We start from the raw sequence: 57671 nt of genomic DNA, 5'->3' as shown, positions 1-57671 counted from the left end.
AGCCTTCGATCAACATGTAAGCGAGTACATCCAAGCGCAGAGAGGTGATCTATGGACGGCTGTTGCGAAAGTATTCGCCTTCATGGGAAGTGGGGAGACGGAATTTATTCTCTTTTTTCTGATTGGAGCAGTTCTCATCTTTAAATTCAAGCATAAGTGGGAAACACTTGTTTTTTTCATCGGTGTGCTTGGCGCTTGGCTTTTGAACACAGTACTTAAAAAGCTTATAGAGCGCGACCGTCCATCCGCAGATACATGGTTAGTCGAGGTCGATGGATTTAGCTTCCCGAGCGGACATGCCATGGTTTCCATTCTTTTCTATGGGCTGCTTGCTTATTTGTTATGGGTGAATGTGCGTCAAACGTGGCGAGCAGCGTGGTGGATACCAACGTTAGCTGCTTTCGTTATTATCTGTATTGGACTTAGTCGTATTTACCTCGGAGTTCATTACCCAAGTGACGTGCTGGCGGGCTACTCGGTCGGAGCTATTGTGCTTATCGGTTGTGTGCATGCGGTTCGGACGATTAGACAGCGCAAAGATAGCCGAAATACGGTTAACCATTTGAATCGTAATAGCCATCGAATTTCCCAGTAAATATACATCCTTGGTGTGTACATAGGAGATGTCTTTTTAAGAAGGAAAGTAGACATTTATGGAGAATACACATCTGAGTTGGAATGAATTCCCAATGTTTTCGATGACAATAGGAATGGGGAAAAGATATGGATGCCTACACATCACGCTTTTTTACTTATGAGGATACGAAGAATCAAGACATCTTTTATCGTTTGCCTGATCACTGGTGGAGCAGACATTATGAATACATTTGGGCTTCCCAATTTGTTGGAAAAGATGACATTGTGCTCGATGCCGCATGTGGCTTAGGTCATCCATTTAAATACTACCTCACAGATAAGTGTAAAGCAGTGTACGCTTGCGACATGGATGAACGTATTTTAGACCACAACGAAATTATGAAAGAGCTGGAATATTATATTGGGAAAGAGCATATAGATCAAATTAACCATTCTGCTCTAAGTATGCCTACTTTCTCGATTGCTGACATTTCCAAATTGCCATATGAAGACGGTATGTTCGATGTGGCATTCTGTATTTCCGTTATGGAGCATGTCGATACAGAGGTGCAGTTTCGTGCCCTTAAAGAATTTAAGCGAGTTCTCAAAGATCAGGGGAAAATGATTATTACCGTTGATTATCCAGACGTTCATATTGAGCAATTTTTAAGTTTGATTGATGATGCGGGGCTGCAATTAGTCGGAGATCGTAATTTTACCTTGCCAGAGAATGCCATTACTTCTGACTATTATGGCAGCGACTTATGGTGCATTCGATTTGTATTGGAAAAAAATAAGCGCATAACATGACTACCACGATAACAACTCGCCACCCGTATGAAACTCAGGACAACGCCACTTTGGTTTGTCCTTTTTTCTTTTGCGGGCTGGGCGTTGTATAATTATCATCAGTATCATCTGCAGACACCATAGAAAGAAGGGATGATTATGCTGAAGCTAAGTATTCTTGATCAGTCACCGGTATCATCCGGATTTACCCATAGTGAGGCATTACAACAAACGATTGCGCTCGCGCAGCTCGCTGACCGTCTCGGCTACACCCGATTCTGGGTGTCGGAGCATCATAACTCAGCAGGGCTTGCCGGTTCCTCGCCAGAGGTATTATTATCCACGCTGGCTGCTCGCACAAGCCGTATTCGGCTTGGCTCCGGCGGCGTGCTGCTGCCCCATTACAGCTCCTACAAGGTCGCTGAAAATTTCCGCATGCTCGAGGCGCTGTATCCCGGGCGCATCGATCTAGGCATCGGGCGTGCGCCCGGCGGCACGCCGCATACGGCCAAGGCGCTGCGTGGCGTCAGCGCCGATCTGTTCGAGGGACTGGAGCGGTTCCCGGCGCAAGTCACGGATCTGCTGCGGTTCCTCACCGACTCGGTGGAACCAGGGCACGTGTTCGAGGGCATCCGCGCCACCCCATTGGTGGCCTCGATGCCCCAGGTGTGGCTGCTCGGCTCCACCGGGCAGAGCGGGGTGTATGCGTCGCAGGCAGGCGCAGCCTTCTGCTTCGCGCACTTCATCAACGGCGCGGGAGGCCAGCATGCGGTGCGCAGCTACCGCAGCTCGTTCCAGCCGTCGGCGCTCAATGTCGTGCCGCAGGCGACGGTCTGTATTTATGTGCTGTGCGCCGAAACGTCAGCGGAGGCGGAGGAGCTTGCGGCCTCGATCGATTTGCGTATTCTGCAAATGGAAAAAGGCGAGTTCACCGGAGTGAAATCGCCGAAGGAAGCAGCGGAATACGTGTATTCCGATTGGGATCAGACGCGCGTGCGGGATAACCGCTCTCGGATGATCGTGGGAAATCCCGGCGAAGTCAGAGATCAGCTGCGTCGACTTGCCGAAAGCTATGGGGTTGACGAAGTCATGATCGTCGCCGGCGGCCACCAAGTCGAAACGAGACTGCGGACGGTGGAGTTGTTGGCGGAAGCTTTTGAACTCAGCCATCAGCACAGTTACGTGATATAGGTAAGGGGAGCGCTGCTTGGAAGGATATTCGATCGCTTAGCGATGGCGCTTCGGTCGTTTATCGATTTCCTGCGTTACAATGAACGCAAGCTCTTCATTGCCAAAGAGCGAAAGCACGCCAAGCAACGTGTCATCCGGCACCTCGCCGGCTTCCTCTTTAGGTACCGTTAATTCTAGCGCTTTCTGTAAGGCCTCGTTATTCGGTTGGTCTGGATAGGCACTATGATATAGTGCTGCGGGGTCTAGATCATGGTTAATACACCATTGAGCAAACACCAAAATCATCATATGCTCTTCACGCTTGTAATTTTCGATCATTTGTTCTTCTAATTGTTTATTATTCATCGGGTAACAGACATCTCCTTATACAACCTCTATACAGCACACGGAAAAATACAACCAACCTCAATCGACTTACCGGTGGATGGGTTCATTATAGCGAAAGATTAGGTGTATTCACAATGATAATTAAGAATGAGAAAATAAAAGCGTCCGAAGTTCATCTCACAGGACTGCAGGGTGAGGACCTCGGTGTGATGTCGACGAAAGAAGCGCTGGCGCTAGCTAAAAAGCTAAAAGTCGACCTCGTCTGCACCTCGCTCATGAGCAGTCCGCCGCCTTGCAAGCTGATCGGAGCGGGCGCAGCCAAGCAGGAGGCCTTGCAGGAAAAGCAGCAGGCACGGAAGCAAGAGCAAGGCCCGAAAGTCAAAGAGCTTCGCTTGACGGCGAACATCGAAGATCACGATCTCGAGACGAAGCGCCAGCAGGCGGAGCGCATTCTGAAGGGCGGGGACGCTGTCCTGCTAGTCGTGAAGATCTCTGGCAAGGAAGGCGCGAAAGCGAAGGAACTGCTTGAAACGCTAGTGAAGGAGCTGGGCTCCCACGGCAAAAAGCACACAGGCATCCAACTAAGCGGCAAGCAAGCTGCGGTTCAGTTGGATCCTTTGTAAGCGAAACATGGACAACCTATAGGTTGTTCATGTTTTTTTGGTACAGCTACTTCATACTTCACATACTCTCTCTCTTCCGCTTTTCTCAAAAATGCAAAAATACAACCTTTTCTACTAATTTAGCGTCGAAATTGGAAAATGCGTGCAAATAGGCAACTTTTTTAACGAATTTCAAAAGAATTTCCTCAAATCGCTCTAAATTGATGCCTATTTGCATCAATGTTCAATTACGGAAGGGAAACCTGATCGAAAAGTGCTCTTTTGCATTTTTGAAATTCCACAAGCTCATTAGCCACTATCCGATAATCGTGATAGCCTGAGACCCCATGAGCTCCCAAGCCTCTTTAAAAGCATCCAATGGGTAAGACTCTTGCTTACCTGTCATGGGGTCGTTCATATAGGCGTAATCGTCGTCCCACCCGATGAGCAAAAGGGCATGCTCAGGCTGATACCACGGAACCAGCTCCCCGGTCTCGTCCTCCCATTCCAAATCTAGATAAGGGGTATCCATATGCTCCGTTGCTCAAATCATGGCAGGGCTGCCTTCTGCGATGACGCCAAGCAAATCGTCAAAGGACGTTCCTGTCAGATCGCGGATGTGACCTGGCAACCACTGATTCAACAGCTTCGCGATGGGGGTATGATAAATCCCGTAGCCGACATCAAACGGATCGCCAACGAACACATCTTTGGGATTCGCGCCAACGAAGGCTCCGTATTCATTCTCGTAGGGCATGTCCCCGGTTGGCAGGGCGTGAGCTACTTCTTCTTTGCTTATCGGCAGTCCAGCCCAATTCAGCAGCATCGTCGCTGCGACAGCCTCACATCCATTTGGCAGCTCAGGCAGCTGGGAGAGGGCGGGAACTGTATGGATTTTAAAATGATGCTCGGTTGGCGTAGTGGCTGCAGTTTCAGATGACGTTGTACTAGATATGGATAGCGTTTCCACTATTGCTGCTTCAAAAGAAGCATTGTTTGCCGTGGGAGTAACCGAAATAGCAGGTGGGGCAGTAGAAGTAGATACGGGACTAGTTAAAAGGAAAGAAGGCGTCGGCGAAGCGACAGGTCTATTCGTGGAGTTAGTTTCTAGGTTCCCTTGAAAGAGTAGAATCATCGTAAAGCTGACTACTGTCAGCGTAAGAAGTGTGAGCCATTTTTTCATATCGCACGTCCGTTCCTGTCGATGTTTTTATTACATCATGGCTTGCCAGAGAAAGCAATACATCGCATCCGAAATATGCCCATAGACACATACCACGCTCCTCTGCTCGCATAGACTAGGTAAACAAGCATGTCTAAGAACTTAATCGGTGAAAATATGAGGACCTAACGTGGAGGCATGAAATGAGACGTTTTTATATGTGGTGTGCAGCTGTTTTTGTTTGTTACACAGCGGTTGTGTTGGCCTATTTTTTAAAAGGCGATATATTTCAAATTCCTGCGACGCTAGTGGGAACCGCAGCTGATCCGAATATGTTTATGACCCATGCAGAGATTGCCAAAGCGGAGACACTTTCTCGGATTCATTCTTTAACCTTCTTCTTAAGCGCTCCCTTGCAAATGGGGGTGACAGTAGCCTTATTCGGCATCGCCGTGAGCTTCCGTCAACTCGCGGAGAAAGTATTCCGAGCTTCTTTCCTGCAAATGCTTCTTTTTGTGGTTCTATTTATGCTCGTTATGGACGTGCTATTTCTTCCGATTGATGTCTTTTTGTTTAAAATCGATCAAGCCTACGGCATCTCAAATGAGACGCCTATCGTTTTTCTTAAAGATTTTGCAAAAACGTTCCTCATTGATATCGTGGGTACGGTCTTAATGGTAGGGATTTTTAGATGGATCAGTAAGTGGAGCCCTAAGCGGTGGTGGGTATGGCTATGGTCAATTTCGATCCCCTTGATCTTATTTGTAACCTTTATTCAGCCTGTCGTGTTAGACCCGTTGTACAATGATTTTCAGCCACTTCAAAATCAGGAGCTGAAAGCGCAAATTCTTGAACTTGCGGCCAAATCACACATTCCGACGGATCAAGTTTACGAAGTCAACATGTCAGAGAGGACGAATGCGATTAACGCCTATGTGAATGGCATTGGTGGGAATGCGCGCATTGTGCTGTGGGATACGATATTGAACAAACTGCAGCCGGACGAGATCTTGACTGTGATGGCACATGAGATGGGGCATTACGTTGAACGCCATATCTATTGGGGAATCGCCTATGGTGTAGCCATTAGTTTCGTCGGCTTTTGGCTGGCCTTTCATGCGTACCGTTTGATTTTGCAGCGTTGGGGGTCACTGTGGGGAATGCGCGGGGAGCGGGATTTAGCCGCATTACCGATTCTGTTGCTGCTCGTTTCGCTCATGAGCTTCGTCTCGGCACCAGCGCAAAACGCTTTCTCCAGGGTGATCGAGCACCGAGCAGATGTCTATGCGATGCAAATGACGGGAGATGGGCAGGCGGCGATTCGCGCTTTTCAGCAAATCGCGCTGGAAAATCTCAGCCCCGTTACCCAGCCTAAGCTGGTGCAATGGTTCCGCGGCTCTCATCCAACGATCGTGGAGAGAATCGTGTATCTCGAGCAGTTTACGAAGTAACGCTAGTCTAAAAAGAAAGCACGAATGCGCACCTACACTTGTAGGAGGCATTCGTGCTTTTTGCCATAGGATCAGTCGTTTCTGCGCGTCATCTGCTGCCAAACAGAGCCCTCAGCGGCGTGGCCGCCTTCGATCCGTTCAAGAGCAATCTTGACCTGCATCCGCACCTCGAATTCGGGGTCGTCTGCCGCTTGCTTCAAATCATTGAGCACGGTGTGGTCACCGACTTCGTAGAGGAACCGCGCCGCTCGCCAGCGGACGAGCTTGTTGCGGTCCTTGAGCGCCTTGGCCATGGCCGGCATGGCGGCAGGATCCCCGAGGTCGGACAGCGTATCGCCAGCCGTCCGACGCACAGATGGTGTATCGTCCTCAAGGGCACGATACAGATAGGGCAGTACCTCGGGTTCCTTGATGTCCCCGAGGTACACTGTAGCCAGTCGCCGAAGCGACGTGTTCTCGTCCTGCAGCGCATGGACGAGAAGGGGCAGCGTTTCCAGCGACGGCTGGATCTTCTGAAGCGCGGCGTATCGCAGCTTCCAGTCGCTTTGTCGCAGCTGCTCCGCGGCTGCGGCAAGGTCCCCTGTGGCGGTGGCCTCCTCCACAGGGGCATCTGTCGTCTCCTGCATCGCGCTGGAGACCAGCTCTTCGATGCGGGCATCGTCGTAAGAAGCGTCCAGTTCCTGGACGACTTCGCCCGCGATGTCCCCCAGCTCGCCGTAGCGGACGCCGAGCTCCTCGAGCTTCCGCTCTTTGATCAGGTTCGGCGAAGCCGTACCTGCACGCACCGCGGCCTGTGTGAAGCGCTCCGGCATGGCGACGCGCGCTTCTTCAGCGCCTGCGCGCACCCTCACCTGGAGCGGAATGCCGCGAAACATCTGCACGAGCACCTGCGCTTCGCCAAACGCGGCTTCTGCCGCGGGTTGCTCGGTTGGCAATCCAGCGCTAGCCGCGCCCGGGGCTTCGCCGTAAATCTCGCGCGCCTGCGCGAGAATGAACTGCCAGTCACCTTTTGAGCTGCGGTCTACCGCGATGAAGTCGGCTGCGTGAAACACGCTGATAACGCCGGACACAGCGAGTAATTTTTGTACTTCTAGAGGCGCGTCGCCAAGATTTTTTTTCGTATACGTTTCTCGCACACTGGCCGGTAAGGACTCATCCATGTTAAGCTTCATCGAATTCGGGCTAGGTGTAGGCTCGATGGAAATGATTTTCATAACGTTCAACTCCTTAGTAGGAACGGACGAAGTACGACTTCGCCGTTCATTGAGAAAAAGGCCCGGACGGGAAGCGTCCAGGCCTTTTATCGGCAGCTAGTGCCCTAGTTTTTCATTTAAGTCTAAGTGGATCATACCCTTCGATCTCTAGTCTAGGTCAACTAGGTTCCGATTTAAATAGTGATCCAATGTTTTGGTAAGATCAAATACCGTATGAGCCAAGTCCACATTTTCAAAAACATGATCACATTGGTCACGGTAGGCTAATTCATTTTCGTAATCAGACAAGTATTTGGACGCGATTTCTTCCGAATCGCCGCTTTCCTTCATCCGTTCTTCAAGTGTGTCCCTCTGGGCATAAATGAAGATCTGGACAACGTGGTCGCCATACAGCTTTTTGAGCGTCTCGGCGCCGAAGCGATTTAAGATCAAGTAGATGCTGCCGCTTTGCTGGAACATGAGCTCAATATCTGCGCTCTTGATTCCATATAGATGGTCATTAACGGTGCTAACCTCAATAAATTCGCCGCCAGCTTGTGCTTGAACAAATTGAGCGGGAGAGATGAAATGATAATCTTGACCATCTTCCTCTGTCGGTTTCGGAGGTCGTGTGGTGTACGAAATCACTTGTTTCATCCCGAGCGTAGAGCCGGACATTTCCGCAACGGTTTTACGACCAGCCCCGTGTGGGCCAGTGAATACAAAAATCATTTCCTTATCCTTTAATGCGTACATGGAACATACCTCCTTTGATTGGATGGGGGGTAAATCCTACGTGCGAGCACGGGTTGAAACGATTTTTGGATCTGTGGAAAATTAATTAACCATACCTATAGTTTACAACGTTAGGCTTCATCGGTAAAGACTTGCATGAAATCGCTTCATTTCTTTTAACGTTTTCCGCCGCCGCCGCGAGTGCCTCTAGGTGCAGCTCCACGACCGCCGCCTTGCCCGCCGCGCGGGCTACTTGGTCTGTCGCCGCGAGGCGCGCCGCCGCGTGCTCCGAAGCTGTCGCCACGAGGTGCTGCGCCACGCGCACCACGCTCATCACTCCGCCCGCGAGGTGCTGCGCCAGTGCGAGCGCTGAAGCCCTCCCCGCGAGGCGCACCGCCAGTGCGAGCGCCGAAGCCCTCACCGCGAGGTGCTGCGCCAGTGCGAGCGCCGAAGCCTTCGCCGCGAGGCGCTGCGCCACCGCGAGCTGCGTCGCCACGGCCCTTGCCGCCGCGAAGTGTGCGAGATGCGCTAGCCGCGTCCTCACGACCTGCGCCAGCGTACTTGTTGTATGGCGAGTAAGACTTATCGCCATGTGGAGCAGAACGTTTGCGTTCTGCTCCTTCTCCGCCGCCGCTGTACGAACCAGTTACGCGTGCTTTCGCAGCGTTCATGTTCGCACCGCGTGCTGGAGCTGAATTCGTCGTTGCCGCTTCGTGGACGACTGTTGCACGACCCCATGTATTCGGATTGCGTTCCGAATTCACTTTTGCAGGTCTCTCACCGGTACGTGCTGACCCAGCTGCACCGCCGCGTGAACCAAATTTGTCACTTTTGCCACCGCCAAAGCCCGTTTTCCGCTCGCTGCCGTATTGCATATTCGAACGATCTCCGCGCAATTCACGTGCACCAGGTCTTCCAGCACGTCCGCCGCTGCGTTGTTCAGGCGCACCGCCACGGTCATTGCGTCTGCCACCGCGTGAAGAAGCGCCAGTCCCACCTTTACGAGCAGACCCTCTGCCTTCAGGCTGAGCGTAGTCCTCCGTATTGGAACGAACAACGCGACGTTGCTGTCCATCGGCTCCGCGCAATGACATTTTGATTCCTTTTTCAATCAACTCGATCGTTGGCATATCTCGTTGTGTAGCGAAGGTTACAGCAACACCTGACTCTCCGGCACGGCCTGTTCGGCCAATTCGGTGGATGTAGCTTTCCGCATCCTGCGGTACATCATAGTTGAAGATATGCGTTACGCCTTCCACATCTAAACCGCGAGCCGCGATATCGGTAGCGACTAAGAGCTCAATACGTCCTTCTCTGAATCGTTTCATTACTTGCTCGCGTTTAGCTTGCGATAAATCCCCATGCAGCTCATCGGACATTAGCCCGATTTCTTGCAAGGTTTCATTGAGCGCAATCGCTTTGGCTTTGGTCCGACAAAAAATCATCGCAAGATAAGGTCTATACTGCTTGATTGCTGCAATGAGAGCATCTAGTTTATCACGATCCGTCGTAGGAACAAGCACCTGCTGAATTTCAGCCAAAGTGACTTGTTTACTTTGAATTTTAATTTCTTTTGCTTCCTTCATATAAGCCTTAGACAGATTGACGACTTGTTCTGGCATTGTGGCAGAGAAGAGCAGCGTTTGGCGGTAAGGGGACGTTTGCGCAATGATATCCTTAACCTCATGCAAAAAGCCCATATGCAACATTTGATCCGCTTCATCTAATACGAGTATTTTCAACTTATAGAAATTAATAGAACCGCGGCGAAGATGATCAAGCAATCTTCCCGGTGTTCCTACTACTATATGTATGTTACCTTGAAGCTTTCTAAGCTGTTTTTCTACATCTTGGCCGCCGTAGGCTGCTAGAACCTTTGCACCCGTAACCGGAGCAAGGGTTTTCAACTCATTGCTGATTTGAATCGCTAACTCACGCGTAGGCGTTAAAATAAGCGCCTGCACATCTGAGCTTTCTACATCAATGGTTTCTAATATAGGAAGCACAAAGGCAAGGGTTTTACCTGTACCTGTTTGCGCTTGTGCAATAACGTCCGATCCTTTTAAAAGTACAGGAATCGCTTCCCGTTGAATGGGGGTCGGTTCTACGACACCTTGATTTTGCAAAACTTGAACGACACTTTCTCGAATACCTAATGAGGCAAATCCATTTGACATGGGTAATTGGCCAGCTCCCTTTTTCCTTCTTTGTAAAGATGATTCCCTCATTGTACAGGAATGAAAGACAAATGAAAACAGGAGCCGCCCCACAAGTAGAAATAAACTACTTTATTAATAGAAGTTATTCGTGTTGGTTGTGCTCCAAATGGCATGGCAAGACCCCCTATTTAGAAGTAAGCTTCCTTAATAGGAGGCTGGCCCGAATCATACTAGTCGTGCGGCAACACCTGGGCAGTCCCAAACACGCGTGTAACCGTCTGATTAAAGTCTGTCAGTAACGGCATGAGGGAATGGCCCTTGAAGCTTTCCTGTGCGTAATTATTCATTTTATTAAGGAAATCGCGATTTGCGGAAATATAGACATCCATCAGATCTGGTTTAAGAACTCGTAGCTTCTCAGCAATGGCTTGTTTAAAACGATGAGAAAGCAGGTCATGATGCACCGCCGTTTCATAACTATTGTAACCTTTATTCAAATCATTAGACGGTAACGAATCATCATAGGGATTATTAGCGTTGTAGTAGCCCGCATTGGTTCCTGCATTGTTCGTTTCTTTGGTCAAGCCTTTTGTACCAATGGCGCTGCTGTCCATCATTAAGGCAACATAGGCATTCTGATTGGTAATCATAACGAAGGCTGTGTTTACTCCATCTAAGGCGTGCAATTGATCTGATAGATATTGACTGTATTCAAGCGTAGTATTGTTGTGCGTCACTGGACCGGAGAGCTGCTGAACTTGATAGGATCTTTCGTGCTGCTCCGCTTTTTCGACATGAGCGCCAAAATTCGAGCTCGTGGAGTTATCGCGATCACCTCTGTACTCTTTGCCGTTAGCACCGCATGCAGATAATGTGAGCAAGAGGAATATCATTCCATAAATCGGAAAACCTAACTTCCTGAACATCGTGAACAGACCTCCCAATGCGATTTAATGTCTATAGGATGAGATGTTTCTGGCTAATTATTCGTGTTCACAAATAAAGGCTTTTATGCATAAAGAGGTGGGTGTATGGAAATTACCATAGAGGGAAATATATCGCTACAGACCGCTGTTTAAGAACAATTTGTGAACTCTCCTACAGCGATTGACAAAAAGTTTTCACGAATTTATAGTTATTAAAGTGAATTGACATGGGCATGGCCTTCGTGGTAAAAATATTGTTTTAAAAGTGGGGTTGATACAATGAGTCAATTGAAAAAGTTCTGGCGTCTGCTACCCCTTTTAGCGGTGATGACGTTCATGCTAACTGGGTGCGGAGACCCAACCTTATCTGCTTTAGTGCCTAAGGGTCCTGTGGCGACAGAGCAGCTTTATTTAATGAAATTAAGTCTCTTTATCATGATTTTTGTCGTAATTGTCGTATTTGCGATTTATGTGTACGTTTTAGTTCGCTTTCGCAAACGTAAAGGCGACGAAAGTATTCCGAAACAAGTCGAAGGAAGTCATGTTTTGGAGATTATCTGGACGGTAATTCCAATTCTCTTGCTGTTAGTGCTTGCGGTACCAACAGTATCTTACACGTTCAAACACTCCGAGAATTACAACAAGAACAAGGACGCTATCCATGTGAAAGTCACTGCGCACCAGTTCTGGTGGCAGTTTGAATATCCAGACCTTGGTATCGCGACAGCTCAACAGCTTGTGATTCCTAAGGATAAAATCATTGCATTTGATGTTGTTTCTGCTGACGTAGCGCATGCCTTCTGGGTACCATCTCTAGGTGGTAAAGTCGATACAAACCCAGGTGTCCGTAATACGCTTTACTTGCAAGCTGATGAAATCGCAACGTTCCAAGGTAGATGTACGGAGCTTTGTGGAGCTTCACATGCTTTGATGAACTTCACCGTTGCTGCGAAGTCTGAAGCAGACTTTAATGCATGGGTTGCGAAAATGAAAGCTCCTTCAACTGTGCCTGCAACTGCACAAAAGGGCGAATCACTATTCAAAGAAAATTGCATGTCTTGTCATGCTGTTAATGCAAGCGGCCCAGGGGTTGCTCCTAACCTTAAAGGTTTCGCGGATCGCGATACACTTGCGGGCATCTTGGAAAAAACACCTGAGAACATGAGCGCATGGATACATAATCCGCAAAATCTTAAACCGGGCAATAAAATGCCAGCTTTCGGTAAAGAAGCTAACGGTAAATTAGATGACGCTCAAATTAATGATATTGTTACGTACTTACAAACATTGAAATAAACTCTTGATGTAAAGGAGGTTCATACGTTGGCTCACTCTCATCCAGTAAAAAAACATACCGGGCTTATGGATTGGCTTACAACCGTCGATCATAAGAAAATCGGTATCCTGTATTTACTAGCGGGCGGCTTCTTCTTCCTTATCGGAGGACTTGAAGCGATCTTGATTCGGATTCAACTCGCTTATCCTGATCAACAAATTTTTGTAGGCGATGCATTTAACCAATTAACAACGATGCACGGAACGACGATGATTTTCTTTGCGGCTATGCCGGTCATCTTTGCTTTCATGAATGCCATCGTTCCTCTGCAAATTGGTGCAAGGGACGTTGCGTTCCCTTTCGTTAACTCACTTGGTTTCTGGTTATTCTTCGCCGGCGGTGTGCTCATGAACACAAGTTGGTTCTTGGGCGGCGCTCCTGACGCGGGTTGGACGGGATATGCACCATTATCCTCGATCACAGACGCAGGCTGGGCACAAACGCTTGAAGGCAACGTAAGAGGTACAGACTTCTACGTGCTTGGTTTGCAAATTGCAGGTATCGGGACACTAATCGGGGGGATTAACTTCCTTGTAACGATTATCAACATGCGTGCTCCTGGTCTTACATACATGCGTATGCCTATGTTCACATGGTCTGCTTTTGTAACTTCAGGTTTGATCGTTCTTGCTTTCCCGGCAATTACAGTTGCTCTAGTTCTTCTTATGTTTGACCGTGTCTTTGGCGGAGCGATCTTCGATGCAGCCAGAGGCGGTAACAACGTACTATGGGAGCATTTATTCTGGATTTTCGGGCATCCCGAAGTTTACATTTTGATTCTTCCAGCATTCGGTATTATTTCTGAGATCGTTTCTACATTCTCGAAAAAACGTCTGTTCGGATACAGCTCCATGGTATTTGCAACAGTGCTAATTGGTTTCCTAGGCTTCATGGTTTGGGTTCACCATATGTTTACATCAGGTTTAGGCCCAGTAGCGAACTCGATCTTCGCGATTGCTACAATGGCGATTGCAGTTCCTACAGGTGTGAAAATCTTTAACTGGTTGTTCACGCTTTGGGGTGGTCAAATCCGTTTCACAACAGCGAATGTTTTCGCTACTGCTTTCATTCCAACCTTCGTAATGGGTGGAACAACAGGGGTTATGCTTGCGATTCCAGCGGCTGACTTCCAATATCATGACACGTATTTCGTAGTAGCGCATTTCCACTATGTAATCGTTGGTGGTCTAGTTCTTGGTTTGTTCTCAGGTCTTTACTACTGGTGGCCGAAAATGTTCGGTCGTATGCTGAGTGAAGGCTTAGGTAAATTGCATTTCTGGTTGTTCTTCATCGGCTTCCATTTGACATTCTTCCCGCAGCATTTCTTGGGTCTAATGGGGATGCCACGACGCGTTTATACGTATCAACCAGGATATGATCTCGAAGTTGGTAACTTAGTTTCAACAGTTGGTGCGTTCTTCATGGGTATCGGTACGTTGGTATTCATTATCAACATCATCGCTACAGCAAGAAAACCAATGACAGCTCCTGCAGATCCGTGGGATGGACGCTCCTTGGAGTGGACAATTCCTTCACCTGCACCTGAATATAACTTCAAACAAACTCCGCTTGTTCGTGGTTTGGATGCTTTCTGGAAAGAAAAAATGGCTGGTAACAAGCAAATGACGCCAGCAGAGCCAATCGGTTCGATCCACATGCCTTCCGCATCGATCTTGCCGCTTGTGATGTCTGTTGGATTGTTCATCGCTGGTTTCGGGTTTATGTACGCAAATTACTATGTAGCTGCTGCAGGTATCGTAGTTACTTTCATTGCCATGTTCTTACGTTCCGTATATGACGACCACGGTTGGCATATTGAACCAGAAGAACTGGAAAACGATAAAGGGGGTAAGGCATAGGCATGAGTACTCATCATACGGGCGCACTGCCTGCTAATCCGGAAACGGCTACCCTCGAAGGGAAAAATAAGGTTCTTGGCTTTTGGCTTTTCCTAGGCGCAGAGGTTGTATTGTTCGGTTGCTTATTCGCAACTTACATTGCTCTTCGGAACTCTGTTCCGGATGGTCCAACCGCTGATGAAATTTTCAAACTTAAAACGGTTGGTTGGTCAACGTTCATTCTCTTGACATCAAGTTTGACGAGTGTATTCGCAATTATTGCGATGCACCGTCAAAAAGTAGGTCAATTGCTAGCTTGGTTGGCAGTTACCGTGTTGTTCGGTCTTTCCTTCTTAGGAATGGAGATCTACGAGTTCTTCGAGTATGTTCATGAAGGCCACAAGTTTACAACAAGTGCTTTCTCAACCTCGTTCTATACGTTGGTTGGTTTCCACGGTGCTCACGTAGCATTCGGTGTTTGCTGGATTACACTGTTGATTTTCCAAGGTATGAAAAAAGGTCTTACAGTCGTTACGGCACCTAAGTTCTATGTCGCTTCACTGTACTGGCACTTTATCGACTTAGTTTGGGTATTTATCTTCACAGTTGTTTATCTGATGGGGAAGGTGGGTCACTAGATGAGCAGCAATTCTCATGATACACACGCACCTAGCAAGCGAGTGAAACACGATTCACCAGTGAATCACTATTTGACTTACATCATCTCGATTCTACTCACCATGTTGGCATTCGCTGTCGTACTATACGGAGACTTGGATCGTTCGTTTATCTTGATTTTCATCGTATCCCTAGGGATCGTGCAGGCGCTTGTTCAGTTGCTATTCTGGATGCATGCCAAAGAGAGAGGACACTTGTTCCCTCTAATCTTTATCTTCGCAGGAGCATTCGTTGCTCTTACCGGTGTAATCACAGCCGTATATTGGGTTTGGTGGTAAAAAAGATAGAAGAGGCAACTTTGTCTAGACAAAGTGCCTCCTCTTTTTTTAAGGAGAGTTATTTTGGAAATACTTAGCTTGAAAGGAGATAGATGCAGGTATGAGTCAGATTGGTTCGTTTTTTGATTTGTGGAATCCTGTTTTATTATTGATCGTCATCGTAATCGGATATAGTTATGGTAGATTTGTCGTGAAAGGAAGTGGGAGTGCTGCGAAATCAGAGCCAATTTCGATCGCTCAGCAGCTGCTATTCTACTCCGGGCTCGTTTTATTTTACATAGGACAGGGTAGTCCAATTTCATATATCGGGCATCATTACTTGTTCAGTATGCACATGCTGCAGCAAACGATTCTTTACCTCATCGTACCGATCCTCATTTGGTTAGGAACACCGGCTTGGATCGTACGTGCATGTATGAAAAATGTAGTTTTTCGCGGCTTGTTTTCCTTTTTAACTCGCCCTCTGATCGCATTATTCATGTTCAACATGCTCTTCTCCATCTACCATATGCCTTTTATTATGGATTACTTGATGAAGAATGATGTACCGCTTTTTGCTTATCATACGATGCTCTTGGTGACGGCCTTTATCATGTGGTTCCCGGTATTTTGTCCGCTGCCTGAGCTGAACCGCTTAAATGATTTGAAGAAAATGGCGTATATTTTCGGGAATGGCGTCTTACTGACACCGGCATGTGCGCTCATCATTTTTGCAGATACGATTATCTACGATATGTATGACAATGTAACGGTTCCTTTTGCTCATTTGTCTCCACTGGATGATCAACAGCTCGGTGGTGTCATTATGAAAATTTTGCAGGAAATTATCTATGGCGCCACATTGGCTTATATTTTCTTCCGCTGGTATCGCCGAGAGCGCAAGGATGAGGACGAATTGGATCCACTTCCATCACAAGAAAGCATGAATAATAATCAAGGCGGGAATTGGAATCGCGCTTAGAGAAAGGATTAGAAAGATGCACATTTTACCCACGATTTCTACGATGTTTATCGTAATTAGTGCCATTTTTGTTGGGTTCGGTTGGTATCATATTGTGAAAGGGAATCGGGATACGCATGAGAAGCTGATGGTGCTAGGCGCTATTTTCGCGTTAGCGTTCTTAATCATTTACATGTCCCGTACCTTATTTGAAGGAAATACGGCATTTGGCGGGCCTGAAAGCTTAAAGCTGCCATATCATTTGTTCCTATTCTTCCATATTACTTTAGCAACGATAGGTGGCGTACTTGGTCTCGTCACGTTGTGGTTCGCGTACAAGAAGAAGTTCCTTAAACATAAGAAAATTGGTAAAGTTGCCGCAATTGTGTGGCTGTTAACAGCACCAACAGGTGTGATGGTTTACGTCTTGTTGTACATCCTGTATCCAGGTGGAACGACGAAGCCTGTGATTGATGCCATTTTCGGATTGTAATTGAAATAGCACGGAATGATGTGAAAAAGCATCGTTCTGTGCTATTTTTTTGTTGGAGTTCATTCTTTTTCCAATATCATGTAAAATAGTGAGCGTAAGCAACTTCGTGATGAAAGGTAGGCTCATGAATGACATACCCATTAGTTGTTGAACAGGTATCGAAGCAGTACGGAGATAAAACAGCTGTGAATCGAATTGGGCTGCGTGTGAAGCAGGGCGAGATATATGGATTATTAGGAGCCAACGGGGCTGGGAAGACGACAACGATGCGGATGGCGCTCGGTTTGATTTACCCCGATGAAGGTAACATTACGTGGAACGGGCAAGGATATCGGGAGGAACTTCGCAGCTTAATGGGATATTTGCCTGAGGAACGAGGATTGTATCCCAAAGTAAAAATTAGTGAGCAGATCCTATACTTAGCTGAGCTAAGGGGGATGAAGCGACGCGAGGCCGATCAAGCCTTGAAGTCGTGGTTGGAACGGTTTGAGGTCCCTGATTATTACAACCGGAAGGTTGAGGAGTTGTCCAAGGGAAATCAGCAGAAGATTCAATTCATTGCCGCGATCATACATAACCCTGAGATTCTTATTCTGGACGAAGCCTTCAGCGGACTGGATCCGGTGAATGTGGAGCTGCTGAAGAAAACAGTGAAAAGCCTGCGAGATGAGGGCAAAACAATTCTCTTTTCCAGCCATCGCATGGAGCATGTGGAGGAGCTTTGCGAGAATATTTGTATTTTGCACCGATCTAATACGATTCTTCAAGGCAGCTTAAAGGAGATTAAAGCGAGCTTTCCGAAGGAAAGAGTCGTGCTGGAGACTGCGACGAGCGTAGATGGGTTAGAGAAGCTTCAAGGCGTAACATCGGTGAACCAAGGGTTAAATGGGTACGAGCTTCGCATTACGCAGCCAGAAGCCGCGCAGCGTATTCTGCAATATGCAATGGAACGATCCACGGTACAGCGTTTTCAAATTATGGAACCGACCTTGAATGAAATTTTTATCCAGAAGGTGGGAAGCCAGCATGAATAGTATATGGACAGTCATTAAATTTACGTACATGACTCGTTTTCGCATCAAATCGTTTCAAGTGATGAGTCTAATCTTGCTAATCTTGGTATCGCTATTAATTCACCTGCCATCCATTATCCAACAATTCGAATCCGATGAGGCGACAAAAATAGGGGTTTTCGGTAAGCAGCAAGCGGTTGTGGCGTCTAAATTAGAAGCTTTTTTTAAGAATCAGCCGAATGCAGAGATACAAATTGTACCCCTTTCCGATCAAGGCAGTGTAGAAGCCAATGAGGCGTATGGGAAGCAGCAAATTACAGATAAGGAGATCAAGGGATACCTAGAGTTCACGGAAGGGAAACAAGGCGGATTCCCGAAGATGATCTATAAATCCACAGGAACAATGGATTCGCCGAAAAACAAGCTGCAAACGGCTCTTCAGCTCATTAAGATGGATATGGTGCTGCAAGGTGCTGGTGTGCCTGATGCGTTGAAAACCGATATTCAAACGCCTATCTCATTGGAAACGGTGCAAATATCCACATCAGATCAAACTGCTGAGGGCAAAACAGAGTCCCAAATGAGGTTGTCCTACGTGCTGGTGTATATCCTGCTCTTCATGCTTTACATGGGAGCCATCGGATTCGGGAATCTCGTTGCAACGGAAATCACAGCGGAGAAAAGCACGCGCGTTATGGAATTGCTCATTACTAGCGTGTCACCACTGAAGCAGATGTTTGGTAAAATCATTGGTATTTGCTTGCTGGCTCTATCGCAAATTGCCGCATTAATCGCTGTTGCCTTTCTGAATATTCAGTTGAGTGATGCATCGGCCATCAAGGATATGAATCTCAGCTGGAGCGATTTAGAAATATCCGTTCTCGTCTATTTCATCATTTTTTACTTACTCGGGTTCTTCATCTATGCGACGATTTTCGCGGCGGTAGGCTCGCTTGTCAGTCGCACGGAGGATGTGGGGCCAGCCATTATGCCAGTTACCTACATCATCGTCGCGGCGTTCATGATTGCGATCTTCGGATTGAATCATCCGAATGCACCGTTTGTGGTTACGATGTCATTTGTGCCATTTTTCTCGCCTATGATTATGTTCTTGCGGATTGGTATGAGCTCCCTGCCGTTCTGGCAGATTGCGCTATCGATTGCGATTCAGTTGTTGTCCATTGGCGCGATGGCTTGGCTAGCGGCGAAAATCTATCGAACCGGCGTGTTGATGTATGGCAAGCGGCCTAGCTTGAAGGAGTTAAGAAAGGCGATGCGGGCTTATCGGTAGTTGGTGTTGGCCAAGAAGATATTCTGCAGGTTGAGCTAAGCATGGATTTAAGAATAAAATAGAGCGTATTGCTTGGCCAATCAGATCTTATTCTGATTGGTCTTTTTCTAATTTTAGAGAGATTAGCATTAGAACTTCCCGTCTTTCGATGCTGGGGAGGGATTGGTTAGAGTGAAGACTTTAATGGAATCAAGTCATAAATATTAAATAATGGAGAAAGCGGAGTCTAATGACCATTAGGCTCCGCTTTCTCCATCTTTGCTTACAAATACGTTGATACATCAAGGCTTTAGCAGTGTTTTAAAATTATCTTACTTGTATAAAAAAATACAAGGCGTCTGTAACCCTATTTAAAAAGAGTATTATTGTCGGGAAGTTTGAGTTCAAATAAGGTTAAAGTGTGAGAAGTGATACAACCTAAAAACAACTCGTGAGGAAGTGGACAGCGATGCTAGGCATGAAAGTAAGTGGCCAAAAGCAAGCGGAGACAATAAGCGTCCTGCGGAGGAAAGATGGCAAATTGCAGAAGTTCTTAAGAGAAATAATGCGAGATAAATATATCTACCTCCTTGCTTTACCCGGGATTCTTTATTTTCTCATCTTCAAATATTTACCGATGTACGGAGTTCTTATTGCCTTTCAGGATTATTCGATTTATTCAGGGGTTTCAGGTAGTCCTTGGGTAGGATTTAAACATTTCGAACGTTTATTTGGAGAAGAAGATTTCTGGATCATTCTTCGAAATACAATGTCGATTAGCTTACTGAACATCGTATTTTTCTTTCCTTTACCTATTATTTTGTCGCTTTTGTTAAATGAACTTAAGAACCAGTTTTATAAAAGAGTGGTACAATCTATGGTTTACTTGCCACACTTCTTGTCTTGGGTCATAATTGCGAGTCTTTCATTTATTTTATTCGGTCAATCAGAAGGGATCGTTAATTATGCTCTAAATCTAATGGGATTTGAAACATTTGATTTTCTAACAAATCCAAATGTATTTTGGTTTTTATTAACTGGTCAGTCCATCTGGAAGGAAGTTGGATGGGGAACCATCATCTTTTTAGCAGCGATCGCTGGGGTGAATACGGAACTATACGAAGCAGCTCGAATGGATGGTGCGAACAAGTTCAGACAAACTTGGCATGTTACTTTACCGACAATTCGAAACGTCATCCTTATCCTATTGATTCTAAAATTAGGGGATGTACTTGAAGTTGGTTTTGAACAAGTATTCCTCATGAATAACGGTGCGGTATCTGATGTATCTGAAATATTTGATACGTATGTGTATCGTGTTGGTCTTCAACAAGCGCAATTCAGTTATAGCACGGCGGTTGGCTTATTTAAGTCCTTTGTAGGATTAGTGCTAGTTGTCATTGCTAATCGAGTCACAAAGAAATTTGGAGAAGAAGGTCTATATTAGAAAGGCGTGAACACAGTGAAGATTAGTCTGGGAGAAAAGATATTTAACATAGCTAACGTAGTCATTCTTGGGCTCATAGCTTTGGTCACCTTGTTTCCAATATATTGGGTATTTATCGTATCTTTTACGGAACCTTCGGAGTTTGTCCGAAAAACGGTTGTATTGTGGCCAGAGGATTGGTCCTTAACCGCTTATAAATATTTATTATCTGCCCCAAGCTTTATGAAATCGATTGGAGTAAGCGCATATTTGGCAGTTGTAGGCACATTTTTCAGCTTGTTGGTTACAACATCATTCGCCTATGCGCTATCGCGGAAGAAGTTTAAGGGCAGAAAAATTATTATGATGCTTGTCCTATTTACAATTTTGTTTGGTCCAGGAATCATCCCAAATTATTTACTAGTTAAAGATTTAGGCCTGATAAATAGTTTGTGGGCAGTTATCTTAGTTGCACTGACGAGTGGATGGCATGTCATTTTGATGAAAGGCTTCTACGACAGCATTCCAGATGCGTTAGTCGAAGCAGCAGCTATTGATGGGTGTACAGACATCACAGCGTGGGTTAAGATTATTTTACCTTTATCCCTGCCTTCTATTGCCGCATTCGGTTTATTCTTTGCCGTCGGGAATTGGAATCAGTTCTTTAACGCATTAATCTATTTAAACGATCATACGAAATGGCCTATTCAAGTCCTTCTTCAGAATATGCTCATTGATTCATCAGGCAGCAGCTTGGGCGATGTCGATACGACCATTACACCTCCACCGAGCCAACAGTTAAAAATGGCAGCAGTTGTATTAGCTATTGCGCCAATCATCTGTGTATATCCCTTCCTACAAAAGCATTTCGCTAAGGGGGTGATGATTGGCTCTGTGAAAGGATAAGTAAGGGATACGTAAGATTCGGTAATTAAGAATACGATATTTGTCCGAAGGGGAGAATAAACAAATGAAAAAGACAATTTTAACAACGGTAGTAGGGTTATCCATGCTTGTAACGGCTTGTAGTAATGGAGATAAGGATGTTGCAAGCAGTACGATTACAGGAAGTACTGCGACTCCTGCTAAGCCTACTGAAATCTCCATCATGTCTCATTTTTTTGGTGCAACACCTCCAAAAGAAGATGGTGCTGTTCAACAAGAAATCGAGAAAGCAACAAACACAAAATTAAAAATTCAATGGAATGCCTCTAACAACTATCTTGATAAACTTAATGTTGCATTTGCTTCGAATGATCTCGCGGATCTTATATTAATTCCGAATGGAGTTCCACTAACGAATAATGTATTTGTGCAGGCAGCTCAAAACGGCGCCCTTTGGGACCTCACACCATATATTCAAAACTATCCCAATCTAAAAAAGAATATTGCTGATATTGCTTGGAAGTCGAATGTTATTGGAGGGAAGACTTATTTCGTTCCACGTCCGCGTCCATCAGAAGGTGATTTCTTCTTCATTTTTAGAAAAGACTGGCTTGATAATCTCGGATTAAAGGTTCCAACGACGGATGAAGAGCTATATAAAGTTATGAAAGCTTTTACTCTTGATGATCCAGATAAAAACGGCAAAAACGATACAACAGGTTTTGGCGGTATATTCAACGGTGATTCAGATGCTGGTGATTTCAAAAGATTCGAAAGTATATTCACTGGAATCAATGGGGATTGGAAAGATACTAATGGTCAACTTTCTTATTACGCTTTTGAACCAGGGGAACGGAAAGCACTTGAGTTTTTGGCAAAGGCTTACAAAGAAGGTCTAATCCTGAAAGACTTCCCGTCTATGACGACTAAACAAAGCAACGATGCTTTCGCTGCGGGTAAAGTGGGAGTTAAAATCGATGCCTCTTCCGTATTCCAAACCTATGTTGACGTCATAGTAAAAAACAAGCCTGATTTCAAGCTAACTGACATGATTCCTGCTACGAATATTAATGGTTACAATCCGAAGGGTGTAGGCTTTAACGGGGGACTTGCCATTCCGAAGAAGGTTTCGGAAGATAAAATGAAAAAGATTCTTGCTATGCTTGATCGTTGGAACGCGGATGATTTATTTAAACTCCACACACAAGGACTCAAAGATGTTCATCATACAGTCGATGCGAGTGGCAAAGTTGTAATTAATACTGAGAAAGTAACACAGGACGCGCTTGGTGAATATACGCAAATCGTCAACGTAGCGGATCCATATGCTAATGCCTATAAATCAAACTTCCCTGAAGATGCCAAAAAGCTATTTGGTAGTATCCAAGATGAGCGTGCGAAAACAAGCGTCGCTCCTATTGTAGGATTGACTTCTGAAGTAGGTAAAATCTATGCGCCGAAGCTGACTAAAGATTTGACTGACTTGAAACTAAAAATTATTCTGGGCCATGAACCTATTACAGCATGGGATACTCAATTAGAAAAAGTGAAGAAGGATCCTCAGATGCAACAGTATACGAAAGAGATGAATGAGTCTTATAAATCCAGAAAGTAGTAAATGATGGAGCAAGCACCCTCTGAAGAGCAAAATTCTTGAGGGTGTTTGTGTGTTTTTTCAATTTGACAGTTGTTTTCAGTATAGTAAACTGTAAATATTCTTTTATTGCAACTGGGGTGGTTCGCTTGTTACGAATTAATGGTAAATATAGAAAAACATTAGTTATATTTCTTCTTATTACTAGCTTCCCTGGTATTATATTTAGTTTTTTGTTATTTTTCGTAAGTAAAATTCAAATGGAAAATGAATTGCAAACGATTCATCAAAACCATCTTTCCAACACAATTGAATCTATTCAAAAGCAATTTTCAAATCTAGAATTATTAACGGCTAACATGGCTTTTAATGCGAATAAACAAGATTACAGCAATTTAGATCTAGTCAGAGATCACCAGAAAATTAAAGATATTTATAATGAGCTAAGCATGATGAGAGGGTATAATCCATTCATTGGCCGAGTGGAGTTGTTTTTGAATCAACCTCAGCCCATGCTCTACACGGAGTCGGGTTATACGTTAATAAAGGATCGAAATCAAGTAGAAAACTATCAAAGATTATTGAAAAGTAACCAAAAATTATTTTGGGACCATTCCGTTTCAAGTATTGAAGTGGGGTATAAGGATCGTTATGCGCCATTAGTTATGGTTCATAATTTAGATAACTATTCAGTTACTACTTTTGGTTCTTTGATTGTTTTTCTAGATAAGGAAAGCTTCCAGCAGATTTTGAAATCCCCTTATGAAGACGGATCTGTCTTTATATTGCGAGATGATAAACAGTGGCTCTTTGGAGAAAAGGGTCAAGATGGTCCGAAACCGCTCCAGTTGCAAGTTATAAATGAGATCGAGAAACGCGATTATGAACAGCCGTTTGTATTTCATTTTGAAAATATTAAATATACCGTCACTTATAAGCAATTTTCTAGACTAGGTGAGAAATGGAAATATGTTTCGATTGCACCGATGACCAAAATTACAGCTCCTGTTGTTTTTATTTCTAAAGTATTTATTTTCTTGAACTTACTAGTCTTTGCATTGGCGATTTTCTTATCATTGTTTGTGTCCAAGAAATTATATGCCCCGATTGAAAAACTGACGCGTAAGATAAGCGGAAACCAACGCACATTATCGAATGAGTTTACAATGATCGAAACGCATCTTAATCATTTGTCTTCTGAAAGCGAGGATTTACAAAAACGCTTGAAAGAGGAAATGCCTCATCTGCGTGGAGGGTTTATTCTCCAGTTAGTACAAGGGTATTTATACGCGTATCGAGATGAAGATTTGAAGGATCGAATGCTACAATTTGGTTCGAATCCAACTGGCAAGAAATATATGATTGCTTTTGTACGTATGTCTGGTTTTAAAAAATTAATGGACAGATATCTAGAAGGAGATGAAGGGTTAGTCACATTCTTGGCGGTTAATATTGCTGAAGAATTGCTTAAAGCATCTGACTTGGATGCTGACGTAATAAACTTTCATGATTTATCGCTAGGGATCTTGTTCTCTTACAACGAAGATGTGCAAACGCCGATGCTTGATTTGAAGGTGCGTGGATTTTGTGAGCAGTTAATTGAAACAATCAATCACATTTGTAAGATGAATGTTTCGGTTGGAATAAGTAGAACTGCAGACTCGTTAAAAGCCATTCACAGCAATTACGAGGAGACTAAAACTGCGTTAAGCTATCGAAATCTGCAAGAAGATAATCAAATTATTGAAATCAAAAAGTTGGATGATATTCTTAACAATCAAGAACATTTTGAATATCGGTTTGACCTTGAAAAAGAAATGATTCAGGCGATCCGGCAAAGGGATCAAGAAGAAGCGGTTAGACTTGTTCACCAATTTTTTATGACGTCTGAAGACCAAAACGTTAACGAAGTTATGATTCGTCAGATGGCCTTCAAGTTATTAAGCGGCATCTTGCATATTGTACTTCAGTCAGGTCTGATCGAGAATGTAGTAAATAGTAGCGCGAATCTATATGAAAAGTTATATAAGTTGACGGATCCAGCTGAGATCAGCGATTGGTTTGAGAAACAAGTCGTTCTGCCAATGATCGACGAATTATCACAAAAGCAGGACCAGCGCCTTCATTTGATTGTCCAAAAGGTTATGCAGATGTTAGAAACGAATTATAGGGATGATATTTCGTTGGAGGCTTGTGCCAACGAGGTGAACTTAAATCCATCCTTCTTGAGTAAAATATTCAAGGATGTATCTGGTTGGAATTTTATTGATTACTTGACGAACATACGGTTAACGAAAGCGAAAGAATTACTCATCGAGACCGATACGCTAATAAAGGATGTTGCTGAAAGCGTTGGGTATAATCAACATAGCTATTTCAATCGTATTTTTAAAAAAGAACTTGGAATCACTCCTAGGGAGTTTAGAGAAATGAACCGGAAAAATTATCTGTAGTATGGGACAAGGGAGACCTTGTCTCTTTTTTTTTGTCTAATAAATAACGGAAATAAAGTACTACTAAAATAAATAAATACAATTAACTTAAACGCTTAAAGTTAAAAAAATACTATTGTCGCTAACTCTTCAAACAATTAGCGTAGAAGGAAGTAAGTTAGAAGGAGTGATAGAGATCCATGTGTAGAGAGAGTGTGGATGGAGCGTGGCGGTTTTCTATAGGACAAGTTACAGGTGGATATATACATGCAGCATTGCATGAAGATAAATTATCTCTTAAGCAAGACCAGCGCCTTCATTTGATTGTCCAAAAGGTTATAAAGATGGTAGAAACAAAGTATATGGATGATATTTCGTTGGAAGCTTGTGCTGATGAAGCGAGCTTAAATCCACCGTTCTTGAGTAAAAAATTCAAGAATGTATCTGGTTGGAATTTTATTAATTACTTGACGAACATACGTTTAGTAAAAGCGAAAGAATTACTAATCCAGACTGATACACTAATAAAGGATGTTGCTAAAAGCGTTGGGTATAATCAACATAGCTACTTCAATCGTATTTTTAAGAAGGAACTAGGAATCACTCCTAGGGAGTTTAGAGAAATGAATCGAAAAAGTTATTTGTAGTAAGGGACAAGGAGGAACCTTGTCTCTTCTTTGTCAATTAAATACCGATAATAAAGTACTACAAAATTAAATAAATACTATTTCTATACTGTTCTAATTAAAAAAGTACTATTGTCTCTAACCCGCCAAGATATTAGCTTAGATGTAAGAACTTTTGAAGGAGTGACTGAGAAACATGAATAGAGAGAATTTAGATAGAGCGTGGCAGTTTTCCCTGGGTCAAGTTGCAGGAGGATATATAAATGCAGCTCTGCAGGAAGAAAAGCCGGGTAAGACCGTACACTTACCACATGACTTTACGATAGAAACAGATCCTTTTCCTGAAGCACCCAGCGGAACTAGATCAGGGTATTATAGGGGTGGGATTGGTACCTATACAAAGATATTAAACATTCCTGAATCAGATAAAGGAAAACGCTTTTTACTCGAATTTGATGGGGCATATATGAACACCATCGTAGCTTTGAATGGACATCAGGTGACAAAGCATCATTACGGCTACACGCCATTTCATGCCGATCTTACTCCTTACTTAAAGCTCGGAAAGCCTAATCGACTTACCGTGACTTGCAACAACTCGGCTGAACCGAATGAACGCTGGTATACCGGATCAGGTTTATACCGGCATGTGGATATGCTTACCTCACCGCGGCTTCATATCGCTCCATGGGGAATTTACGCCAGAACTTCTCATGTTGCAAACGGTACTGCGTTTATCATTGTTGAAACTACCGTAGAAAACCATACGGCTGAACTCGATAATCTTTGGGTGAACGTCAGAATTGAAAAGGAGAGCGGCGGCACATTAGCAGCGGAAGGAAGAATAAGAGTCCATGCACAGCCTGGGGAGAAATCTGTAGCCCGGGTTATGCTTGCTGTTGAGAATGCTGAGCTCTGGGATATCGATTCGCCGCATCTATATAAAATTACAGCTCAACTGTCCGATCAAGAGACTACTCTTGACAGTGATAGCACCTTATTCGGAATACGGACGATATCAGTTGACACAAAAAACGGCTTTATGTTAAACGGACGTACAATAAAGATGAAGGGTGGATGTGTGCATCATGATAATGGAATCCTTGGTGCGGCCTCATTTATGGATAGCGAATATCGGAAGATGAAAATCCATAAAGACAACGGATACAACGCCATTCGCTCTTCTCATTACCCGCCATCAAGAGATATGCTCGAAGCATGTGATCGTTTAGGATTGTTAGTTATAAATGAGGCTTTCGATGTCTGGACGATGGGGAAAAGCCCCCATGATTATAGCCTTTACTTTGAGGAGAATTGGAAGTCGGATATGGAGGCCTTCATCCTTCGCGATCGGAATCATCCATGCGTCATCATGTGGTCAACTGGAAATGAAATTTCGGAACGGGGAGGCCTGTCCGATGGATATACGTGGGCTACAAAGTTAGCGGAATGGGTGCGGGAACTTGATTCAACACGCCCGGTAACGAATGCAGTTTGCGGGTTCTTTAACGCACTTGATGATGAGGATTTGGCAGCTTGTCAAGAAGAGATGCTGGAGGAATATAAAAGAACTGGAAGCATACAAAATTTTGAATCCAAACATGCTAAGGCAATTTGGGGAGACCTTACAGAAGCCTATTGCGCGCCGCTAGATGTTGTGGGATATAACTATTTGGCACACCGTTACGAAATAGATGGGGAGAATTTTCCGAATAGGGTCATCTGCGGCTCAGAGAGTAAAGCTTTGGAGATGGCAGAGTACTGGGATGCCGTGGAACGTAATTCACATGTTATCGGTGATTTCACCTGGACGAGCCACGATTATATCGGTGAAGCAGGAATTGGTAGAGCGGAATATATAGAACTCGGTGACACGATAGATATGAATAATTTAAAAAAAGTGAAATTTCCGTGGCGTCTTTCCAATGATGCAGACTTTGATCTCTGCGGGTTCATCCGGCCGCAGCATGCTTACCGAAGAATCGTGTGGGGGTCTATTGAAACGTTCATTGCTTCCCGGAATCCGAAACATTATGGCAAAAAGGAGATCCTGGGGAAATGGGGCTGGCCGAATTGCGAAAATGCTTGGAGCTGGGCCGGTTCTGAAGGTAGACCAGTACAGGTTGATGTGTACTCTGCTGCAGAGGAAGTTGAATTGATCCTTAACGGAAAGAGCTTGGGAAGACAACAAGTTGGTAAGGAAAACCGCTACACGGCGACGTTTGATACGACTTATGAACATGGTACGTTGGAAGCAATAAGCTATACGGCAGGCAAGAAAGTATCGTCAGACCTCCTTACTTCTGCAGGCACTCCTGCTGGGATTCGTATTCACTTAGAGAAGAATGAGCTTGTAGCAGACGGACAATCTTTATGTTTTGCGGTCGTCGAAATTATCGATACTGACGGGAAAGTTGCTCCCACTGCTGAAATGAAGGCGACAGCGAGGGTCGAAGGAGCAGCAACGTTAGCGGCTTTCGGCACGGGTAGGCCACAGACCGACGAAAACTATACAAAAGGCGAGTTTACGTCATATAAAGGGAAATTGCTTGCCGTAGTCCGCTCAGGATATGATCCGGGCATTTCGTATCTGACAGTTGCTATTGAAGGTTTTGATAACGTAACCACTGAAATCCCTGTGATATCGAAGCAGGCACCCAAAGGAGGACTCCAATGAACGTGAACATAGTATTGCATAGGAACGAGGTACTCTCCGGGATAGATCGGGTATGGAATTGGATGACCAGCAAGGAGCAGCTTCCCAACCTAGATGGTTGGGAGTGGGCCCAAGGGGTGGGAATGTATGGTGTTATTAAAGCCTATGAGGGGACCAAGCAAGAACATTTCGGTAGCTTTCTAAAGAGGTGGACCGAAGAGAATGCCAACAAACTCAGGTTCGGCTCAGTAAATTGGGTTGTTCCGGCGAATGTGCTGCTTAATGTGTATCAACAAAGCAGTAATCCCGAACATCTCGACTCCTGTCGGGACGTCGCGGATTGGTGCCTGAATAAAGCATTGCGCACGACGAACGGAGGCTTCGCTCATGTATGGGGACCGGGAGCAGGCGGACTCGAGGATTACAAAAATCAGCTATGGATCGATACGCTGTTCATGGCCGGCATTTTCATGCTTAGGTTCGGTATATATGAGCAGAACACCGCGTTAATCGATGAAGCACTAAGACAATTCGATATCCACATCGATTGTCAATTTGATCCCGCATGTAATTTATTCTTTCATGGCTATCATTGTGTGGATGAAACAACACTTGGGCAGCATTGGGGACGAGGTAACGGGTGGGCAGCGGCCAGCCTGATCGAGCTGTTGGACCTGCTTCACGGGCAGCCTTATAATACAGATCGTTATGCTGAACTATTCAAGCGGCATATGAAGAGTGCCTATCAGTTGCAGATGAAAGACGGTATGCTTCGGACGTTGTTGGATGAAGAGGAATCTTATCTGGAATCGAGCGGTTCTGCTTTGTTTGCTTTTGCAGCTCTTAAGGGTCATAGACTCGGACTGCTGGGAGATGAATTCAGGATCTGGGGTATACAGATCACATATGAATTGATTACCAACCATCTCGCTTTAGACGGTTTGGTCCTACATGCATCTTGGGGCACCGACTGTCAGGCCAAAGAGGGCTATTTGCAAGTTCCATATCGGACCACGCAATATACGGCTGGTGTCGTGTTGATGCTGCTCGTTGAAGCTCTGGATGAAATAGCGTAAATAAAGACAGAAGGGAGAACATCCGATGTCGAAATTGGATCTAAGATGGCTATCGCCAAGAAATGCTTCAAAAACCGCTGTCAGCTTCGGCACGCCTTGGTCTAGAGGCGCTTTGGCGCCCGGAGAATCGGTAGTGATGAAGGATGAGGCAGGGGAAGGCATCCCCATTCAGACTAAAATCAACGCCTTTTGGCCCGACGGTTCCGTGAAATGGCTGCTCCACAGTGCGGTATTAGATAGCAGCAAAACGTTCAGTATCGACAAAGGCGAAGGCGTAAGCGCAAAGACTTGTATTTCAGCTTCCCAGACAGGAGCTGGTTCTGTAATTGTAGAAAGTGATCTCCTTTCATGCACAATTCAAAAGGGAAGCATGCTGATTACTTCTTTGCTCCGAAAAAATACCGATCAAATGCCCGTCTCTGCTCAGTTGACCGCCTATATCGAGAACAGAGAAGAGAAGAACGGTTTAGAAGCAATCTCTGTCCACAAACTTGTTGGCCAAACAAATAAAATTACTCTAGAAGAGGAAGGACCATTACGGGTAGTAGTGAAAATAGAAGGTGCCCATAAGTACGTGAATCGTGACGAGGAAATATTTCCGTTTGTCATTAGGCTCTATTTGTTTGCGGACAGCGATGAGATCAGAATGGTGCACAGCTTTGTATTTAATGCAGATCCCAATAAGGACTATTTAAAAGGACTAGCTGTCCAATTCCATATGCAAGCCGGAGGAGAACTCTGGAACCGTCATGTTGGCTTTGCCGGAGATACGGGGATGTTCTATGAAGCTGTACAGCCTATGTACACGTATCGCGGCATTCATCCACTTTATGAAAAGCAGCAAAAAGAAGCGCAATTCGTCTTTATTGATCCTATCCAGGAGACTAGTTTTTTGGAAAATGTAAGGGATAATTCATCGTGGGGGAACTTTAGGCTGCAACAGGATTCCTGTGACCATTACAGCGTTGTGAAAAGTACCAAGCCGGGATGCGCATTCATTCCTGCAGCACAAGGGAACCGCTCCAAAGGAGCGGTATTCTTCGGAAATGAAAGTGTAATCCTGTCAGCTGCTGTTAAGGACTTCTGGCAGAAGTGTCCGATGGCACTTGAGATTACAGGCGCGACGGAAGAGTGCCCTACCTTAACCGTCTGGCTATGGAGCAAATATGCAGAAGCGTTTGACTTCAGGGCTTATGATACAGTTCAGCATCAGTTTTCTTACGGGGAAATTGACAATCATCCAGAGGGAATTGCCAATACCAATGAAATTTTTATCAAAATGTTTGATAAGATGCCAGGTAAGAGGGCTATTCTTGATTTCGCCGAGGACGTACAGACGGATTCTCTATTGATTGCCGATTTAAGTTCATATGAGAATACCAAGGTATTTGGTACCTATTGGTGTCAACCGAAGGAAGAGAAATACCGTAACGCAAAACATGAGAAGGCGTTTCTAGAGTTCCTTGACTATTACATCAAGGAAGTCGAGCAGCGTAGGTGGTTTGGTTTTTGGGATTACGGTGACGTCATGCACACCTACGATCCAATAAGACATACTTGGCGCTATGATGCCGGTGGCTTTGCCTGGCAGAATACGGAGCTATGCAACACCTATGTCAACTGGCTTGCATTTTTGCGTACCGGAGATTACAACATCTTTCGTTTTGCACGGGCGATGTCGCGGCATACAAGTGAGGTGGATATGTACCATCTAGGTAAGTATGCTATGCTTGGCAGCCGTCACAATGTACGACATTGGGGCTGCAGATGGAAGGAAGTACGTATCTCCATGGCAGGTCATCATCGATTCTATTATTATTTAACCGGTGATGAAAGAATAGGCGATGTCATGGACTTTGTTAAAGATGCTGATTATGCCATGCGTGATAAGAAAAGTACGGAAGATGGATATGTTCAAGCCCGTACGGGACCGGATTGGTCATCATTCGTATCCAATTGGATGGTACGTTGGGAACGATTTAAGGACACCCGATATCGCGACAAGATTCTTGCAGGTCTAAATAGCATTAAGCAGGCGCCGAATCGACTCTCTTCTGGCTCACACTTTCTTTATGATCCAGAGAGTGGGAAGATGAACTATCTGAGTGAAGGAAACTACCAGTATCATATGGTGATCTGTTTTGGGGGACCTGAAATATGGTTCGAGCTAGCGGATCTCATAGAAGATGATGATCTCAAAGATATGCTTGCACAGTTCGGAGAGTATTTTATTATGACCCCAGAGGAAAGGAATTTGAAATCGGGTGGACTCTTTAATGAGAGTAATGATCAGTCTTGGGGCGGTCTGAGATTCGCTATACGTATGGTAGCTTATGCGGGTTATTGGTATCGGAACCCTGTACGCTTGCAGCAAGCGTTAGAGATGCTGGACCAAGAAGCAGACCATAGCTCAAATACACCGGGCCGAATGGATGAAGAAGGCAGCCTTGTTTATACAGAAGTTGAAGATACGGAATATATCCGAATGATCCAGGAAGTTGATTATGCTAACACGAATGGGATTTCACAGTGGAGCTTGAATTATATTGAAACGGCCAAGCTTCGGGAGATGCTGGAATTACAGTTAGTAAAGGAGGCTGTACGTTGAAAGAACTGGAAAATTTGAAGCAACAATTTTTAGATCCGCCAACCGAATTCAGCCCTATTCCTTTTTGGTTTTGGAACGACGATTTATCACGTCAGGAAATTATACGACAAATTCAAGACTTCCATTTGAAGGAAGTGGACGGGTTTGTTATTCATCCAAGAATGGGATTGCCACGCGCAATCCCTTATTTATCGGAATCATATTTCGAGTTGGTCGAAACGGCTGTTGCCGAAGCCGATCGATTAGGGATGAGAGTCATTCTTTACGATGAAGGTATGTATCCTTCAGGCTCCGCATGTGGGATGGTCGTAAAGAGTAATCCTCAATTTGCTAGTCGTGGACTACAGCTTAGAGAGTATCCTTGTGAGGGAAGGGAAGGAATGGTAAGAATTCCGATTTCCTTGTCTCCAGAGGAGACCCTTGTATCGGCTCAAGCTTTGAGGAAGTTGAATGAAAATGAAATTGAACTGGAGAGTACGATAGTTCTTGGCGTAGATCAAGAAAGTGTTCAGTTCATACCACCGGATACCGGTAAGTGGTCTGTGCTTCTTTTTATTGATACGGTTTCCAAGGGGACTGTTCGTGGTGTACATCCCGGGCAGGACGATGGGGAACCTGATGCTCCCTTAGCCTCGGACTTGCTCAACCCGGACGCGGTACAAGCCTTTATTACACTGACACATGAACAGTACTTTAGGAAGTTAAGCTGTTATTTCGGAACGACGATTTTCGCGATGTTTACTGACGAGCCAGATTTGCTCGGTCGTGGGCACGTTAAGGGTCTTAAGCCATGGACTCGAGGGTTCATGAACGAGCTCAATGCGAATGGCGGTAGCGAGCAAGAATTGTCGGCGCTTTGGTTCGATGCTGGCGAAGCGACTGAAAGAATTCGCGATGCCTTCGACACAACGGTTCGTAATCGGTTGTCACGTACTTACTATAAGCCACTTGCCAAATGGTGCGAAGCTCACGGAATCGCATTGACAGGTCATCCGGCTGCTAGTGACGACATCGGTCTGCTAGCAGATTTTCAAATTCCTGGTCAAGATGTTGTATGGCGATATGTTGCTCCGGAGGGTGGCAAATCATTAACGGGCGTACATAGTACGATGGCCAAATGCTCGTCCGATAGTGCAAGACATCGTGGGAAGCGAAGAAACATGAACGAAAGCTTCGGTGTCTGCGGAATCGAAGGAGGTTGGTCGCTGACCGCAGACAACATGAAGTGGTATTTGGATTGGTTATTTGTGAGAGGTGTCAATCTGATATGCCCGCACGCTTTTTACTATTCAATCCGTGGAGAGCGAAGGGACGAACGGCCGCCTGACGTCGGTCCGAATAATATTTGGTGGCCAGAATATGCACAGTTCTCAAGATATATTAAACGGTTGAGCTGGCTTATGACTGATAGTAAGAACGGTGCGGAAGTAGCAGTTCTTGCTGGAGCTGACTATCTTCCGTGGAAGATTGCTAAACCGCTATATGAGTCACAAATTGAGTTTAACTATTTGGAAGAGTCTCTTCTGTGCAATCATGGTCAATGTAATGACGGGACACTAGAAATTGGTGATTACCGATACAAAGCAATTCTAATTGAAGGTGGTAGCTGCTTTTCGGCAGAAAGTTGGAGACAGCTTGAAGTCTTTCGAGAGAATGGTGGTTTGGTCATCGAACTACCTGAAGATCACGGAAATACGCCAAATATCGGCCAAATTAGAATCGAACAGGTGGAGAGAATTTCAGAAGAGCTGGAATGTGCACTAGGAAGAGAAATCGAGATTGAACGAGTGTCTGAGTCGATTCGAACTAGCTGTGTAACTAAGGATGGTATTATGTTCTATACCCTTGTAAACGAGGGGGAGGACGCTTACGAAGGTGCGCTATTAACTAAGCGCTTGGGATATACAGAAATTTGGCATCCATGGACAGGTGAATGCGAAGAGGCGCCGAGCGAAAGAATAGTTGACGGACAACGTTTAACACTTCGTATTGAACGCAGAGAATGTTTGATCATAGCTGTGGATTCGAGCAGAGAGTCCTCGTATTTTATTACGGAGCCTTACACGGCAGAGTTGATTAAGGACTTGTCGGAGGGCTGGAACGTACTCGATGGACCTAACCCGAGGGAGATAACGACTCTAGCATCATGGACTGAATGGGGCGGTATGGAACAATTCTCAGGGACGGTCATGTATGAGAAATACTTTGAACTCGAAGAGTTGTTCCAATGGAAGGGGGTTGAACTTGACCTAGGCTCGGCACATGAGTTGGTCCGATTATGGGTGAACGATCGGGAAATTGGAGTTAGAATGTGGAGTCCGTATACTTTTGATATTGGCCGCGAGTTGAGTAGTGGAATGAACATCCTTCGGGTTTCTGTTACAAACAGTTTGGCTAATTGTTACGATAGTAAATCGTATCCTTCTGGTTTGCTTGGTCCAGTACATCTTAATGGAGTAAAACGGTGATTCTACAATAATGAGCGGTAGAGAATTAAAGCGATTGTAGGATGAGTATTGTTGCATTGAAGGGGTAATATTTTATTATTGAGCCTTACGAAAAAATCGTAGGGCTTTTGAAATATCCAATAACCAAAAAAAACGGACACTTACCCAAAAAATAAGCACATTATGTAATTAGTGTTGATCTAGTTATAATACCTGTATAGCGCTTTGGCTATCTCAAATTAGATACAAAAATGGATGGGGGATGCACAATATGAAGAGCAGATTGCGGTATCTCATATCAAAATTCCGGTTACAGCGGCTTCGAAGCCGGTTTCTCGTTGCTATGATCGTTATCTCTTTGCCTCCAATTATAATTGTAGGGTATATTTCTTTTGATATTGCCAAGAACACACTGATGGAAACGAATGCGCAAACTTATGAAAATCATTTGGAAACATCCAGTGAAGTGGCGGATTTATTATTTCGCAGCATTATTAATATGAATCGCTCCATTGTAGTGAACAATGAGGTGCGAGAAGTATTGTCCAATAGCAATACTTCGAAGAGTACTGAACCTGATTTGTCAAGTGAATGGAACTCAAATAAGCTGCAAAAAGCAATCAATAACAATCAATTTGATACCAAATTTGTAAACTCTATCTGTGTATTTAATTTGGAATTCAAGACATTCTGTGCGGGACGCTCTGATGATGCAGGGGTTTATGAAAAGCCAGATAAAATAAAGCTCATTCGGGAAACTGCTTGGTACCAAAGTGCCTTACAGGACCAGGGAAAGGTTGTTTTTCTTGGTTATGATGTACTAGATAATTCGAAGAATTCATTTTCAACAGTAAAGTTATTTCGAGATGCATCAAGCCCAAGTGGACAAACGATTGGTCTATTAGTTGTGAATATATCAACCGACATTTTCACCAATATTTTTAATGAAAATAGCAATGCCGGTGGTTTCATGGCGCTGGATAATTCACCTGAAAGAAGTAAAGTCGTGTTTAATAACGGTCTAACAGACAATTCCGTGCTCAAAGAAGGAGACAGTACATCACTTATTCAGCAATTGGAGCAACGGGGTTATCTCATTAGCCAATACCAGAACCAATCGACCGATTGGACATTTATTCATTTAATTAAAGTGAATGAACTACTCAAGCAATCGAATCAAATTAGGACAATTACAACACTCATAGCTGTTTCTATGGGAGTTATTGCACTGTTGTATTCTATTTTTATATCCGGCAGTATTACCCGTCCGCTGCTTCAGATCAAAAAAATGATGGTAGATTGGACGAAAGGAGCTCGTGAATTTGAGGAGACTTTCGAACAGGACGAGGTAGGGACGATAGGGGAAACCTTTAAACGCGTTGTCTCAGAAAATAAAGAATTAAACGAGCAGCTGATACATTCACAGTTAAAGGAGCGAGAGGCGGAGCTTCGGGCGCTGCAGGCGCAAATTAAGCCGCATTTTTTATATAACACATTAGATTCGATCTATTGGATGGCGGCTTTGCAAAAGAATCATGATGTTGCTCAGATGGCAATTTCCTTATCAGAGAGCTTTAAATTAAGCCTGAATAAAGGAAAAGACACCATTTCCGTCTATAAGGAATTAAAACATATTGAGCATTACATGACGATCCAGAATATTCGATATCAGAATCGGTTTAAATATATTGAAGAGGTAGAGCCAGCCTTAATGGGTATGGAAATTATGAAGCTCTTGCTCCAACCTCTTGTTGAAAATGCTATTTATCATGGCTTAGAACCTAAGGTAGGAGAGGGTATGATTCGCCTTACTGGGAAGAGGGAAAATGGATATCTTATTTTTACCGTGGAAGATAACGGTGTAGGGATAGCCGATTTGGCTGCGACGGAACAAGGTTATGGTTTGAAAAATGTAAGAGAACGATTGACCTTGTTCTATGGAACGACCAGTTCGTTAACAATTTCGAGTGTGGTTAATCAAGGCACTCAGATCCAGATTCGTTTTCAATTATTCGGTGAAAAGAGGGATACTGATGCTTAAAGCTGCAGTGTTCGATGATGAATATATCGTGCTCCAAGGCCTACGTGAGATGATAGATTGGACAAGCTTTGGCATTGAACTCATTGGAACGGCTGACAATGGCCTGTCAGCACTCGAAGTTTTTCGCGAGCATCTGCCTCAGCTAATTTTGACTGATATACGGATGCCGGGTATGGATGGGCTTCAGCTGATCGAAGAGATTTTGCGGGAAGCGCCTGAAACGTTATTTATTGTATTCAGTGGGTTCAATGAATTTGAATACGTGAAAAGAGCTATTAATCTCGGTGTCGCTGATTATTTAGAAAAGCCAATTACGATTCCAACGATTGAGAAAGCGATCCGCAAGGTGATGGATAAGATCAGCCATCAGCAAGAAGTATTGGAGCTTAAAACGAAAGTAAGCAGCAGCCAACGAGATCTTATAGAGAAAGCGACATTCGATTTACTATTTATCGGTGTAGAAGCGGAAGAGAAGTGGAGGCACATTTATGGAGTGGGTACACAACCCATCTTTGGAGTGACGGTCCTCGCAAGTGAATCAGAACGGTTACACATGCCAGAGAATACGGACTATTCAGTAATTCCGCTGCGTCATGGTGATGAGAGATTAATTGTATGTGTGCATACACAACAGCCTACCCTTGAGTTCTGGGAGCAACTGCAATTGGAGTCCGAGCAAGCTGAAATTTCTGTTGGAAGCGGTCGGACTTATGCTGAGCTTAAAGATGCAGCACATAGCTTTAGAGAGGCACTGCGTGCGCTGCGATCAGCTCATTTTCTCGGAGAAAAAGGGGTTGTACGTTTTGAGGATTTAGGTGAATTGATCACGCGGCCAGAGGGCTTAAACGAACGAGAGGAAGCCATTATTCTGAGTTTGCGTTCTGGAAATAAAAAAGGCATGCTCGAGCATATTGACCGTTTTATTACGTGGATCCAAATGGAAAAGCTTGATAGTGAAGTAGCTGAGCATGAGATGCTTAAGCTGCTTTATTTGACTCTCGAAGAAGCGAGAAAGTCAACGGGGGACAATGTGAGTCACATTCCTGAAGCATACCGTCCGCATGTGGAGTTTCGGGAAATGGTGGCGAGAGGGAAAATGAAGGAGTGGTTTCGCAGTCAATTTGAGATGATTCTAGGTAGTGCGATTGATACTCGTGAGCAATCTAAGCATTCATCCGTCACACATGCTCGTAATTATCTGGAACAAAACTATACGCGAGATGTTACGCTCCAGGAGGTAGCAGAGCATGTCGGTATGAATCCCACCTATTTCAGCATGTTATTTAAGGAGGAAGTAGGTGAATCGTACATTAAACATGTGACACGTATGCGCATGGAACTTGCCAAGACGCTGCTTAGCCGCGGCTTGAGAGTGAATGATGTAAGTGAGAAAGTTGGGTACCATACTTATAGACACTTCTCTGAAGTATTTAAAAAATATACAGGATATACACCTGGGCAATTTAAAGATCAGCTAATCAACCCCTCAGGAATCTAAAAAATACGGACATCGATCAGAAGTATGACGCACTGCCTATGGTTAGGAAAAGCGATTAAGATAAAAGCACGGGGAAAACGAACTCGTGTCGAACATAGGAATCAATTGATCCTAACCAAGATGACTAAGGGGGATTTGAAGATGAGTAAAAAGACAACAAAATGGATTGCCGCAATGTCCACTTCTGTATTATTAGCTAGTGTGGTAGCTGGCTGTGGAACGACATCCACATCATCCGAAGATACAAAAGGGAAATCAACAGACACGGTTACAAAAAAAACAGATGAGAAGGTAACCATCTCACTTCTAATCGATAATACACAGGATTCTGTCAATGCTGCCAAAGGGATTATCGCGGCATTTGAAAAAAAATATCCGAACATTCATGTTGAACAAGAAACTCGTCCAGGTGGCGGTGAAGGCGATAACATTGTCAAAACCCGTCTAGCTACGGGAGATATGACCGACGTCTTTTTCTATAACAGTGGATCACTTATGCAAGCGCTTAACCCAGAACAAAATCTACTTGACCTTACTAATGAGCCTTTCCAAGCGAATGTGATTGATTCTTATAAACCAACTGTCTCTTCTAAAGGCAAAGTTTATGCGGGCCCAATTGGCTCAACAATGGCTGGCGGTTGGTTCTACAACAAAAAGATTTATGCTGACCTAGGCCTCTCCGTGCCGAAAACATGGGTAGAATTGATGGCGAATAGCGAGAAAATTAAAGCAGCCGGTATCACGCCTGTCATCGGTTCTTATAAAGATGATTGGACGTCACAACTTGTTGTTTTAGCGGATTATTACAATGTACAAGTCACCAATCCGAAGTTTGCGGATGATTATACAGCGAATAAAGCTAAATATGCGAAAGATCCAGCGGCACTGAAAAGCTTTGAAAAGTTAGAGGAAATTGCGAAAAAAGGGTACATGAACAAAGATTTCTTAGCAACAACGTATGATGCGGGATTAAAAATGCTTGCGGAGGGCAAAGGTGCTCAATATCCGATGTTATCTTTTGCAATACCAGCGCTCCAGCAGAATTTCCCAGATAAAATGAAGGATATCGGCTTCTTTGCACAGCCAGGGGATAGCGCGGCGACGAATGGTTTGACTGTGTGGATGCCGAGTGGTGCCTACATTTATAAAGCAACCAAACATGCAGAGCAAGCTAAAAAATTCGTTGAATTCATCGCTTCCATGGATGGTGTTGCTGCTCAGTCGGCTGCTTCCATGCCATCAGGTCCTTATCCAATTAAAGGTTCTAAGCTCCCAGATAACGTCGCACAAGCAGTGAAAGATATGACTCCTTATTTTGATGGCAACAAAACAGCACCAGCTTTGGAATTCGTATCGCCAATAAAAGGAGCAAGCTTGCCGCAAATTACAACAGAAGTCGGTGCAGCGATTAAAACGGGCAAACAAGGTGCAGAGGTCTATGATAAAGATGTTGAAAAAACTGCTAAACAATTAGGTCTTCAAGGTTGGTAATAACAAAAGATTAATTAGAAGGAGTCGGCGATGCGAGGTTCATGCAGGACCGACTCTTTTCTTAAACTTAGGGGTGATCTCGGTGGCAAAGGTGTTCAAACGTACGTACTCATATGCTTTTCTTATTCCTGCAGCCATTATTTACTTATTAATTTTCATTTTTCCTACTATAATGTCTTTTTTCTTTAGTTTAACAAGATGGAATTTGACGAGCTGGACGTTTATCGGTTTGGATAACTTTAAAATGTTTTTCCAAGAAGCTTCACTATTAATAGGATTTAAGAATACCCTCGTATATGCCGTAGTTACTTGTGTATTGAAAGTAGTTTTGGGATTGTTACTTGGCGTTTTTCTAACTTCAAAAATAAGAACCAAGGGATATCTGCGGTCTGTCATATTTTTCCCAACCTTGCTAAGTACCATTGCAGTCGGAATTACATTCAGCATGATGATGCATCCAACACAGGGCTTAATCAATACAGCATTAGCGGGAATTGGAATCGTTGGTCCTGACTGGTTAGGTGATACCCGTATAGCCCTACTGTCCGTGGCGCTTGTGGATGTTTGGAAAGGCGTAGGTTTCGCTACTGTTATTTATATAGCAGGTATTCTCTCCATTCCTCAAGAGTATTATGAAGCCCTTGAAATGGATGGTGGTGGGGCGTTCCGTAAGTTTTGGAACATTATTCTTCCGTTAAGCCGTCCAGCAACGAATTCTGTAATTATTTTATCCTTTATCGGTGGCTTGCGTTCCTTCGATCTCGTTTGGGCTATGACGAAAGGTGGACCTGGTTTTACGACAGACCTTATCGCTTCCATTATTTATAAACAGTATCAAGGTGGTTATTATGGTCTGGCAACAGCGGGGAATGTGATCTTATTCATAGTGGTAACGGCGTTAGCTCTTCCGCTGTATTCTTACCTGAACAGAAAAGAGGCAGAACTATGAGCAGAAAAATAAAAGGTCTAGGCATTGAAGTCATTGCCATTCTTCTGACCATTGTTATCTTCTGGATTCCATTCTACTTTGTTGTTGTCAATGCATTGAAGGATAAGAAAGAATCTTCTTTATTAAATTTAGCATGGCCTTCAACCGTTCATCTCTGGGATAATCTGAAGGAAGTGATAACAGCTAGGGACTATATGCTTTTGCGTGCCTTTTATAACAGTACTTTACTAACGATCTTATCTATTATTGTGTTGATTCTTGTTTGCGCCATGGCTGGATTTGTAATGCAGCGTAGAAGTGACCGCGCCACTCCATGGCTCAATTTTCTTGTCCTGTCTGGACTAATAATACCACCAGCCATTGTACCTACAATCTGGGTGTTGGATGGGCTTGGTTTGTTTAAAACATTGCCAGGACTGGTTCTCGTAGAGGTTGCACTTGGATTTCCTTTTGGCGTCTTATTGTACAAAGGATTTATGGCAGGCATTCCTCGTGAAGTAGATGAAGCTGCTGTGGTGGATGGAAGTAGTGGATTTGGACTGTTCTATAGAATCATTTTGCCACTTCTACAGCCCGTAACGGCAACCATTATTGTCACATCATCTGTCGGGATATTTAACGACTTTACAAACCCGCTGTATTTCTTCCCTGGAGCTAAAAATGCGACAGTACAACTAACTTTGTATAACTTCCAGAGTCAGTTTGTCACGCAGTGGAATTTGCTATTTATGAATATTTTACTAATCACTTTACCGCCTCTCATCTTATTCATTTTCTTTAACAAAAAAATTGTAGCAGGTATGACAGCAGGCTCGGTTAAAGGTTAAACGTGGGGATGTTGATTAGGAGAATTACATTGGACAATTTACTGGGAATGAGCCTACGGAAAACTCGTAATTGCTCGCAAAATTAGTACTCATAAAAGTGGTCTGAAAGATTAGATAGGAGTGTTGGAGTGTTATGGGAATTAATCAAAAATTTGTAGAGTTAGCTGAAAAGCTTACTCCCGACTTGCATGAGTCTATTGTTTTGCCTAATTCAGTTATTGAGGTTGTTGCTGATGATGAGGCGTTTCAAGGGTGGAGAACACAAGAATCGGGGAGTATTTCAGATTTATATTCAAAATCCTTTGGTAAAGATGAAAGTTTCATTCTGGATTTTGGTGATCATCAGGTGGGTTATATCTCACTTTCAATCAAGTCTGTGGGGAGTCCGCAAGATGCCCCACTTGGGTTAAAGCTTATCTTTGGCGAGATGCCATGTGAGGTGGCGGAGTCTTTTGATAGCTATGATGGTTGGTTAAGCAAATCTTGGCTGCAGGAAGAGACGATCTATATTGATGTACTTCCTACAGTCGTAAAGTTGCCTCGTAGATATTGTTTCCGATATGTAAAAATGCTGATTATCGATACATCCCGTAAGTTTACCGTCTCTTTTAGCGATATTCATTGCACGGCGGTTACTTCCGCCGACGTAAGGGAACTAACGCCTCTGCCAGTAAATGTTCCAGCAGACTTACAGGCTATCGATGCCATAAGCATCAAGACTCTTCAGGACTGTATGCAAACTGTGTTTGAGGACGGACCTAAGCGGGATCGTAGGCTATGGATCGGGGATTTAAGATTACAAGCTTTGGCAAACTATGAGACCTTTCATCATTATGATCTGGTGAAGCGATGCTTATATTTGTTTGGCGGAATGACACTTGATGACAGTGCTGTTGGTGCCTGTGTCTTTGAAAAGCCAAATCCGTTAGTTGATGATACGCGGCTTTATGATTACTCACTATTCTTTGTTGCGACTCTATTTGATTATTTTGAGGCTTCCAAAGATAGGGCAGCGTTAATTGATCTATGGCCGGTTGCTCTAAAACAAATTCAGATAGGCTTAGAGCGACTAGATGAATATGGATTGGTGCGTGATGATGAAACGTGGTGGTGCTTCACGGATTGGCATCCAGAGCTTAATAAACAAGCATCAGCACAAGCTATTTTGTTGTATTGTCTCAGAAGGGGCCTTGTACTAGCGCAAGAGTTGGAAAAAGATCAAGAGGCTACATTCATTTCCGAACAAATTGATCTTGTGGCCAGTAGTACACTGCAGCTTTTATGGGATGAGAAAACAAGTTTTTTTGTAAGTGGAGCAAATAAGCAGGTTTCATGGGCATCTCAGGTGTGGATGGTTCTGGCAGGTGTGTTGAACGAGGAGGAGAATGGTCAGTTGATGGATCGGCTTTTTGATTCCTCGCCAGAAATCGGTATGACAACGCCATATATGTACCATCATTTAATTGAGGCTTTATTTGAAAGTGGCAGACCCGAGAAGGCTTTGGAGCAAATGAGAGCGTATTGGGGAGAAATGGTCAAAGACGGAGCGGATTGTTTCTGGGAAATTTACAACCCTAATGATAAAAAGTTATCGCCTTATGGCAGTAATTTAATTAATAGCTATTGCCATGCATGGAGCTGTACACCTACTTATTTTATTCGAAAGTATTTACTGTAACGGGAGGTCGTACACGAAATGAAAGAGGACCAACTCAGGAAAAAACCGTTTTATTTAACAGAGTCTGACGTCTCTTGGGTGATTGAAACGCGTGATGGACTCAGCTTGGAAGAGAAAGTCGGACAGTTATTTGTTGTGGTTCAAAAGCCATTTTCACTAGAACCTGAGGATATATTAAGCATTAAACCAGGTGGTGTGCATCTCTTCGCTTTTAGCCCTGATGCTACAAAGGTCAATCAACAGGGGAAAATAGCGGAAATGCAAAGCCGGAGCAAGCTGCCCTTGCTAGTAACTGGAGATTTAGAGTCTGGCGGATTTGGCGGCGCTGTTGATGGAACGAATCTTGGAATGAACATGCAGGTAGCGGCTACGGGCAAGCCAGAACTGGCTGAAGCATTTGGTAGAGGAATTGAAACTGAAGGCTCAGCAATCGGCTTTAATTGGGTATTCGGGCCTGTACTGGATATTAACTATAATTATCAAAATCCAATTGTTAATACCCGTGCTTTCGGAGACAACCCTGAAGTTGTAAAAACGTACGCAATCCCAGTTTTAAATGGCGTACAGGAAAGCGGGCGAATGGCAGCCTGTGTAAAACATTGGCCCGGAGATGGAAGAGATGACCGCGATCAGCATAAGGTTTTGACTGTAAACGACATGCCAATGCATCAGTGGCGAGAAACCTATGGACAAGTGTACCGTTCAGCTTTTGATGCCGGTGTAAAAAGTGTTATGAGCGCCCATATAGCGCTTCCCGCTTATTATGAGGAGCTTGGCATTCATGATGTTAGAATGCAGCATACGCCAGGTTCGCTTTCTTATGAACTCAATGTGAAATTACTTAGAGAAGAACTCGGCTTTAACGGGTTAATCATTTCCGACGCAACAGCGATGGTGGGCATGACAAGCTGGGGACCGCGACATGAAATCGTTCCTCAATGCATTGCTTCTGGTGTAGATATGTTTCTATTCACAGCGGATCTCAAATACGATTTCGAAGCCATGCTTCAGGGGGTCAAAGATGGCATTATTACAGAGGAACGCTTGAATGAGGCAGTTACAAGAGTACTTGCATTGAAAGCTTCGTTGGGGCTGCATATGGATAGACCAGATCTGCAAGATTTAGTTTGTGCAGGATGGGATGAACATGTGAATTTAGCCCAAGAAATAGCTCGAAACTCTGTTACGCTAGTAAAGGACACTCAAAACTTATTGCCCATTTCACCTGCAAAACATAAGAGGGTTTTGCTCATTTCATCTGGGAGCGAAGGCTCGATATTCACAGAGAATGGTGAAGGCGGCATCGGCTTTGTGCAGATGCTGGTAATGGAAGGTTTTGAAGTAGTTAGAAATTATCACCTTAAACAAGAAGAAAATGATATTGATCTGGTCATATATGTGACGCAAAAGTCGCCGAACTTTATGCAGAGTTCGCTGAGGTTGTCACCTGAGGAGGCAGGAGGTATCTTTACTTGGTACCCTACCTATGTACCGACGCTGTTCATTTCGTTGGGTAACCCCTATACCTTATATGAGATGCCTACGATGCCGACCATGATTAATGGCTATAATGCCTCGTCGGTTGTTCAACAGGAGATTATGAATTGTTTGCTTGGCAGACAGCCTTTCGTTGGCAAATCACCTGTGGATGCCTTTTGCGGATCTGCGTTGGCTAGGCTTTAAATAGACAGATCGTCGGAGGTAGAATTCCTCGGATTATATAGTTAGAGAAGGGCCGGGACTCCGAAAGGGGGTGCCGGTTTGTTTTTATTTTCTATACATATTGCAATTTTGCACTTAATTCCAGGGGAGAAGCCTCTATCAGCATCTTTTTTAGATGAATTATTAAAGTATTAGAAAATTAAAAAAATATTATCTTGTTGTAGCCATTTTTAAAATAATCTTATTGTTGGAAATATGTAGAGTCATTATTATTCGTTGTACGGTGAGTCGATTAAAGGAGGAATTGTAACCGCTTACTAATCTATTGGTGATATCTTTAAAAGCTGAAACGTAATTAGATGTACGTGTATGAATTGAGAAATGTGCGCATAGGAACGAGATCAAGACTCCTGAAATATTTTTCAGGAGGTGACTGGAAAAAGGGAAACTCAACTAATTCTCACCAGAAATGACCTAACGTCCAAAATTGTTAAATGGGGGAAAGAAAATGGCGAACAACAAAAAACTTTTTATTGTATTGTTATCTGTATTGTTTTTTGTAAGCAGTTTCAATTTCGGACAGATAAGAAAAGCGGAAGCAAGCGTAAACCCGCCATCCTATTATGATGTGTGGTGGGACTTTGAGCAGGGTAATACTTGGCCTCAATCAGCGGCAGGATCGCAAATTTCCGGAAGTGCGAATGCTTCGATGACACTAACCAATGAGACCGAAACAAACGGCAATGAATTTATGAAAGCAGCTGGAAACAATGCATCTGCTTGGCGCGCTACCTACTTGCCACTATCCAGCGCAAATACAAGCGGTGCTGAAGTTGTCTTTGACTTGAAGCCGATTAGTACGAACGGAGAAACTCGTTATGGGGATATCATGTTCTTAAGCTCGGCGGATAACTATTCTTATTTTAATATTACATTTAATCAAAACCTACAGCTCTTCTACTATAATACACCGGGTGTGAATTATACGACTGATCTGTATAAGGGTGTTGATCTCAATGGCAATTTGCTGCCAACCGGCACCAATGATACAAGGGTAGCTGCGTTACAAAACACAGGATTGCAAGGAAACGGCTCGAACTGGTATTCGGTTAGCATCTATTTTGACTATGTCAATCACTTTGCAGACTTAACGATTACCGATAAGAGTGATCCGACGAAAACATTTACGCAAAATGGAATACCGATTCGCGCAGCGGCGGGTAATTTGAACAAATTGTTATTAACGGCGTTCAAAGGAATTCCACAATACGGGATCGACAACTTTGGGGTGAAGTATTTAAGTGAGATTTCCCCCTCGAAATACTATACATCTTACTGGAATGATTTCGAGGCTGGAATTTGGGAAAGTAAAGCGATTGGAACTGGTATCATCGCCGAGGGCGGATCAAGCGGTGCTACGCTGTCTCAGGTGCAGGAAAGCAGTTCAGCAAACAAGTATATGCAAGTGAGTGCTGGCAGCAGTGGGGCATATCGTGTTTCTAAGCTAGACCTACCTAATCAAGCGTTCTCAAGCTCCGATGTGATGTTGGATTGGTTGCCTATTAGTGCTCAAGCAAGCGATAGCCGATTTGGTGACGTAGCCTTTATAGCTTCAGGTAGTACCTATCCCTATTTTGGCCTGCAATTCAATAAAAACAGGGAAATACTATATTATACTAAAGGTGAAAATGTCGCTGCCGGTTACGGATTAACCTACTCGACTGAAGATCTTCAAGGTGCATCCGTGCGAAATTCGGTTTACACATCATCAACGGCTGTACCAACGGGTATTACAGCTAATGGTTCAACTTGGTACACTGTAAAGATTTCATTTGACTATGACCATCATAATGCTGATTTAAAAATAGTTGAAAAAAATAATCCAACAACTGTACTTTATGAAAGAGCCGATATCCCGATTTATGCCTCAGTGGCCAATTCAGGCATTATAGCTGTAGGTGGTTGGAAAGGTACAATATCAATGGGTCTGGATAACTTCGGTATTAGGAACAAACTTTCCACATCCAACAGTATAGCATCGATTGCACAACCATCGGATGTAATGGTTACAGCGCCTGATTGGCAACAGCATGTGAATAGCCGTCCAACAACCGTCGTTGCTACAATGGGTGACGGTTCAAAACGAGACTTATCGATCGGAGCGTGGACCAGCAATCCGGTTTTTGATGCAGATGTGTACACCAATTATACATGGACAGCTCCGTTGATAATCCCTGATGGCATTCAAAACCCGAAAAACTTAACTCTAACTTATAAAGCTAATTATATAAGCAGCTATAATGCGACGGGGGCATATGATCCTACAACGCTGGAACTCAGCTATGGCTCTGTATCTAGTGTTGACGAGTTGAAAAGTCTTCTTCCCACACAGACATATGGGGTACTTAGTAACGGAAAAATTATTAAACTTGACATCGATTCTGCAACATGGACAGCAACATATACTACACTTCAAGATCTAGGAAGCAGTATACCACCTCGTGCGAAATTCGCCTCACCGGAATTTAACCCAAATCAAGAAGGCATCTATGTTTACAAGGCAAAGATTAAGCCAACTGATCATTATACAGTGAATAGTGACATTTGGGTGGAGGCACGAGTTAACTACTATTCATCTAAGAATAACTTGAATGGATTTGAACGTTCTATCGAATATCTAGACAGAGGTCTATACGCAATCAAAAATAAGGTGTACGACACAGTATCAAAAACATACATCGACAGCGCGCAAGGCGGCATTTTCCTTTCGTGGAGAACATTAGTGGATGAATATGCCAAGGTGAACAATGGCAAAGACATTACGTTTGATATTTACCGCAACGGCTTTAAGATTACCACTGTGGATAATTTGACAAACTATCTTGATGTTGGGGGTACAGTTGGAGATAAATATTTAATCAAGACTATTCAGGATGGTACTGAATCATTTAGTAAAGAGGTAGAAGCTCTAGCAGACAATTACATCTCAATTAAATTACAGCGGCCGCTACCTTCATACAGCCAAACAGGTAATTTCGGTATGTATAGGCTAAACGACACTGAGGTAGCGGATGTAGATGGAGATGGTGTGTATGAGATTGCAGTAAAATGGTATCCGAGCAATGGTTTTGACCCTGGCACGACTACGGCTAACCGAATGTCGTCACCACATATTATCGATATCTACAAATTAGATGGAACTGCATTGTGGCGCTTATATATGGGTTATTCATCACCATCAGGTCAGCACTTCGATAACTTCATGTTCTATGATTTGGATCAGGATGGTAAAGCAGAGTTCTCCATCCTGACTCAAGACGGAACAAGAACCTATAAGCCAGACGAGAATGGACAGTTTAGGTATCTAACAACCGAGAGCAACGGATATGTTTTCCAGCCTACAGATCCTAACAATTCCGAAAGTACGGGTCAGTATGCCTTGAGTGCGGATGGAAAAGGGTACGTGCTGAGCAATGCGCCAAGCTATGACTTTGCGTATGTTGGCGACTATGGCAGCCCAATGTTGGATGATAACTACTTGGTTGACACCGTAGGCGACATCGCTCTTGAAGGTGTTAATATGCAAACAGACGGTTTCAAGAGTTCAGATGTTCATGAATATTTTACAGTTTTCAAAGGTAAGACCGGCGAAATCATTGATAGTGTTAACTATAAGTACACAACGGCCGAAATGTTAAAAACGGATGGGCCACACACTGCACATCGGTTTAACATTGCAATCGGTTATATCCCAGCAGATTTGAATGATTCTGATTCAAAGAAAACAATCCCCGCTGTCTTACAGGAAAGAGGATATTATGCTAGAGCTACGGTAGCAGCGTATACACTCGTGGATGGCAAGATAAAGCTTGCTTGGGATATAGACACAGTTAATGAGATTAATGGCGGTGGAAACCATAATATGGTTTCTGGTGATCTGGACAATGACGGCTTTGATGAGTTGTATCTTGGCGGCACTGCCATTGATCACGACGGTACAATCTTATGGGCTAAGGATGGTGAATATAATAGAGACTTCATGAAGCATGGAGACATGATTCATATGACTGCTATATTTCCCGACAGTGATCAGCTGTATGTTTTAACGCCTGTAGAAGACGGATCGGTATCAACAATGCTAAATTTTGCGCTTACGAACGGCGCAAATGGCGGACGTGTAGTAGGTACTACTTTCGGCAGAGCGGATACAGGAAGAGCTATGCTGGCTAACGTCACCCCTCATGCAGGGTATGATATTTGGGCTAGCACCCCGTCCGGAATCGTAAACGGCAGAAAGGCTGATGTGCTTTTCAATGCTTATGGAGAAATTGAAACCAATAATGGCAATCCGCTCAAAAGGCCTGCAGTTCAGACATGGAGTGGGCTCTGGGACGGCGATTTGCTATCAGAGCTGCCTGACTCCAACCCTGCCGGCGGCGCCGACAAGAGCGGGCTCCCGCAGGGCGTGCACAAGTACAACTGGGTAACTGGAGAAACAGAAGCAATAGGTTCGTTTAACGGAACGCTCACAAACAACAGCTCGAAGAATAACCCTAACCTCATGGCGGACGTTCTGGGCGATTGGAGAGAGGAAATCTTTGCGCGTTCTACCAACAATGAAGAGCTGCGTATTTACATGACGGGCATACCTACAGAATACATGATTTACACGCTGATGCATGATTCTGTCTATCGCAACTCGGTGGCAAACCAGAATACCTCCTACAATCAGCCTAATCACACCAGTTTTTATCTGGGCGAGGATCAGATTGGCAGAAATAGAGTTTTGAATTTTGATCTTCCTACTTACAACTATAGATACACAACGCAAGCAGGTGGTCCAGTAGAGCCGCCGACAGCACCTGGCCAAGTAAGTGAAGTGCAAGTTGTGGAAGGCGACGGCCAACTCGTCCTTCGCTGGCAAGATCCAACGGAAGTGGGGAGCGGGCTGAAGCATATTTATGTCGCTGCTTATGCGGGGGATACGAAAACGGTGAGCGTTAATGCCGAACCTGGCGCGAAGCAAGCGACACTTAGCGGTCTGACAAATGGTGATACCTATAAGGTAAAGCTTATCGTCGTAGGTACAAATGGAATGGAAGCGGAGGCTGTCTTCGTGAACGGTACGCCACATAGTCCAGACAGCACTCCACCAACTACGACAGATAACGCTCCATCAGGCTGGATGAATAAAGATGTTACCGTAACCTTAATGGCAACTGATAGCGGATCCAGTGTGAGTGGTACCTATTACAAGGTAAACGGAGGTCCAGAGCGACAAGGGACTTCAGTTGCTTTTTCAGAAGAAGGGATTCACACGTTAACTTACTGGAGTATTGATCAAAATGGTAATACAGAACTTCCACATTCCATATACGTAAAAATTGATAAGACCGCACCTACGTTAAATTTGGTTCTGGATAAAACGCAGTTGTGGCCGGCCAATCACAAAATGATGACGATAAAATCAACTGTTGGCGCTAGTGATAGTCTTTCTGGCAACGGAACGATTATTCTTTCATCTATCACGAGTAATGAAGCAGATAATGAATCAGGTGATGGAAATACATCAGATGACATCCAGGGTGCGCAGATCGGCACCTTAGACACTGAATTTATGCTTCGTGCTGAACGATCTGGTAATGGATCTGGGCGCACATACACCATTACTTATAACGCTATTGATTTAGCTGGAAACAAAACTGTACAATCTGCTACGGTTTCGGTCTCTAAATAAAGCTTTGAAGGAGAAGCTTGGTTAAGAAGTGGCCAACTCTGTAAAAGAGTATAGGAAACTTTAATGAGAGGAATCATCCTGGGCAAGGATGGTTCTTTCTTATTTTTAATTTGATGATTGGTGGAAACCGATGATTAGAAAGCTTTTGGGACTTATTGTTCATATCAATATTTGCGGACTTGATAAAAATCTTGTGTACAAACGCGGAGATATCAATTAAAACAATGTGTTAATATATTCCAGTAAGCGCTTGCAAGTTTGAGTTGGAGGTGAAATATTTAGTTTCTTTTGTAACTTTGAAAGAGTTTCAAGGAAAATTATCTAACAAATATTTTAAAGAGCGAACAGCCCTTATTCGATTGGAGGAGTAATAGTAATGAATAAAAAATTGAATACCAAGTTTAAATTGGCTACAATGTTTGCCCTTGCTTTCTCTATTTTCGCGAGTCCAGTCTTACCTATGCAGACCGTCTCAGCCAATCAAGCACGTCAAGCGGAACCTCTGAACCGAGGAGTTGTAGCTGTTAAAGTTGACACTGGTGTCTTCGTTAGTTGGCGGTTGCTTGGTACAGAGTCTACTGCTGTTTCCTTTAACTTGTACCGCAATGGGACTAAAGTCAACGCCACACCAATTACGAACAGCACAAACTATCAGGATTCAGCTGGTACCACTTCATCTAGCTATACGGTGCGGGCCATTGTCAGTGGCGTTGAACAATCGGATTCACCTATAGCGAGCGTATGGGGGACCAATTATAAAGACATTCCGATTCAGAAACCAGCAGGAGGTACGACTCCTGACGGAATAGCATATACGTACAGAGCCAATGATGCGAGCGTAGGTGATCTTGACGGCGACGGCGATTACGAGATTGTTCTGAAATGGGATCCGACCAACCAAAAAGATAATTCTCAAGAAGGTTATACTGGGAATGTTTATCTTGATGCATACGAATTGAACGGTACACGGCTCTGGAGAATTGACCTTGGGAGAAACATTCGAGCGGGCGCACACTATACTCAATTTCTTGTGTATGATTTCGATGGCGACGGAAAAGCGGAAGTTGTAAGCAAAACGGCTGACGCAACCGTCGACGGAACAGGAGTTACGATCGGAAACGGGAGTGCAGATTATCGCAACTCCGACGGATATGTACTTAGTGGCCCAGAGAAACTTACAGTGTTTTCTGGACAAACGGGAGGTGTGCTTACAACTGTTGATTACGAGCCACCGAGAGGCACGGTATCCGATTGGGGCGATAGTTACGGCAACCGTGTCGACCGTTTCATTGCGGGAGTTGCTTATCTCGACGGTGTACGTCCGAGTATTGTCATGGCACGCGGTTATTACACGCGTACTGTTCTCGTAGCTTATGATTGGCGAAACGGTACGCTTACTGAAAGATGGACGTTCGATAGCGACAACTATTCGGGAACAGAAGGACAAGGTAATCACCAATTGTCAGTTGCTGATGTAGATGGTGACGGCAAGGACGAAATTCATTACGGCGCTCTTGGAATAGATGATAACGGTACAAAGTTATATAATACCGGGCTAAAACACGGAGATGCCATGCATCTTAGCGATCTGAATCCGGACCGTCCAGGATTAGAAGTGTTCGGGGTACATGAGAGTACTTCTGCACAATTTGGGGCCGAAATCCACGATGCTAGTACTGGTCAAGTGCTCTGGGGCCAATTTACAGGCATTGATACCGGACGTGGATTGGCAGCTGATATCGACCCACGATATAAAGGCGCTGAGCTCTGGGCGACCAATGTAGGTATTCATTCCGTAACAGGGATACAAATTAGTAGCTCAAATCCCGGTTCAATCAATTATGCCATCTGGTGGGATGGAGATTTGCAACGTGAATTGCTCGATCATAATTGGGATTCAGCAACTTCGACTGGTATCGGAAAGATTGATAAGTGGGACTACACAAATGGAACACTAGTTAACTTATTGACGGCTACAGGTACATTGTCAAATAATCATAGCAAAGGAACGCCGAGCTTACAGGCAGACTTATTGGGAGACTGGCGTGAAGAAGTGATTTGGAGAACAACAGACAGCACGGCACTACGACTTTATACGACAACGAGTGTCACTAGCACGAAACTTCATACACTGATGCACGATCCAGTTTACCGTCTTGGCATCGCATGGCAAAATGTCGGCTACAATCAGCCTCCTCACACAAGCTACTACTTAGGTGGCGGAATGACCACACCGCCGCAACCTAATATTTTTACCGACCCAATTGAAAATGATCCACCAGCACCTACTGTCCCAGATATCGTTCTTGAGGGAGAGGCGCTAGTCAGTGCAAATGCAGTAACGAAAAGCACTTCAGGAATTACGGTTACAACATCCTCAACAAATGGCATTTATTATTTGCAAGCTAATGGTGTATCCAGCGGGCAATGGATCGAATTCAATGTAAACATTCAGACCCCAGGCACTTATCAATTGTCGTATCAGTATAAGAGCAACACGACAGGAAGAGCAACCGTACAGACTTATGTGAATGGAGCAGCCAAAGGTCCAGCGATTAATCAAAATAGCTCTCCAGCCGATCAATATATCTTAGCTAATCTAGGTCAGGTAACTTTTGCAAGCGCCGGTACGTATCCAATCCGATTTGCTGCTACTAGTGGTGGCTCGATTGTAATTGATTATACAAAACTTGTTAAAGTTTCTGATAATATTGTGCAGGTTGAAGGAGAATCATTAGTTAGTGCAAATGCGGTTACGAAAAGTACCTCGGGGATTACCGTGACTACCTCTTCAACGAATGGTATCTATTATCTGCAAGCGAGTGGCGTTGCCAGTGGGCAATGGATCGAATTTAATGTAACGGTACCAACAGCGGGCACATACGATTTGTCTTATCAATATAAGACGAATACATCGGGAAGAGCGACCGTCCAGGCTTATGTGAATGGTACGGCCAAAGGTTCCCCTGTTAACCAAAATGCTTCTACAGCAGATCAATATATCCAGGTCAATTTAGGTCAGGCAACCTTTGCAAGCGCGGGCACCTATCCTGTTAGATTTGTGGCGACAAGTACTGGCTCGATTGTCATGGACTATTTTAAATTGGTGAAACAGTAAAATATTAAAAAGTGGTTGAACATGGAGATACTCCAGTTCAACCACTTTTTTCTCACTTTCGAGTGTGCTCACGTTTACGATATGCACGGGGGGACACACCAGACAGCATTTTGAACACTTTACCAAAGTGAGAAAAATTTTCAAATCCACAGTGTTCTGATACCAAAGTGACACTCCAGTCCGTTTCTCTAAGGAGGTGTTCGGCTTCTTTTACTCGGGTGATATTGATGTATTGCGTAAAGCCGAAGCCAGTGACCTCCTTAAAAACCCGGCACAAATGGCCTTTGCTAATAAAAAATTGCTTAGCAAGGGCGTCCAGATTCAAAGGCTCCCTAAAGTGCAGATTAATGTGACGGATAATGTCCGTTACCTTTTGCTGGACTGGCGTAAGCTCGACAGTGGGGAGAGACTTGCGTTTATGAATGTGGCGAGCTGTGAATAGAAGCAACTCATTTGCCATGTTTCGTATATGTAATTGATAGCCTAGGGGGCGTTCGCTTAATTCATTTAATAGAGATACAAAAATCTCTTCTACATGCATACGTTCTTGAAGGTTCAACCTAAATAATGGATGGGCATCAGCAAAGGGGGACAGGAGTAGGTCTGTGTCCTCAGGTGAGAACCCGTTAAAGAATGATTGAGAAAAATGTAAGACGACCCGTTCGTGATTGGGCTCATTCAACTCAGAAGTTTTGTGAACGGCATTGGAATCAATAAGCACCATATCACCAGGATGAACGTGGTAAATCGAGTCTTTGATAAAGTACTTTCTTTCCCCATGAAATAGATAATAAATTTCATACGCCTTATGGTAATGGGTGTTTTGCATGGAATGTTGACCGACTCTTCGGTCAAATTCGATCCATAATGGGTCGCTCCACGTACCGAAGCGTAGCATGTTTGGAATGCATTGAATATTCATGAGGCACTCCTTCCACAGGGTTATTCTTCCTACAACTATTATATCAATATTTGCGGTGTTTGGGGAATACGGCGTATATATGCGGAGAAATTATTCTTATTTTCATGTACATTTTGGAGCAAGAGTATAATATTTAGTAAAAGAAAGGGTATCACCATGAAAAACAACAACAAATTTGATATTACCCCGCTTAATTTGATATCACCACCTGCTTCACAAACAGATACGAGTATAGCTTTAGTATGGGATAAGCCAAATAAATCATCTGAAATTAGCTGCTACCGAATTTACGTGAATGGGAGCGTCCATGGAATTTGTACTTATACGGATTATACAGTAACAGGTTTGGAAGCATCCAATGAGTATGAAGCCTATGTTTGTTCTGTTTCCAAGGAAGGCGATGTCTCCCAGCCAAGTAATGCAGTAAAGATCTCAACCAAGCCTATGGCGGAAATTTTCGATATTACAGAATTTGGGGCAATAGCTGATCAGAAAATAATTAATACAAAACCCATTCAGGCAGCCATCGATGCATGTACTCCTGGTGGAAAAGTCTATATTCCCAAGGGCACATTCGTAACGGGGGCTATCTTCCTAAAAAGTAATATGACTCTATATGTGGAAAAAGAGGGAGTGTTGCTTGGAAGCGATCAACCATCCGATTATCCAGTAATGACTTACAGATGGGAAGGCAAAGAGCAACTATGCTATGCAAGTTTAATTAATACGAAGGATTGTTTAGATGGCCGACTAGAAAACATTACGATTGAAGGCGAAGGGGAAATTGACGCCAATGGTTCAGCTCTATTTAAAAACGAAATGACTGAAGCTAAGGGTTTCCGGGGGAGAGCGGTCTGCTTAAGAAATGTCGATCATGTTTACCTGAAGGATATTACAATTAGACAGTCACCAGCGTGGTGCGTGCATCTTATTTACTGTAATCAAGTAAGTGTCAATCATGTCAGCATACATACTAAATATGATGAGCATGGCAGGAGATATCAACATATTTTCAACGGTGACGGTTTGAATCCGGATTCATCAAGTGACATTTATATTTTTAATTCCATGATTGCCAGTCAAGATGATTGTATTGCTATTAAATCAGGTCGTGATGAAGAGGGGAGAAAGGTCGGTATCCCTTCACAAAATATTAAGATTACAAACTGCACGTTTAAAAGTGGTTTTGGAGTTGCAATGGGAAGTGAAATGGCCGGAGGCGTAAGAAATGTGCTCATCAAAGACTGTAAATTTGAAAATACGTTTAGCATTGCCACTGTCAAAGCACCAAGAGGGCGAGGAGCCCAAATAGATAATATCCGATACGAGGATTGTACTTTACGTTATACCGACGTTGATCACAAGGATTGTAAGTGGTTTAGAGGTGCAATTAATATAGATCAATTTTATAGTCATGATGACTATGATTTGGATAAAAAAGAAGAGATTAATGAAGGCACCCCTGTTATCCAAAATATTGTTTTAAAAAATATTATGTTGGATACCTATGGTGGGAACGCTATTTTCCTGGCGGGCTTGCCGGAAAGCCCTTTACAAAACATCCATTTGGAAAATGTGAATGCCATTGGGAACTATGGACTTAAGGCTTACAATATAGAAGGTTTTGTCATGAAAAATGTGTCTGTCGTATCACGCTATGATGAAGATTATAAGTTTCATCGCGCTGAGTATAAGGAGGAATAGGTCATGAAAAAATTCGAATGCAATGAAAATGAAGTTAAAGAACTTATTGATAGGGTAGTCCGCAGAACGATGAATATGGATTTCACTTGGAATTGGTCTTGTGGGGTTGCTTATTACGGGATTAGCAAAGCCTGGGAAGTCACGGGAAACCAAGCGTATATCGATTTTTTGGTCAAATGGGTGGACGAATATTTGGAGCTCGGGCTACCAACTTTGATGGTAAATAGCTGTGCCATGGGGCATACCATGTTAACCCTGTATGAAGCCACAGGAGATTCAAAATACCTTGATTTGGCTCTGTTGAAGGCTGAATATCTACGAAAAGATGCCATCCGGTTTGGTGATGGTGTTTTCCAGCATACAGTCTCCTCCAAAAATGACTTTCCAGAGCAGGCGTGGGCGGATACGTTGTTCATGGCCGCTTATTTCCTGCTAAGGCTTGGATTCAAACTGGACAATAAGGAATATATTGACGATGCGCTTAAACAATTTTACTGGCATGAAGAATATTTACAGGACACGAAGACAAATTTGTTCTATCACGCTTGGGACAATGTGAGACAAGATCATCTTTCCGCTATTTACTGGGGCAGAGCCAACGCTTGGGCCGCTTATACGATGTCTCAAGCTTATAAAATGTTGAATCCATTTATGCCTATGTGGATGCAGATCGGAGGGGCTCTCGGCGATCAATTAAGCTCTCTGGCTAGGCTGCAGTCACCGAATGGGCTATGGCGTACGGTATTAAATGATGAAACATCCTATGAGGAAACCTCCGCCTCCGCCGGTATTGCCGCAGCACTGGTTTCATATGGACATCCGATGCATCAAAACTATATGGCTAAAGCTTATGAAGGCATCTTGGCAAACATTGATGAAGACGGCTCCGTCCGTAATGTATCCGCGGGTACGGCTGTGATGTATTCAGCAGATGATTATAAGGTGATCTCGAAGAAGAGAGTACAAGGATGGGGTCAAGGACTAACCTTGGCTTATCTGGTAGCTTTGTTACAGAATAAGGAAGTGGTCAGTAAAATATAAAGGTCACTTCGTTAGTGATTTCCAGTCTTACTTTATCACCGATCCTCAAATGGCACACAATTAAAAAAGCATGCAAGACGGTAACCGTCTTTGCATGCTTTTTTTGCATGGTTGTTAGCCTCTGCCCGGCAACAACTGCTTAATCCAGCCGCCGAAACTCTTCGGATTCCGCGTTTGAATGAGCACAACGCCTTCGCCGCGGAAGCGACAGACGACGCCTTCGCCGCTCGTAAGGCTGGAAATCCAGCCTTTGGAGGCTTTTTCAATCGTATACGGCGTATAATCCGGCCATGCAA

40 protein-coding genes and 2 pseudogenes (2 of these 42 only partly in view) are annotated in these 57671 nt (G+C 44.0%); 34 read left to right on the top strand and 8 right to left on the bottom strand.

Annotated elements, in window-relative coordinates; translation table 11 throughout:
- The 3 genes from AC58UX_RS12095 to AC58UX_RS12085 all read left to right on the top strand — a co-directional run.
- Window positions 1–595 carry the 3' portion of a phosphatase PAP2 family protein gene (locus AC58UX_RS12095; RefSeq protein WP_497252828.1) on the top strand. 110 nt of this gene lie to the left of the window's left edge, so 595 of the gene's 705 nt are visible here — the last part of the coding sequence; its start codon lies beyond the left edge, outside the window; its stop codon occupies window positions 593–595.
- A 128-nt stretch (window positions 596–723) separates the two neighbouring features.
- Window positions 724–1386 (top strand): class I SAM-dependent methyltransferase, encoded by a 663-nt coding sequence (locus tag AC58UX_RS12090; protein WP_497252826.1) that lies wholly within the window; start codon window positions 724–726, stop codon window positions 1384–1386.
- Between the two features lie 138 nt (window positions 1387–1524).
- Window positions 1525–2556 carry an LLM class flavin-dependent oxidoreductase gene (locus AC58UX_RS12085; protein WP_497252824.1) on the top strand — a complete coding sequence of 344 codons (1032 nt, stop codon included), beginning with the start codon at window positions 1525–1527 and terminating at the stop codon, window positions 2554–2556.
- 36 nt (window positions 2557–2592) lie between these two features.
- Here AC58UX_RS12085 and yxiS read toward each other — a convergent pair whose 3' ends face one another.
- Complete coding sequence (yxiS, locus tag AC58UX_RS12080) at window positions 2593–2901, bottom strand: protein YxiS (RefSeq protein WP_497252822.1); 309 nt, start codon at window positions 2899–2901, stop codon at window positions 2593–2595.
- Window positions 2902–3017: 116 nt separating this feature from the next.
- Between yxiS and infC the strand changes: the two genes are divergently transcribed.
- On the top strand, window positions 3018–3506 hold the full coding sequence (infC, locus tag AC58UX_RS12075) for a translation initiation factor IF-3 (protein WP_497252820.1): 489 nt from the start codon (window positions 3018–3020) through the stop codon (window positions 3504–3506).
- A 295-nt stretch (window positions 3507–3801) separates the two neighbouring features.
- Here the strand turns inward: infC and AC58UX_RS12070 are convergent.
- Window positions 3802–4620, bottom strand: a pseudogene (locus tag AC58UX_RS12070) (C39 family peptidase).
- 230 nt (window positions 4621–4850) lie between these two features.
- Between AC58UX_RS12070 and AC58UX_RS12065 the strand changes: the two are divergent.
- Complete coding sequence (locus tag AC58UX_RS12065; protein ID WP_497252818.1) at window positions 4851–6098, top strand: M48 family metallopeptidase; 1248 nt, start codon at window positions 4851–4853, stop codon at window positions 6096–6098.
- A gap of 71 nt (window positions 6099–6169) precedes the next feature.
- On the opposite strand, the gene AC58UX_RS12060 is transcribed toward AC58UX_RS12065, so the two are convergent.
- From AC58UX_RS12060 to AC58UX_RS12045, 4 genes are all read right to left on the bottom strand, one after another.
- On the bottom strand, window positions 6170–7312 hold the full coding sequence (locus tag AC58UX_RS12060; RefSeq protein ID WP_497252816.1) for a virulence factor: 1143 nt from the start codon (window positions 7310–7312) through the stop codon (window positions 6170–6172).
- 147 nt (window positions 7313–7459) lie between these two features.
- Complete coding sequence (locus tag AC58UX_RS12055; RefSeq protein WP_497252814.1) at window positions 7460–8047, bottom strand: guanylate kinase; 588 nt, start codon at window positions 8045–8047, stop codon at window positions 7460–7462.
- A 155-nt stretch (window positions 8048–8202) separates the two neighbouring features.
- Window positions 8203–10203, bottom strand: a complete 2001-nt coding sequence (locus tag AC58UX_RS12050) for a DEAD/DEAH box helicase (RefSeq protein WP_497252812.1) — start codon at window positions 10201–10203, stop codon at window positions 8203–8205.
- Window positions 10204–10415: 212 nt separating this feature from the next.
- Window positions 10416–11111, bottom strand: coding sequence for a YhcN/YlaJ family sporulation lipoprotein (locus AC58UX_RS12045; protein ID WP_497252810.1), 696 nt, complete (start codon window positions 11109–11111; stop codon window positions 10416–10418).
- A gap of 279 nt (window positions 11112–11390) precedes the next feature.
- Between AC58UX_RS12045 and coxB the strand changes: the two genes are divergently transcribed.
- The 27 genes and pseudogenes from coxB (at window position 11391) to AC58UX_RS11910 (ending at window position 53708) form a co-directional block, all read left to right on the top strand.
- Window positions 11391–12407 carry a cytochrome c oxidase subunit II gene (coxB, locus tag AC58UX_RS12040; protein ID WP_497252808.1) on the top strand — a complete coding sequence of 339 codons (1017 nt, stop codon included), beginning with the start codon at window positions 11391–11393 and terminating at the stop codon, window positions 12405–12407.
- A gap of 66 nt (window positions 12408–12473) precedes the next feature.
- Window positions 12474–14306, top strand: coding sequence for a cytochrome c oxidase subunit I (gene ctaD / locus AC58UX_RS12035; RefSeq protein WP_497253644.1), 1833 nt, complete (start codon window positions 12474–12476; stop codon window positions 14304–14306).
- A gap of 2 nt (window positions 14307–14308) precedes the next feature.
- Entirely contained in the window at window positions 14309–14923 is a 615-nt protein-coding gene (locus AC58UX_RS12030) for a cytochrome (ubi)quinol oxidase subunit III (protein WP_497252806.1), read from the top strand.
- Window positions 14924–15241 (top strand): cytochrome C oxidase subunit IV family protein, encoded by a 318-nt coding sequence (locus AC58UX_RS12025; protein ID WP_057315113.1) that lies wholly within the window; start codon window positions 14924–14926, stop codon window positions 15239–15241.
- A 100-nt stretch (window positions 15242–15341) separates the two neighbouring features.
- Complete coding sequence (locus tag AC58UX_RS12020; protein ID WP_497252804.1) at window positions 15342–16202, top strand: cytochrome c oxidase assembly protein; 861 nt, start codon at window positions 15342–15344, stop codon at window positions 16200–16202.
- 16 nt (window positions 16203–16218) lie between these two features.
- Window positions 16219–16674 carry a DUF420 domain-containing protein gene (locus tag AC58UX_RS12015; RefSeq protein WP_497252802.1) on the top strand — a complete coding sequence of 152 codons (456 nt, stop codon included), beginning with the start codon at window positions 16219–16221 and terminating at the stop codon, window positions 16672–16674.
- Window positions 16675–16802: 128 nt separating this feature from the next.
- Complete coding sequence (locus AC58UX_RS12010) at window positions 16803–17708, top strand: ABC transporter ATP-binding protein (RefSeq protein ID WP_497252800.1); 906 nt, start codon at window positions 16803–16805, stop codon at window positions 17706–17708.
- Complete coding sequence (locus AC58UX_RS12005; RefSeq protein WP_497252798.1) at window positions 17701–18978, top strand: ABC transporter permease; 1278 nt, start codon at window positions 17701–17703, stop codon at window positions 18976–18978. The genes AC58UX_RS12010 and AC58UX_RS12005 overlap by 8 nt, the downstream gene beginning before the upstream one ends.
- Window positions 18979–19435: 457 nt before the next feature.
- Window positions 19436–20404 carry an ABC transporter permease gene (locus tag AC58UX_RS12000; protein WP_497253642.1) on the top strand — a complete coding sequence of 323 codons (969 nt, stop codon included), beginning with the start codon at window positions 19436–19438 and terminating at the stop codon, window positions 20402–20404.
- Window positions 20405–20419: 15 nt separating this feature from the next.
- Window positions 20420–21289 carry a carbohydrate ABC transporter permease gene (locus AC58UX_RS11995; RefSeq protein WP_497252796.1) on the top strand — a complete coding sequence of 290 codons (870 nt, stop codon included), beginning with the start codon at window positions 20420–20422 and terminating at the stop codon, window positions 21287–21289.
- A gap of 64 nt (window positions 21290–21353) precedes the next feature.
- A complete protein-coding gene (locus AC58UX_RS11990) occupies window positions 21354–22883 on the top strand; it encodes a type 2 periplasmic-binding domain-containing protein (RefSeq protein ID WP_497252794.1) in 1530 nt (509 codons plus the stop codon).
- A 128-nt stretch (window positions 22884–23011) separates the two neighbouring features.
- On the top strand, window positions 23012–25315 hold the full coding sequence (locus AC58UX_RS11985) for a helix-turn-helix domain-containing protein (RefSeq protein WP_497252792.1): 2304 nt from the start codon (window positions 23012–23014) through the stop codon (window positions 25313–25315).
- 179 nt (window positions 25316–25494) lie between these two features.
- The gene (locus tag AC58UX_RS11980; protein ID WP_497252790.1) at window positions 25495–25941 is read left to right on the top strand and encodes a helix-turn-helix transcriptional regulator; all 447 of its coding nucleotides are present in this window, start codon (window positions 25495–25497) and stop codon (window positions 25939–25941) included.
- 175 nt (window positions 25942–26116) lie between these two features.
- Window positions 26117–28597: a glycoside hydrolase family 2 TIM barrel-domain containing protein gene (locus AC58UX_RS11975; RefSeq protein ID WP_497252788.1), complete on the top strand. Its 2481-nt coding sequence runs from the start codon at window positions 26117–26119 to the stop codon at window positions 28595–28597.
- A complete protein-coding gene (locus AC58UX_RS11970) occupies window positions 28594–29652 on the top strand; it encodes a glycoside hydrolase family 88 protein (protein ID WP_497252786.1) in 1059 nt (352 codons plus the stop codon). The genes AC58UX_RS11975 and AC58UX_RS11970 overlap by 4 nt, the downstream gene beginning before the upstream one ends.
- 25 nt (window positions 29653–29677) lie before the next feature.
- The gene (locus AC58UX_RS11965) at window positions 29678–32260 is read left to right on the top strand and encodes an exo-rhamnogalacturonan lyase family protein (protein WP_497252784.1); all 2583 of its coding nucleotides are present in this window, start codon (window positions 29678–29680) and stop codon (window positions 32258–32260) included.
- Window positions 32257–34728 (top strand): glycosylhydrolase-like jelly roll fold domain-containing protein, encoded by a 2472-nt coding sequence (locus AC58UX_RS11960; protein ID WP_497252782.1) that lies wholly within the window; start codon window positions 32257–32259, stop codon window positions 34726–34728. Before AC58UX_RS11965 ends, AC58UX_RS11960 begins: the two co-directional genes overlap by 4 nt.
- 250 nt (window positions 34729–34978) lie before the next feature.
- Window positions 34979–36748, top strand: coding sequence for a sensor histidine kinase (locus AC58UX_RS11955; protein ID WP_497252780.1), 1770 nt, complete (start codon window positions 34979–34981; stop codon window positions 36746–36748).
- Window positions 36741–38246 (top strand): response regulator transcription factor, encoded by a 1506-nt coding sequence (locus tag AC58UX_RS11950; RefSeq protein WP_497252778.1) that lies wholly within the window; start codon window positions 36741–36743, stop codon window positions 38244–38246. Before AC58UX_RS11955 ends, AC58UX_RS11950 begins: the two co-directional genes overlap by 8 nt.
- Before the next feature lie 141 nt (window positions 38247–38387).
- Window positions 38388–39737 carry an ABC transporter substrate-binding protein gene (locus AC58UX_RS11945; RefSeq protein ID WP_497252776.1) on the top strand — a complete coding sequence of 450 codons (1350 nt, stop codon included), beginning with the start codon at window positions 38388–38390 and terminating at the stop codon, window positions 39735–39737.
- An 82-nt stretch (window positions 39738–39819) separates the two neighbouring features.
- On the top strand, window positions 39820–40686 hold the full coding sequence (locus AC58UX_RS11940) for a carbohydrate ABC transporter permease (RefSeq protein WP_497252774.1): 867 nt from the start codon (window positions 39820–39822) through the stop codon (window positions 40684–40686).
- Complete coding sequence (locus AC58UX_RS11935) at window positions 40683–41513, top strand: carbohydrate ABC transporter permease (protein ID WP_497252772.1); 831 nt, start codon at window positions 40683–40685, stop codon at window positions 41511–41513. The genes AC58UX_RS11940 and AC58UX_RS11935 overlap by 4 nt, the downstream gene beginning before the upstream one ends.
- Window positions 41514–41646: 133 nt before the next feature.
- Complete coding sequence (locus tag AC58UX_RS11930; protein WP_497252770.1) at window positions 41647–43191, top strand: alpha-L-rhamnosidase-related protein; 1545 nt, start codon at window positions 41647–41649, stop codon at window positions 43189–43191.
- 18 nt (window positions 43192–43209) lie between these two features.
- Window positions 43210–44874, top strand: a complete 1665-nt coding sequence (locus AC58UX_RS11925) for a glycoside hydrolase family 3 protein (protein ID WP_497252768.1) — start codon at window positions 43210–43212, stop codon at window positions 44872–44874.
- A gap of 487 nt (window positions 44875–45361) precedes the next feature.
- Complete coding sequence (locus tag AC58UX_RS11920; RefSeq protein ID WP_497252766.1) at window positions 45362–50590, top strand: rhamnogalacturonan lyase family protein; 5229 nt, start codon at window positions 45362–45364, stop codon at window positions 50588–50590.
- A 415-nt stretch (window positions 50591–51005) separates the two neighbouring features.
- Window positions 51006–52847: pseudogene (locus AC58UX_RS11915) on the top strand (rhamnogalacturonan lyase); the annotation flags it as partial.
- Between the two features lie 270 nt (window positions 52848–53117).
- Window positions 53118–53708 (top strand): carbohydrate-binding domain-containing protein, encoded by a 591-nt coding sequence (locus AC58UX_RS11910; protein ID WP_497253641.1) that lies wholly within the window; start codon window positions 53118–53120, stop codon window positions 53706–53708.
- Between the two features lie 52 nt (window positions 53709–53760).
- Here AC58UX_RS11910 and AC58UX_RS11905 read toward each other — a convergent pair whose 3' ends face one another.
- Window positions 53761–54606 carry a helix-turn-helix domain-containing protein gene (locus AC58UX_RS11905; RefSeq protein ID WP_497252764.1) on the bottom strand — a complete coding sequence of 282 codons (846 nt, stop codon included), beginning with the start codon at window positions 54604–54606 and terminating at the stop codon, window positions 53761–53763.
- A 180-nt stretch (window positions 54607–54786) separates the two neighbouring features.
- Here AC58UX_RS11905 and AC58UX_RS11900 point away from each other — a divergent pair, with 180 nt between their 5' ends.
- Entirely contained in the window at window positions 54787–56334 is a 1548-nt protein-coding gene (locus AC58UX_RS11900) for a glycoside hydrolase family 28 protein (RefSeq protein ID WP_497252762.1), read from the top strand.
- 3 nt (window positions 56335–56337) lie between these two features.
- Window positions 56338–57375, top strand: coding sequence for a glycoside hydrolase family 88/105 protein (locus tag AC58UX_RS11895; protein WP_497252760.1), 1038 nt, complete (start codon window positions 56338–56340; stop codon window positions 57373–57375).
- A gap of 114 nt (window positions 57376–57489) precedes the next feature.
- Here AC58UX_RS11895 and AC58UX_RS11890 read toward each other — a convergent pair whose 3' ends face one another.
- Window positions 57490–57671, bottom strand: partial view of a TIGR00266 family protein gene (locus tag AC58UX_RS11890; protein WP_497252758.1) — the end only. The gene runs 499 nt beyond the window's last position; the window shows 182 of its 681 coding nt (coding positions 500–681); the start codon falls outside the window, past its right edge; the stop codon is at window positions 57490–57492.

The sequence above is a fragment of the Paenibacillus sp. J22P90 genome (genome assembly GCF_059692195.1).
The sequence above is the reverse complement of the archived record's forward strand: the minus strand, read 5'-3'. Positions and strand labels throughout refer to the sequence as shown.

Bases quoted from the DNA above. Each gene is read 5' to 3' on its own strand.
- AC58UX_RS12065 (WP_497252818.1), top strand. From the start codon at position 4,851: ATGAGACGTTTTTATATGTGGTGTGCAGCTGTTTTTGTTTGTTACACA.
- ctaD (WP_497253644.1), top strand. From the start codon at position 12,474: ATGGATTGGCTTACAACCGTCGATCATAAGAAAATCGGTATCCTGTAT.
- AC58UX_RS12050 (WP_497252812.1), bottom strand. From the start codon at position 10,203: ATGTCAAATGGATTTGCCTCATTAGGTATTCGAGAAAGTGTCGTTCAA.
- AC58UX_RS11980 (WP_497252790.1), top strand. From the start codon at position 25,495: ATGTGTAGAGAGAGTGTGGATGGAGCGTGGCGGTTTTCTATAGGACAA.
- AC58UX_RS11905 (WP_497252764.1), bottom strand. From the start codon at position 54,606: ATGCTACGCTTCGGTACGTGGAGCGACCCATTATGGATCGAATTTGAC.
- AC58UX_RS11970 (WP_497252786.1), top strand. From the start codon at position 28,594: ATGAACGTGAACATAGTATTGCATAGGAACGAGGTACTCTCCGGGATA.
- AC58UX_RS11955 (WP_497252780.1), top strand. From the start codon at position 34,979: ATGAAGAGCAGATTGCGGTATCTCATATCAAAATTCCGGTTACAGCGG.
- AC58UX_RS12015 (WP_497252802.1), top strand. From the start codon at position 16,219: ATGCACATTTTACCCACGATTTCTACGATGTTTATCGTAATTAGTGCC.
- AC58UX_RS11965 (WP_497252784.1), top strand. From the start codon at position 29,678: ATGTCGAAATTGGATCTAAGATGGCTATCGCCAAGAAATGCTTCAAAA.
- yxiS (WP_497252822.1), bottom strand. From the start codon at position 2,901: ATGAATAATAAACAATTAGAAGAACAAATGATCGAAAATTACAAGCGT.
- AC58UX_RS11900 (WP_497252762.1), top strand. From the start codon at position 54,787: ATGAAAAACAACAACAAATTTGATATTACCCCGCTTAATTTGATATCA.
- AC58UX_RS12020 (WP_497252804.1), top strand. From the start codon at position 15,342: ATGAGTCAGATTGGTTCGTTTTTTGATTTGTGGAATCCTGTTTTATTA.
- AC58UX_RS11990 (WP_497252794.1), top strand. From the start codon at position 21,354: ATGAAAAAGACAATTTTAACAACGGTAGTAGGGTTATCCATGCTTGTA.
- AC58UX_RS11895 (WP_497252760.1), top strand. From the start codon at position 56,338: ATGAAAAAATTCGAATGCAATGAAAATGAAGTTAAAGAACTTATTGAT.
- AC58UX_RS12030 (WP_497252806.1), top strand. From the start codon at position 14,309: ATGAGTACTCATCATACGGGCGCACTGCCTGCTAATCCGGAAACGGCT.
- AC58UX_RS12005 (WP_497252798.1), top strand. From the start codon at position 17,701: ATGAATAGTATATGGACAGTCATTAAATTTACGTACATGACTCGTTTT.
- AC58UX_RS12010 (WP_497252800.1), top strand. From the start codon at position 16,803: ATGACATACCCATTAGTTGTTGAACAGGTATCGAAGCAGTACGGAGAT.
- AC58UX_RS12025 (WP_057315113.1), top strand. From the start codon at position 14,924: ATGAGCAGCAATTCTCATGATACACACGCACCTAGCAAGCGAGTGAAA.
- AC58UX_RS12090 (WP_497252826.1), top strand. From the start codon at position 724: ATGGATGCCTACACATCACGCTTTTTTACTTATGAGGATACGAAGAAT.
- coxB (WP_497252808.1), top strand. From the start codon at position 11,391: ATGAGTCAATTGAAAAAGTTCTGGCGTCTGCTACCCCTTTTAGCGGTG.
- AC58UX_RS11920 (WP_497252766.1), top strand. From the start codon at position 45,362: ATGGCGAACAACAAAAAACTTTTTATTGTATTGTTATCTGTATTGTTT.
- AC58UX_RS12045 (WP_497252810.1), bottom strand. From the start codon at position 11,111: ATGTTCAGGAAGTTAGGTTTTCCGATTTATGGAATGATATTCCTCTTG.
- AC58UX_RS11935 (WP_497252772.1), top strand. From the start codon at position 40,683: ATGAGCAGAAAAATAAAAGGTCTAGGCATTGAAGTCATTGCCATTCTT.
- AC58UX_RS11975 (WP_497252788.1), top strand. From the start codon at position 26,117: ATGAATAGAGAGAATTTAGATAGAGCGTGGCAGTTTTCCCTGGGTCAA.
- AC58UX_RS11930 (WP_497252770.1), top strand. From the start codon at position 41,647: ATGGGAATTAATCAAAAATTTGTAGAGTTAGCTGAAAAGCTTACTCCC.
- AC58UX_RS11950 (WP_497252778.1), top strand. From the start codon at position 36,741: ATGCTTAAAGCTGCAGTGTTCGATGATGAATATATCGTGCTCCAAGGC.
- AC58UX_RS12000 (WP_497253642.1), top strand. From the start codon at position 19,436: ATGAAAGTAAGTGGCCAAAAGCAAGCGGAGACAATAAGCGTCCTGCGG.
- AC58UX_RS12060 (WP_497252816.1), bottom strand. From the start codon at position 7,312: ATGAAAATCATTTCCATCGAGCCTACACCTAGCCCGAATTCGATGAAG.
- AC58UX_RS11925 (WP_497252768.1), top strand. From the start codon at position 43,210: ATGAAAGAGGACCAACTCAGGAAAAAACCGTTTTATTTAACAGAGTCT.
- AC58UX_RS12055 (WP_497252814.1), bottom strand. From the start codon at position 8,047: ATGTACGCATTAAAGGATAAGGAAATGATTTTTGTATTCACTGGCCCA.
- infC (WP_497252820.1), top strand. From the start codon at position 3,018: ATGATAATTAAGAATGAGAAAATAAAAGCGTCCGAAGTTCATCTCACA.
- AC58UX_RS12085 (WP_497252824.1), top strand. From the start codon at position 1,525: ATGCTGAAGCTAAGTATTCTTGATCAGTCACCGGTATCATCCGGATTT.
- AC58UX_RS11945 (WP_497252776.1), top strand. From the start codon at position 38,388: ATGAGTAAAAAGACAACAAAATGGATTGCCGCAATGTCCACTTCTGTA.